The sequence below is a fragment of the Aerococcus vaginalis genome (assembly GCF_053762225.1).
On record NZ_JBSMYC010000002.1, the window covers coordinates 288,357 to 346,027 of the forward strand.

The window sequence follows — 57,671 nt, forward strand, 5'->3', positions numbered from 1 at the left end:
CGCATCAAGCAGAAGTACCTCGATGAGAATGGTAAGCAGAAATTCGATCAGGAATACACCATTCCGCAGCAACAATTAGTTGATTTAATCGGGCAGAATGGCAAAACAGTACTGACCGAAAACAATGACTATGAATTGTATTTCGAAGGTCATGAGTTCATGAATCATTTGATGGAAGATCTGAAGAAAGCGAAGCATCATATCAGTTTCCAATTCTATATTTTTGAATCAGATGAACTCGGTAAGCAGTTTGTTGATATTTTAGAAGAAAAAGCTAGAGAAGGCGTCCGTGTGCGTTTTCTCTACGATGTGGTTGGCGCACGTAAAATGGATAAAGAGGACATGAAACGCCTCGAAGACGCTGGTGCGGAAGTAGTGTCGTTCCTCGGCTATTCACACTGGATTCAAAATATGCGTCTCAACTTCCGTAATCACCGTAAACAGGTAGTCATCGATGGGGAAGTTGGTTATATCGGCGGATTCAATATTTCGACCGAATACATCGGTGAAGGGGATCTCGGTTATTGGCGCGATACGCATATGCGCGTTGAAGGTGATATCGTTCAAGGCATTCAGGAAGTCTTTATCAAAGACTGGTGTGCGAGTCGTCGCATCTACTACAAAGATTTCTTGAAAGAGTTCGGTGTTGAAGAACCGACTGAGAATTATTTCCCACTCAAAGAAACAGACAATCATGTCGCTATGCAAGTCGTTTCGAGTGGCCCTGAGCATGATCTGCATCAAATTGAAATGGGGTACACTAAACTCATTACGATGGCACAGAAGAGTATTATCATGCAGACGCCATACTTTATCCCGAGCGAGGCAGCGTTCGAAGCATTGAAGTACGCGGCAATGTCCGGTGTGGATGTGCGTATTATGGTGCCATGTAAGCCGGATCATCCATTTGTCTATCGTGCTACAGAATATTACTGTCGCGAAGCCATTAAATACGGTATTCGTGTCTTTAGATATGATAAAGGCTTTATCCATGCCAAAGTGGTTGGTATTGATGATGAAATTGTCAGCATGGGAACCGCTAACTTTGATATTAGAAGCTTCCAGTTGAACTTCGAGGTCAATAATTTCGTCTATAATCAAAAATTCGCTAAAGAAATGCATGACCAGTTCGATAAAGACGTCTTAGACTCTACCGAATTGAGTCGCGCATACTTCAACGAACAATCACTCTGGAAGAAATTTAGACAGAATTTCTCCCGTCTATTATCACCGATTTTATAATGTTTATGAGAACGAAGCTGAACGACGCTTCGTTCTTTTTTATTTTTAATCTAACTCTGTAGCTTTGATCGTTAAGAGACATTCAGCAGGAATGACGCGATGGATGCCGTTGTCGATATCGTAGAAGCGAAAGACTTGACCCTCCATCGCCGCTTCAAACGTTCCGAAGTATGTATCGCAAGTTAATCCGTCTCCCATGCGACGGCTGACTTTTAAATAAACGGGCGTTTGTTGTTCGGCATAGTAGGTCACGGTTTCTTGTAAATCATCGAGTGTCTTCATACGTGTCTTAGTAGGAATCGCAGTTTTTGTTTTAGGTTTGAAGGCACGCTTTGCGAGTTGTGGGAAGATACCCCACGGATGACGATAAGTATTTTCCATTGGTCGAACTCCTATCGAACATTTGTTCTGTTTTCGTGATATGATATTACCGAACAGACGTTCGATAGTCAAGAACGATTTTTGATCAGAGGAACTTTTAGTGAAAAATCGTGGCAATGCTTTAATGGTCATGGGGTTTTGTGGTATCATAAATGGCACACTATCGAGATTTGGATGAAAGGTGCACTATGAAGTCGAAAGGATTGTTAGTCGTTCTGTCGGGTCCCTCAGGTGTAGGAAAGGGAACCGTCAGAAAAGCATTATTCAACACAAAAGAAGGACAAGATCAGTTCTATTACTCTGTTTCTGCAACCACGCGTCAACCACGCGCTGGTGAAGTCGACGGTAAAGATTATTTCTTCATTACGAAAGAGAATTTTGAAGAAATGATCAATGAGGAACGTCTCCTAGAGTATGCGACCTATGTCGATAATTACTACGGAACGCCGATCGATTATGTGGAAAGTATGACCGAACAAGGAAAAGACGTTTTCTTAGAGATTGAAGTGCAGGGGGCGCTTCAGGTGAAACGTCGCATGCCGGAAGGGGTATTTATTTTCCTTGCGCCGCCTAACATGCGTGAATTAGAATCGCGTATTGTCAATCGCGGAACGGACAGTTCAGAAGTGATTGCGAAACGAATGGACAAGGCACGTGACGAGCTGCAGTTAATGACACAGTACGATTACGTTGTCGAAAATGATGAAGTCAGTCGTGCAGTAGAGCGTATTTTGACGATCATCAAAGCTGAACATTTGAAGGTCGATCGTTTTATTGATGATGTTGTCGAGAATTATATGGGAGAAGGGGACATTCAATGATTATTTATCCATCCATTGATACTTTGTTAGATAATATTGAATCCAAGTATTCATTGTGTAGCGTTGCGAGCAAGCGTGCACACGAATTGCAAGCTGAACAAAATCCAATGTTAAAAACTTACGAATCACCAAAATATATTGGTCAGTCATTGGAAGAAATCGCAAAAGATAAATTGGTTGTTGCGAAAGATGAACAACCCGTCGAAACAGCTGAATAATGAGTCGTTCGCTCAAATGAGATAACGGATTGGTGGTGGCATGTGCCACCTTTTTTATTTGGAAAGATAGGAGGCGAAGTGCGTGGTAGAAAATAGGCAATATGCAGAAGTGATCGTTGATGTACCGACACAACAGACAGATCGACCATTTACGTATGCCGTTCCAAATGACTTGCAAGACAGTATCACATGTGGTATGCGCGTTAAAGTGCCGTTCGGTGTACGTGAAGTGATCGGATTTGTAGTGAATTTAACGTCACAAACGGACTATGATGGTGAAATGCGTGAGATCAGCAGCTTAATGGATGAAACACCAGTGGTCACTGAGGAACTACTCGAATTGAGCCGTGAGATGTCTGAAAAACTGTTCAGTTTCCGCATTAACTGTCTCCAAGCGATGCTACCGAGTATGCTCAAAGGCCAGTATGAAAAAACATTCTATCCGACGCGCCACTTAACCTATATGGAACGCGAGTCTGCATTCAAAGATCAGTCCGCCATTCGCTGGCAGGAAGCTGAAAAAAGACAGCTCCTCGGCACATTGCTTCAATGGCGTAAACAAGATAAAGTGCGCCTTAAATACAGCGTGAATGATCAGACGACGCAAGCGACAGAAAAATGGATTCAACCGCTACTTGGCTTTGAACAGTTAGAAGCCGTACATGACCAACTCTCTAAGCATGCAACGAAGCAGCAATTACTCTGCGAAGTATTGATGCAACTGGATGGGCAGCGAATCGCACTCAAAACGTTGCGTGAGGAATACGATCTCAATTTGCAAACGATCCGTCGTGGCGAAGCAAAAGGGTGGCTCAATATATTTGAAGAAGTTGTTGATCGTGATCCTTATAGCGAGCAGACGATTGAACGCACGACAGCCAAATCGTTATTACCACAACAAGCCGAAGCTTTTGAACCAGTCAAAGCAGCGATTGAAAACCATCAAACTGGCATCTACTTACTCGAAGGGGTTACAGGTAGCGGAAAAACCGAAGTGTATATGCAATGGATCCAAGCAGCACTTGATCAGGGAAAAGAAGCAATTCTGTTAATTCCAGAGATCGGATTGACACCGCAGATTGTTGGACAACTGAAAGGGCGTTTTGGTGAGGCGGTAGCGATGCTTCACAGCCGGTTATCTGTCGGTGAGCAGTTTGATGAATGGCGCAAAATCAAAGATGGACGTGCCAAAATTGCTGTGGGCCCACGTTCTTCTGTTTTTGCACCGTTTCAAAATCTTGGGATCATTATTATCGATGAAGAACACGATCTCGCCTATAAACAACAGAAGGATCCGCGTTATCATACACGAGATATTGCGATGATGCGGAGTAGCTATCATGCGTGTCCGGTGGTACTGGGGAGTGCGACACCATCCCTAGAATCGCGCGCACGTGCACAGAATAAACGGTATCAGTTACTACGACTAACCGAACGCGCCAATCAAAAGCCACTGCCAACCGTATCGATTGTCGATATGCGAGAGGAGTACAAACAGAAAAATTATCACCAGTTCTCTAGGCAGTTGTATCGTGCCATGCAGCAGACGCTCAATGAAGGGCACCAAGTCGCTTTACTTTTGAACCGCCGCGGTTACGCGAATTATTTAATGTGTCGCGATTGTGGGCATGTTTTCAACTGTGTGAACTGTAGCGTATCATTGACGTATCATCGTTCAGATCACACGCTACGCTGCCATTACTGCGGCTATACAATCCCATTGCCACAGCGCTGCCCAGTGTGTGGCGAAACACGTCTGCGTGATTTTGGTGTAGGTACTGAACGTGTCGAAGAAGAGATCAATGAACTGTTTCCGAATGAAACGGTGATTCGTATGGATAATGATACGACACGCCGTAAAAATAGCTATGACCAATTACTCACCAAAATCCGTAACAATGAAGCAGGGATTTTATTGGGGACGCAGATGATTGCGAAAGGACTCGATTTCCCGAATATTACCTTGGTAGGGGTATTGAATGCGGACACCTCACTATTTATGCCCGATTTTCGTTCAGCAGAGCGCACCTTTCAATTACTCACACAGGTTAGTGGGCGTGCGGGGCGTGGTGATACGCAGGGCCAGGTTATTTTTCAGACATTTAACCCGGATCACTATGCAATTCAGTTTGCGTCACGGCAGGACTATGAAGGGTTCTATCGCACGGAGATGAACTATCGCAAGTTGAATCACTACCCGCCGTATGTGTTTGCGGTGCAGGTGACGGTATCGAGTGCAGAAGAGAATGATGCGTTGGTAGCTGCTGTCAAACTGGGTACGAAATTGCGGCAGCATGCGGAACGATTTAATGACCGTGTGATTGGACCGAGTCAAGAACCTGCGCGGCGTCTGAAGAAACGCTACTATTTCCAAATGATTTATCAGTATCGCAATCCAGAAAGCCCCAAACAGTTATTAGAAGAAATTCGCGAATTAGCACAGGTGTGGGAGAAAGACCGCATTTATATTACGATTGATATTGAACCGCAACAGTTTTTATAACGAGGAGGAACACACATGTACAAAATTGTTTATATGGGAACGCCAGAATTTTCAGTGAAACCACTCGAAGCATTGATCCAAGCACCAGAATATGATGTGAAGGCAGTCGTAACACAGCCGGATCGTCCAGTGGGTCGCAAGCGCAAACTTACTCCGACGCCAGTGAAGGAAGTTGCCTTGGCACACGATATTCCAGTCTTTCAACCTGAAAAAATCAGCAAAGATGCTGAAGTACAAGCATTTATTGAGTCAGAACAGATCGACGTGATTGTGACCGCTGCGTTCGGCCAATTCCTGCCAGAAAAATTGATCAATACACCGGCACACGGTGCGATTAATATTCATGCCAGTCTATTACCAAAATATCGCGGCGGTGCACCCGTTCATTATGCGATTTGGAATGGGGACGCGGAGACAGGTATTACATTGATGCAACTCGTGAAGAAGATGGATGCTGGTGATATGCTCGCGCAGAAACGTATTCCGATTGAAGCCGAAGATACGGTCGAAACGATGTTTGAAAAATTGAGCAATCTCGGTGTTGAGGTATTGATGGATAATCTCACTGCTTACTTAGAAGGTGAGATTACGCCGGTTCCTCAGCCTCAGGATGAATCACAGGCGGTGATTTCACCAAATATTACACGTGAACAGGAACGCGTGGATTGGACAGAAACAGCAGAACGTATCCACAACCAAATTCGTGCGTTCAACAGTTGGCCGGTTGCGCACACCTTGATGGCAGGTACACGCTATAAATTATGGAATAGCGAAGTAGTGAGTGATGAGACAACGCACGAGGAACCGGGAACAGTCATCAAAATTGACAAAAAACCAGCGACGTTACACGTGGCGTGCGGCGAAGGTACGGTGCTTGCTTTGACAGAGATTCAACCAGCAGGTAAGAAACGTATGGATATCGCCGGTTTTATCAATGGTGGTAGTGGAAACCTCGAGGAAGGTAAACGCTTTGACAACGAATAAGCAAACACCATCACTGAAGCAAACCGCTCGCTATCAGGCCATGCAGGTACTCAGCCGCGCGATGACTGGCGAACAGTTCCTTAACGACGGGGTACAGCAGACGATCAGTCAGAATCGCATTGTTAAACGAGACATCCCACTCTTTACCAATTTAGCGTACGGTACGATGCAGCGCCATTACACGTTGGAGCGCATCCTCTTGCACTTTGTAGCACGTCCGCAAGGGATGAAACGATGGATGAGAGAACTGCTATTGGAAAGTTTATATCAGTTCTATTATCTCGATCATATTCCGGATCATGCGATTGTTGATGAGGCAGTTAATATTGCTAAAGTGCGCGGGAATCGCTCAGTATCCAGATTTGTCAACGGTGTGCTTCGCAATATTATGCGTCAGGCACCAGTGCTCGAGGACATCTTGAAGGAACTGGCCACCGACACTAAGAATTATCGAACCTTAACCAATAGTTTACCGCCGATATGGTATGATTATTTTGTGAAACGATGGGGTACAGCGCAGACTGAAGCGATTGCAGAATCATTGAATCAGCCCGCGCCCGTTAATATTCGTTTCAGCGGACTAAATAAATTATCAGATCAAGAAAGTATCGCACGTTTGGCTACTGAAGGTATTGAAGTTGAAGCGAGCGCGATCACACCGCATGTGTATCGTGTAACCTCAGGGAGCCCGATGCATAGTCGGATGTTCTCTGAAGGTCGCTTCACGATTCAAGATGCTTCAGCAGCATTAGCGGTTGAAATTCTCGACCCTAAACCAGGAGAACGTGTGTTGGATGCTTGTGCGGCGCCGGGTGGTAAAACCGTTCAGCTTGCCGAAAAAGTTGGCAAAACTGGCCAGGTGATCGCATCAGATATTGAACCGCGCAAATTGAAGACAATCGAAGCCAACGTGAAGCGACTACATGTATCAGCACAGACAGAGATTACAGCTGGTGATGCGACGCAATTAGCAGAACGTTTCCCTAAAGACACATTCGATCGAATTTTAGTCGATGCGCCGTGTTCTGGTATTGGCTTATTCCGTCGTAAACCGGATGCGAAATATCATAAACAGCTCGCTGACTTGAAAGCTTTACAAGCGATTCAAGAAGAAATTTTAGATGCAGCATTCGAAGTCTTAAAGCCTGGCGGGACGTTGCTATACAGTACGTGTACGATTACGAATGAAGAGAATCATGAAGTTATCGCACATTTCTTAGCGAAGCATCCAGAAATGCAGATCGAAGCACTATCCGACGCACTAAAGGCACCCTTAGCCGAAGCGATGTGTGAGGATGGTACGATCGAAATCTTGCCGCATCAATATCAGAGTGATGGCTTTTTCATTGCGAAGTTAACAAAACAAGGTCACTAGCTATTAGAAAAATATCAGAGAAGAAGGTGACAGTATGCAAATTGCAAAACTGACAGATGTTGGGAAACGAAGACAGAATAATCAGGATCAGGCGGATATCTTTAAAAATCGTTCCAACCAGACACTCGCATTGCTGTGTGATGGTATGGGTGGAGAAAATGCCGGCGATGTTGCCAGTGAAATGGCACTCTATCAAGTGGGTGTCGCCTGGGAAAAGACAGAAGCGATGACATCAGATAACATTGCGAAATGGTTCAATGAGACCGTTGGGGCAGCTGATCGCCGTGTCTATAATGTTTCCATGCAATATGATGATCTGTCGAGAATGGGAACGACGATTGTCGGTATGGCGCTACTCGACGATCAAGGTGTGATTGCGCACGTCGGTGATAGTCGTTGCTACCGCTTGCGTCATCATGAATTTGAACAGTTAACCAAGGATCATACGTACGTGCAAGGTCTTCTTGATGAGGGTGTGCTGACACCTGAAGAAGCAGAAACACACAATGAAAGACATAAATTGAGTCAAGCGATTGGTGTTGATGAGTACCTCGATGTAGCTATTGATCAGACGGTCTTGGAAGCTGGTGATCGCTACTTATTATGTTCCGATGGGCTGACGGATATGTTGACGGATGCGCAGATACAGGACATTTTAGTAGTGGCCACGTCGGTTGATGAAGCAGCTAAACAGTTGATTCAACAGGCTAATGATGCAGGTGGTCGGGATAATGTAACGGTTGTAGTGATCAAAATTGAAGGGAGCGTTAGCGAATGAGAAAAGACGAATTAATCGACGATCGCTATCGTATCCTTAGGCAGATCGGGTCAGGCGGCATGGCGACGGTCTATTTGGCGATGGATGAATATCTCGATCGCCAAGTTGCCATTAAATTTTTACGGTTAAATGCTAATTCCGATGAGAAATCTGTCGAGCGTTTTCAGCGCGAAGCCTATTCGATTTCGCAATTAAATCACCCGAATATTGTCAATATCTATGACATTGTCGATAACGACAAAGGCCACTACCTTGTCATGGAATATGTTGAGGGGATGGATCTCAAGAAATATATTAAACAGAACCAACCGCTCTCACCAGAAGAATGTCAGGATATCCTTTCTCAAATTCTAGATGGGATTCAATCCGCGCATGAAAATTACGTCATTCACCGTGATCTCAAACCGCAGAATATTATGATCAAACCGGACGGCACCGTGAAGATCATGGATTTCGGTATTGCGGTCATTTCGACGGAAACGGCATTGACGCAAACGAATACGATTATCGGGTCGGTTCATTATCTCTCGCCAGAACAGGCGCGCGGTGGGATCGCAACACCACAATCCGATGTTTATGCGCTCGGTATTGTCGGTTACGAAATGATGACAGGACACGTGCCGTTTGATGGCGAATCCGCGGTAAGTATCGCTGTTCAGCATTTCCAAGAACCGTTGCCGGATATTACAGCAGATCGTTCCGACATACCGATGGCGATGCAGAATGTCATCTACAAAGCAACGGCTAAAGATGCCAGCCATCGCTACACCTCGTGTCAAGAGATGCGTGAAGATTTACGCACAGCGCTGTCGCTTGAACGACAGGGTGAGACACGCTTTTCACCGGAAGAAGATGTCAGTATGGAAACCGCGGTACTCGGTGAAGATGCGATCCGCAATGAAATGTCGCATCATCCCGAAGCGATGGTCGCCGCTTCCGCTGTCGGCGCAGGGGTAGCTTCGATGGCATCGCGCGGTAGTAACACAGCAAAAGCGCAAGATAAAAAGCCTAAAAAACAAGCTAAAAAGGATAAAAAAGAAGACGAAGAGCCGAAGAAATGGTGGCAGCATGCTTGGGTATGGCTGTTGCTAGTGCTGTTCTTGTTGGGGACAGGGCTCACGACTTTAGCGATTAATAATCGTCGTAATCAAGTCGATCTCCCGAATATCCAGAATATGACGGTTGATGAGGCGACGGAAGCGTTAAATAATCTCGGGATTTCCGTTTATGGGAATAGCCGTGAATATAATGAAGAAATTCCGAAAGATCATGTGATTGACACCAACCCGTCGATGGGCACCAAGATTAAAAAAGGCGACGGTGTGAACCTCATTATCAGTGATGGGAAACAGCCGTCTGAGATGCCAGATGTTACTGGCATGAGCTATGAGGAAGCGTCAGCTCAGTTGCAAGAGCAAGGCTATACTGTCAATAAAGCGGGCGAATATAGTGATACCGTAGCGCCGAATATTGTGATGGCACAAGATGTTGCCGCTGGGGAACAGGCGGTTCCAGAAGAAACAACCGTCACGTTGACCGTAAGTCTCGGACAACAGATCTTCACGATGGCTGATTTGACGGGGTATTCCAAGGCTGAGGTGCAACAATATGCCGATCAATATCAGCTACAGCTAACCTTTAATGAGGATTATTCTGATTCCATAGATGAAGGTCGTGCGATGGCACAGACCATTTCGGCTGGTTCAGAAATTACGCATGGGAATCCGTTAACGGTGACATTATCTAAAGGTCAGGAGCCGGAAACGAGTGATAACTCGAGAACACGAAACAATGGACAGACGTCACGATTCACCTACCGGATCACGATCCCGTTCGATGATAGTGATGATGCGAGTCGAAATGAAGTCGAGATTTATATCGATGACAAGAATCACAACTATGATTCACCAGCAGACACGTTGAGAATTTCTAGAAACCGTAATTATACTTTACGTTTCGAAACAGATAACGGTGAAGAGGCAAGATTCAAGGTTGTTCGTGATGGTGAAACGATTATGGAAAGTCGAGTGGTACCAAATAATGACTGAGACAAAACACGGCATGATTACACAGGCTATTAGCGGTTTTTATGATGTGGAAACACCGGATGGCGACGTGATACGTACGCGTGCGCGCGGCCAATTTCGGCATAAGAAGAAAGCACAAGAACCACTTGTCGGCGATCAAGTAGACTTTATAATGAACGATGATGGGAGTGGTACGATCGTTCAGATTGCACCACGTCGAAACCGTCTCGATCGTCCACCAGTAGCGAACATTGATGTCGCACTCGTGACAGTATCGGTTAGAGAACCTCAGATTCCATTGCGGCTGATTGATCGTCTCTTAGTTTATCTAGAAACGATCGATGTTTTGCCAGTAATCTATCCAACAAAGAAAGATTTGTTGGAAAATGATGAAGAACACGAAACCGTGGCACAAGCAGAAAAATTGTATCAATCGATCGGTTATACCGTAATTACTGAACCGTCAATCAAAACATCAAAGACTTTCGCAGATGCGATTGCGGATAAAACTATTGTGGTGATGGGGCAATCTGGTGTAGGCAAAACGACCTTGTTGAATGAGATGATTCCGGACATGGCACTGGAAACGGGTGAAGTGTCGAAAGCACTCGGTCGTGGGCGCCATACGACACGTCATATCGCACTCTACCACAGTCTCGGTGGACGTTGGATCGATACGCCAGGTTTTTCGTCATTAGACTTGAAGTCATTAACGACACAGAACTTGCGCGAATGTTTTCCAGAAATGCGCGAACGCCAGATTGACTGTAAGTTCAGAGGGTGTGTACATCTGAACGAACCGGGATGTGCTGTCAAACAAGCGGTTGAAGCCGGTGAAATTGCTGCTTCTCGCTACCAGCACTATCAAGAATTTTACCAAGAACTAGATAATCAAAAAACAATTTATTGAAAGTGAGTTATGTAATGAAATTATATCCTTCTATTTTGAATGCTGACTTCAGCCGTCTCGAAGAAACCGTCTCTGAAGTTTTAGCGAGTGGTATCGATGGGCTCCACCTCGATGTCATGGATGGGCACTTTGTACCAAACTTGTCATTCGGGGTTGAGATCATTCAATCCGTGCGTTCATTCACGGATACCTTCCTCGACTGTCATTTGATGGTGACGAATCCTGAAGACTACATTGATGACCTCGCTGAAGCGAGTGTGGACAGTGTAACGATTCATGCGGAAGCTACGCCACATACATACTCTGTGCTTCAATCCATCAAAGCAAAAGGCATGAAAGCTGCTGTAGCGGTTAACCCTGGCACACCGATCAGCGCCATTCGTGAGCTCTTACCGATTGTTGATATGGTGCTCGTGATGACGGTCAATCCAGGCTTCGGTGGGCAAGTCTTTATCCCAGCGATGTTGACTAAAATTCATGAATTAAACATGATTCGTGAGGCGCAGGACTTCAACTTTGAAATTGAGGTTGATGGTGGAATCAAGCCAGATAGTGCCAAACAATGTGCAGATAATGGTGCGGATTGCTTCGTTTCCGGTTCTTATATCTTCAAAGCTGAAGATATTCCAGCGGCCGTAAAATCATTCACCGAGGGAAAAGAGTCTGACGCGTAATGAAAATCGCTTATCTCATCGGTAGTTCTACCTTTGATGAAGCTTTCTTTAAGGAAGAAATCAAACAGCACGCAGACGATGAGCAGTACTTTATCGGGGTCGATCGTGGCACACGCCGGTTACTAGCATTAGATATCGCGATGGATCTCGCAGTCGGTGATTTTGATTCGATCAGTGATTCAGAACGTGCAGAAGTTGCGGCGCATGCGAAACAATTTGTCGCGTTAAATCCAGAAAAAGATCTGACCGATACCGAGAGCGCGCTCCATGTATTGCTGGAAGAATTTCCAAAAATGGACGAGTATCGTTTCTATGCGATGCTCGGCGGCCGACTCGATCATACGCTCCATAATATTTGGATGGGCTTCGATCCATACTATCAGGACGTCATCGGACGTTTTCGCTTTGTAGCGCCAGATGATATCCTGGCATTTTATACACCAGGAACGTATCAACTCACCCGCGACCCAAGAATGACTTATCTCTCATTCATTGCGATGCAACCGGTGAAAGAGTTGACACTCAAAGGGCCGAAGTATCCGCTCGATCATTACGACATGTCATATGCACAGTCGTTTATCAGTAATGAATTTGTGACAGATGACATGACCTTCTCGTTCAAAGCGGGACAATTGTTGGTTTTACAAACACGAGATAGTGCAAAAATCTAATTGATGGTTGAAATAAACCGTATAAATATGGTATGATGCTCGGGTATTTAAGTTTTCAGGAAAGGGGATTAGAGGTATGGCTAAGAGATCTTACTTAAGCGGTAAAGGTACCGTCGCAGGAAACAATCGTTCTCACGCATTGAATGCGACACGCCGCACATTCAAACCGAACCTTCAAAAAGTACGTATTTTAGTTGATGGTAAACCAAAACGTGTTTGGTTAACCGCACGTGAAATTAAATCTGGTAAATTTACCCGCGTGTAATTTCCAAATTAATCAATGAATGACTAAGCAGTAGCTTTCGGGCTGCTGCTTTTTTTGTGCCTGGAAATAAATCGTACTGCACTTGTTTCTTCACTCACAATAGATTAAAATATTTTCAGAATTACTTCTTTATGAAAATAGAAAAGAGGGATAATATAAAAAATGTAGAAAGCACTTACAGATAGCGCTTTAGATTTTTACTTTTAGTGAGGAGTTAGGGAATGGATATTGTTGACAAAATTAATCATGCCTATTCCTTGCTGTCGAAGAAGGAGCAGGCGTTAGCACTCTACGCGATCGAAAAGAGCGACGAAATGGCGGATAAAGATATCCGCAAATTTGCCGAAGAAACGGACATCAGCATGTCGACGATTTCCAGATTTGTTCGAAAGATTGGGTTTCGCAATTTTGAACAGTTCCGGTCATCGTTCGAAGCGAGTGAAGAGCGCCCGTCCAAGTACATCGGTGGCAATCCTTCATATGTGAAGAAAAAGTCTATAGGCATTTATCGCATCTATCAGGAGGTGATCAGAGAAGCCCAGGAAATGATCGACGTCGATATGATCGAAAGGGCGATCGAAGCGATCAAGGGCAGCGGACGTGTTTTCGTTTACGGTATGGGTAGTTCGGGGTTGACGGCAACAGAATTCCGTCAGCGATTGACGCGAATGGGCATCAACGCCTTTGTGGCGACGGATGACCATATGATGGCGATTCATAATCAGTCAATCCGAAAAGGTGATAGCGTGATTGGGATTTCCGCATCGGGTAAGACCTACGAAGTTGTGCAATCGCTCAAATCAGCGAAAGCGCACGGTGCAAAGACCATTGCGATTACCGCGACAGAAGGACCGCTCAGCCAGGCTGTTCATTATCCGATTGTGTGCGGACATGAATTGATGATCGAAGATTTCATTAATTCACAGATTCCGCTCGTTTATGCGATTGATGTGATCTGTATGCTTTTGCTAGACGACAATCGACTGCGATGGAACTTGGAACGTACTATCCTCTCGATGGACGCCATCAAAGCAAAATAATGAGTATTAATAGTTTTTAGTTTTATGGAGGTTTATCTAATGAGTAGCAAGATCGAGAAATACGAAGGTATTATTCCAGCATTTTACGCTGCATACGACGAAAACGGTGAAGTTGACTTAGAAGCTACTAAGAAAGAAGTACAATACTTCATCGACAATGGCGTTGACGGTATCTACGTGAACGGTTCATCCGGTGAATGTATTTACTTAAACGTTGAAGAACGTAAAGCCATCATCGAAGCGGTTATGGAAGTTGCCAAAGACAAATTAACCGTTATCTGCCACGTTGGTGCGAACAGCACACGCGACAGTCGTGAATTAGCACGTCATGCGGAAGAACAAGGTGTCGATGCGATCGCTTCTATCCCACCAATCTACTTCAAATTACCAGACTACTCTGTTGCAGGCTACTGGAACGAAATCAGTGAAGCTGCACCAAGCACAGACTTCGTTATCTACAACATTCCACAATTAGCAGGTATCGAATTAACCGTTGATTTGTTCAAAGAAATGTTGAAGAACCCTAACGTGATCGGTGTTAAGAACTCTTCAATGCCAATCCAAGATATTCAAATGTTTGCGGCTGCAGGTGGTGATGACCACATCATCTTCAACGGTTCTGACGAACAGTTCATCGGTGGTCGTGCGATCGGTGCCAAAGCGGGTATCGGTGGTACTTACGGTACAATGCCACGTCTTTTCGTTAAATTGAACGAACTTTTCAACGAAAACAAGATGGAAGAAGCACGTAAATTACAATTTGTTATCGATGACATCATCTACATGTTGACAAGTGGTCACTGCCACATGAACGCTTTCGTTAAAGAAGTATTGCGTATCAATGAAGGTCTTGACCTCGGTTCTGTTCGTCGTCCGCTCGAACCATTATCAGAAGAAGATAAAGAAGCTGCCAAAGTAGCTGCTGCGAAGATCAAGGAAGTAGAAGCTGAATACTTATAATTCGGCGCGTTGACTGAAGGAGGAAACTGACGTGAAAGTTTCAATCAATACAGCGGTTTTCTTGGATGAATTGAATGCCGGCAAAACGCAGCTCGACTGCGTAAAGACACTCGCTGATGAAGAAAATATTGCTGGTATCCAAGTTCGCGATGAATTCTTCAAAGAAGATACACGTGCAGAGGAATTAGATGCCATTTATGAACTCGCTTCATCAAAAGGATGGACGATCGATTACTCTGTACCGCAAGCGTTATTTACCGAAGACGGGTTAAATCCAGAACTCGGTAATTTCTTAAACTTGACTGGTGCACACCACATCGATGCCTTGAAATTCAGTTTGGGGGCTCCAACAGAAGAAGCCATCAAAGAAGCTGAATTGTTGATCAAACCGAGTGGTGTCTCTGTCACTGTTGAGAATGAAGGTAACGATCACGGTGAACCAGAATATGTCGCTAAGCAATTAGCAAACGTGACAAAGAAAGGCGTTATCGGCTTTACCTTCGATGCTGGGAACTGGTACTGGGTAGACAAGGCTGTCAATGTCAATCGCGTGTTCTTAGACCTTAAGGATTACGTCACGGTTCTTCATTTGAAGAACATTGATGTCGCAAAATTGGATACGACATTGCTCGAAGATGGCGATACAGATTGGCGCGCTTTAGTTGCTAATAAACCCGCTGAAGTGCCAGTTTACTTGGAATACAATATTCCAGCAGAGTATCTCGGTGCCGAGATGAGTAAAATCACACAATTTGATGCATAGGTTTTTATAGCAAAGAAGGAAAAATAAAGTAGGAGGACAGAATTATGGATGGGAAAGTCGGTTTTGGTGTAGTTAACGCCATTGTCGTTATTTTGTATTTACTTTTCACATTGGGCTTTGGTAGTAGCTTTATGAAAAAAGCTAGCAAGAACGCAGACGCATACTTTACTGCTGAAGGTTCATTGCCAGGTTGGGCTGTCGGAATGAGTATTTTTGCGACGACCCTGAGTTCAATCACGTTCATGTCACAGCCAGAAAAATCATTCAACGGTGACTGGGCATATGCTATCGGGTCATTATGTATTATCCCGATTATTCCAATTTTGATTGCATTTTATGTACCATTCTTCCGCAAGTTGCATGTAACGACAGCTTACGAATACTTGGAAGAACGTTTTGACCCAATTATTCGAACGTTAAACAGTTTGCTATTCGTCGTTTACCACTTGGGTCGTATTGCGGTTGTTATTTACTTGCCAGTATTAGCAATTGCGTCTGTTACAACAATTAATCCAATTCTTGTGGCATTAGCTATTGGTATTATTTGTATTATCTTCACCATGTTAGGTGGTATTGAAGGGGTTATTTGGAGCGATACTATTCAAGGATTTATTCTCCTCGGTGGTGCGGTCTTAGTTATTATCGTTGGTCTTTTCAAGATTGATGGTGGCTTCTCAACCGTCGTTTCTACAATTGGTGGCGAAGATAAATTTATCTCTAGTTCTAACTTTGATGTAACAAACTTAGCAAGCTTTGTACCTTTGATTTTCATCGGTCAGTTTGTTAACTCTCTGTATCAATACACAGGGTCTCAGGATGTTGTTCAACGTTATTCTTCTTCTAAATCTTGGAAAGAAACGATTCAGTCATTAATGGTTCCAGGAATCTTAGGGGTTGTTGTTATTCCATTGTTCTTCGGTATGGGTAGTATTATCTATACTTACTACGCTAACAACGGAAGCTTACCAGCAGACTTCAACACTGGGGCAATTGTTCCTTACTTTGTATTGTCACAGTTGCCTGTTGGGTTAGGTGGTTTGATTATCGCTGGTATTTTTGCAGCTGCACAATCGACCGTTTCAAGTAGTTTGAACTCAATCTCTGCATGTCTGGTTGTCGACATTAAACGTCGTTTCTTCCCTAAATTATGGAAGAACCTCTCTGAAGTTACTCTTGCACGTATCATTGTTATCATTGCCGGTATCATTGGTACAATGGTTACAGTTTACTTCACAGCTGGTAACTCTTCAGAAACTTGGGAAATCTTCTTGACCGTAAGTGGTCTGTTCGGTGTACCGACTGGTGCAATGTTTGCCTTAGGTATTTTCACTGAACGTACAAACGGTCGCGGTGCATTAATCGGATTGATTGCTGGTATTGTTTCCGCATTAGTGGCTAACGGTTTGCAAGTTAATGCGTTATTAGTATCGACTGTCGCATTCATCATTACACTTCTTGTTGGTTACTTTGCAAGCTTCTTGTTCCCTAAGAACAACAAGAATGTTGCCGGTTTAACATACAAGACACGTGACGTTGAATACATTCGTTCTTAATTGAAAGGATCCGTCATTTATGGCAATTCTATGTATTGATATTGGCGGCACCGCCATTAAATATAACGTGTTTTCCAACGATGGGGAGCCGATCGAACCGACCAAGGAAGTACCAACATCGGTCGATCATGAGGCGAAAACGAATCATATCCTTGATCAGGTTTTCGAATTGATTGATTACTACAGTGCCACGATTGAAGGGGTAGCAATTGCGAGTGCCGGGGTTGTCGATCCGATTAAAGGTGAGATTGCCTATGCGGGCGCCACAATCCCTGAATATAAAGGTACGAACTTCAAGGATGCCATCCGCGAAAAATACGATTTACCATGTAGCGTTGAGAACGACGTTTCGTGTATGGGTTATGCTGAAACGTGGCGCGGGCAAGCAAAAGATGCCGCTTCTGCTATCTGCTTAACACTCGGTACCGGTATCGGTGGTGCGGTATTGATCGATGGCGAAATGTGGCACGGTGTTCACTACACAGCTGGTGAAGTGGGCTACCTCCCGATCCAAGGACACGACTGGCAGGACATCGCTTCAGCAACTGCCTTAGTGAAGTTTTACCGTGAATTAACGGGCAAAACGGATGTCAATGGTAAAGATGTGTTCGATGCCTATGACCAGAACGATCCGGATGCCGTAACTGCCGTTGAACGTCTCACTGCGAATATCAGTGAAGGATTGCTAGCGATGTCATACCTATTCAATCCAGAACGTATTGTCATCGGCGGTGGGATTATGGCTCGCGCTGATATCTTACTACCAATGATTAAAGACAAGATGGCAGAAGCCGCTGAGAATGCGATCTTCCTGCCAGGAGAAGTACTCGCTTCTGATTTGAGTAAATCCGCCAACCTCTACGGCGCTTTCTACCACTACATTAAGGAGCGACAGCGAGAATTAGAGAGGGGCAAGTAATGAAAAAATCAGAATTCCTTGAAAAGATTAAAGGCGGCTTGATTGTTTCTTGTCAGGCTTTGCCAGGCGAACCGATGTACACTGACAAAGGGGGCGTCATGCCACTCTTTGCGAAAGCGGCTAAAGAAGCCGGTGCGGTTGGTTTACGTGCAAACTCTATCCGCGACATCAAAGAAATTCGTGCAGTGAATGACTTACCAATGATCGGGATTATCAAACGTGATTATCCACCAACGAACATCTACATCACTGCAACAATGAAGGAAGTTGATGAGCTCGTTGAAACAGGCGTTGAAGTGATCGCATTAGACTGTACACTTCAAGATCGTCCGAACGATATGAGTGTTGCGGAATACATCAAAGCGATCAAGGAGAAATACCCGGATCAGTTATTGATGGCAGATATTGCAACGTACGAAGAAGGTGTCAATGCTTGGGAAGCGGGAATTGACTTCGTGGGTACAACCATGAACGGGCACACACTAGAAAGTATTGAAAACCCTGTAACGACTGAAGAATTAATCAAGAAATTCAAAGCAGACGGTATGACCGTTATCGCGGAAGGCGGTATCCACTATCCAGAAGATGCGCGTCATATCCAAGATCTCGGTGCAGACGGCATCGTTGTCGGTGGGGCAATCACCCGTCCGAAAGAAATCGCAGAGCGCTTTATTGAAGCGTTAAACGCTTAATGATATAATAGCTAAAGCTTCATTTGATCGGAATATTCAAAAACGATCTCTAAGAAGCAGAAGCCAAATATGATAGAGAGTAGTGGGAAGTTTGGTCACATGTGAAGGGGGCAGACTTCCCACTTTTTTATAAGGAGGTGGAGCTATGGGCATGGAAACGCTAGAAGATGTCTTGAAGATTGATGACGCAGTCAAACAAATTCAAGACGAGCAAGCCGAAAGTGTTGCCACTTTCAAAGAACAGCAGGAAGCACGTGTCAAAGAAGCGCGTCAAAAAGCTGATGAAAAAACAACCAATGAAAGTGAACAGCGCCAGAAGGAATCGAAACAGCGCTTAGAAGACTTCGAGAAGCAGAGTAACGAAGATTTCGAGAAACGCAAACAACAACGTGAAGCATTTTTTGCGAAGGAGCGCGATGCAATGGTTCAGAAGGTGAAAGAGGAGGTGCTTAACCAGTATGGCAATCGCTGAAATAAACAAAGTAACACTTGTGACTTTTAGAGATATGAAAGATCGCGCCTTAAAACGTCTGCAAAATTTACAAAATGTACATGTCACAGACTTTAACGAGGCGTTGGAAGATCAGGATATCGCTACAAGTCTGGCTTCATCGGATAGCAGTGAAAGTGAGAAACGTTACCAGGAAGCGGAACAAGCCCTCAAAATTCTGAGTGAATACCAAGCATCGTTGAGTCTGAAGGATAAATTCAATCGTGCGCGTAAGAAGCGTCCGGAATTATCGGTCGAAGCGTTGGACAGCGTCTTATTGAATCAGAGCAATGTCCAAAAGATCCGAGACATTAATGCGAGAGCGGATGAACGACGTCAAATCCAAGGAGAGATCGAGAGTATCGAGGATACCATCGATCATCTATCACCTTGGAAACGTGTGGATGTTCCACTTGCTAAACTTCAGGATATTCCTTATGTGACGGTACGTTACGGTTCGGTATTGAATGATGATAGTCGTTCACATTACAAAACATTGAATGACAAAGCATTCCATATCGAAGAAGTTTCCTCGACAGATGATCAGATCAATATTGTGGCTGTCTATCAAGACAAAGATGCCGAACAATTTGAAGAAGTTGCTGAACAGGCTGGCTTCCAAGATATGTCTCTTGATCAGAGTATCTCACCAGAAAAACGTTTGAAATCACTCAATAGCAAGCGCGATGAATTGAAACATCGTGAACAAGAAATTGTGGAAGAATTAAAAGCGGCAACGCAGATTATTCCAGCCATCAAATTATTGAGTGAAGGGTTCTATAATCGCTGGCAACGTCAAAAACTCGACCATATGATTTACCACAACGATTATCTCGTGGTTATTCAAGGTTGGGCGTTAGCAGAAGAAACGGAAGAAATAAAAGAACAACTCGATTTAACCGTCAAGAACAGCAATTATGTCATTTTCTTTGACGAACCGACTGAGACGGAAGTTTCAGAAAGCGAAGTGCCTGTTAAGCTCAAGAATAATGGCTTAGTGGCACCGTTCGAGATGATCACGGAGATGTACGGTGTGCCAGAATACGATGATGTGGATCCAACACCTCAAGTTATGCCTTTCTATGCTTTATTCTTTGGAATGATGATGGGTGACTTAGGGTACGGTATTCTGTTACTCGTTGGTTCACTCTTGGCGCGAAGCCTGTTTGATTTATCAGACGGTATGAAGAACATTACAAAACTCGGTGTCATCTTGAGTATTCCAACGATCCTCGTCGGGTTAGCGTACGGCTCTTTCTTTGGGGTATCGTTACCGTTCAATTTGATTGATCCGTTGAACGATGCGATCACCCTGATGGCGATATCCGTCGCTTTCGGTGCCATCACCATCTATGCCGGTTTAATTACCAAAGCTTATTTGGAAATTCGTCACAAGAATTACCTTGCGGCGTTTACAGATGGTATCAGTTGGATATTATTACTGACGAGTTTCTTCGGTATGGCAGCTGGTGCCATGCTCAATATGCCAACCGTTCTCAAGGTTAGCGGTATTGCAGCATTGGTTATCGTACTGGCGATGATTATTATTCCAACGATCGTCTCGAAAAATAAAGGTGCAGCATTCGGTGGCAGTATCTATAACGTGTACGGTGTTACGGGATATATCGGTGACTTCGTCAGTTTCACACGTTTGATGGCACTCGGTCTCTCCAGTGGTAGTATCGCGATGGCGTTCAACTTATTGGTGAGTCTGTTACCAGGACCAGCACGTTTCACAGTTGGTATCCTATTATTGATTCTCTTGCACGCCTTCAACATGTTCCTCGGTGTATTGAGTGCATACGTTCATAGTTTGCGTTTAATCTTCGTGGAATTCTTTGGCAAGTTTTATGAGGGAACCGGTAAGAAATTTACACCGATCGGGATCTTGCAAAAATATACACATCTCGATCGCTAATACATACAATAGAGATAGTTAGTCTGAATTAGGGAGGCAATAAAATAATGGAAACATGGTTAAACTTTTTTACTGAGCACGGCGGAATGTTCTTGGCAATGCTCGGTATCGCAATCGCAGTAACATTCAGTGGTATGGGATCAGCACGCGGTGTCGGTGAAACCGGTGCGGCTGCTTCTGCACTATTGAAAGATCAACCAGACAAATTCGCGAACGCTTTGATCTTAGTCCTCTTGCCAGGTACGCAGGGACTTTACGGATTCGTTATCGCGTTCATGATTTACATCCAAATGAGTCCAGAAATGACTTTACAACAAGGTTTAGCATACTTAGCAGCTGGTATCCCAGTTGGTTTGGTCGGCTTGATCTCTGCGAAATACCAGGGACGCGTGGCAACAGCAGGTATGCAGATCTTAGCGAAACGCCCAGAAAACGTAACAAACGCGATCGTTCTTTCCGTAATGGTTGAAACGTACGCGATCTTAGGGTTATTGATGTCTCTATTCATGTGGTTGACAGCAAACGGTATGTAACACTTTTGACATTCCATCAAAAGGAGGGGTTACCGGATGGCTACAATTGATGAGATTAAAAACAACGTCCTTGCTAAAGTGAGAGACGAAGAGGAAGAAAAAGCAAAACAAGAAAAAGAAAAAATTAAAGCGAAGATCGACGAACAATTAGAACAAATTGCTTCTGAGAGTGATGGTCGCAATGCGCGTTTGAAGAAACAGGACGAACAAGCGGAAAAGAATCGCCAACAGCAAATCCAAAAAGCACAACGCTCGAAGGAATTGGAAATGCAGGATCGTCTCATGCAGGATATCTTCCAAGAAGCCTTGCATGAACTCAACGGATTATCCGCTGATGATTTGTTCGAACTCGTTAAACGTGCCTTAAACAGTGCTCCTGAACGTGCAACGGAGCTCGTGCTCGGTGCCAACAACGAACAGCAACTGACTGAAGAACAATTACAGTCATTGAAAGCTGAACACAGTGAATTAACGATTTCAGAAGCCACTGTCAAAAATGCGGGTGGTTTCATCTTGTCACAGGATGCCGTGGACTATAACTACACGTTCAAAGCATTGCTGGCAGAAGTTGAAAACTCACTCTCTGCGACGTTCATTAAATGGGCAGAAGACGAGGAGGAATAGCTATGGTACTGGATTACGGCGGGATCAATGTCACAGTCCGTATCAAGGAACAACAGCTCTTCACTGCTGAAGACTACAAGAAATTACTCCAAGCGAGCCCGGAAGAAAGTCGCACGCAGCTCTCTGATCACGGTTACGATGTGAATGAGGACAAGACGCTCGAAGAGATTTTCAACGATCGTCTCAAAAAAGACTATCGGGAGTTCTACAAAGACGTCCCGGATGCGCGATTGCTGGATATTTTTGCGTTACGCGATGACTACCACAATCTCAAAGTCCTCTTCAAAGAAAAAGTGAGCGGTAATCAACTGGATGACCTCTACTTGGCGCACGGACACTATGATATTGATGTATTACGTCAAGTGGTCGAAGCTGAAGGCATGATTACAGGTTTTCCAGAACCACTCACGCAGGCTGTAACGAAAGTGAAGCAGGCTGTATCCGGATTAGAGGACGTCAATGCGATTTCGATTATTCTAGATCTCGGGTATTTGAATCACATTAAGATGCTTGCGGATGAACTCGCAGATCCAGAGTTGAGTGAAGCCTTAATGGCGCAGCTCGACGGCATGAACTTCAAGATGGCGTTGCGTATGCATCACGCCGACCGTTCAAAGGGATTCATGTCCGCAGCATTATTCGATGGTGGGAATATCCCAAGTGATGAATTGATCGATATCGTTGATAGCGATGATCATGAGCGCTACCGCCAGTTAGTCGATCGTTTGTTTAACGACAAGGCGATTGCTGAGGCGATCACGGCTGATGATTTCAGTATGGTGAACTTGGAGCATGCGATGACGGAATATACAGCAAATCGCATGCGTGACGCACACTTAGAGGCTTTCGGACCAAAACCACTGATCAGTTACTTGTGGTTCTTGCAGAATGAAATGAATAACATTCGTTTGATTTTCATCGGCAAGGCGAACAGCCTTGATCACGAAATGATTGAAGAAAGGATGCAACCGATCAATGAAGGCTAAAATTGGTGTCGTCGGTGAAGGCGATGTGGTTTTTCCGTTTAAGTTGCTGAATTTCTCAACATTTTCTGTTGAAAATGCCAGTGAAGCGCGAAAAACCATCAAAGAATTAGCAGATGATGACTACGGTGTCATCTATCTCACAGAAAATATTGCAAAAGAACTGCCGGATGTCTTGAAGTTCTACGAATCTGAGACTGTGCCAGCAATCATCGTCATCCCATCACAACAGGGATCTGGTGGTTTTGCGAGAGAACATCTCAGAGAAACAGTCAAACAGGCAATCGGTCAGGACATCTTAGATTAAGGAGGGGAACTTTTGGAAGCCGGAAGAATAATTGAAGTCTCCGGTCCGTTGATTAAAGCGGCCGGAATGTCCGATGCTTACGTCCAGGAAGTATGTTACGTCGGTAATCTCCGCCTAACAGGTGAAGTTATCGAAATGCACGGTGACGTCGCATCAATTCAGGTATATGAGGAAACATCAGGTTTGAAACCGGGTGAACCCGTTGAAGCCAGTGGTCATCCACTGTCAGTAGAATTGGGACCAGGTCTATTGACCAAGATGTTTGACGGTATTCAACGTCCACTCAAAGAATTCCAAAACTTAACAAATTCAGATTACTTAAAACGTGGGGAACAGGTTGACCCGCTCGACAAAGATGAAAAATGGCAATTCGACGCTGAAAAATCTGTCGGAGATGAAGTTGAACCAGGTGATATCGTTGGTTCCGTTCAGGAAACAGAAATCATCAACCACAAGATCATGGTGCCACAAGGGGTCAAAGGTAAATTGACCAAGATCGAGAGTGGCGAGTTCACATTGAAGGATGATGTTTACACTGTTGAATTAGAAGACGGTGAAACGAAGTCATTCGGTTTGAGCCAACGTTGGCCAATCCGTGTCGGTCGTCCATTCAAAGAAAAACTCGTACCGGATCAGATCTTGCCAACCGGTCAGCGTGTAGTAGATACGTTTTTCCCAATTACTAAAGGTGGGGCAGCTGCTATTCCTGGGCCATTCGGTGCAGGTAAGACAGTCTTGCAGCACCAGATTGCGAAATTCGCCGAAGCTGACGTTGTGGTATACGTTGGTTGTGGGGAACGTGGTAACGAAATGACGGAAGTATTGAACGAATTTCCACAGTTGAAAGACCCTAAGAGTGGTAAGTCCATCATGGAACGTACGATTTTGATCGCTAACACGTCTAACATGCCAGTGGCGGCGCGTGAAGCATCTATCTACACGGGTATTACGATTGCAGAATACTACCGTGACATGGGGTACTCTGTTGCCATCATGGCCGACTCAACCTCACGTTGGGCGGAAGCATTGCGTGAAATGTCTGGACGTTTGGAAGAAATGCCAGGTGACGAAGGTTACCCAGCATACTTGGGTTCACGCATCGCAGAATACTACGAACGTGCCGGTCACGTCTTAACACTCGGTTCTGGTGACCGTGACGGTTCCGTAACAGCGATCGGAGCGGTATCACCTCCAGGTGGGGATATTTCCGAACCAGTAACACAGAATACCTTGCGTGTGGTTAAAGTATTCTGGGGATTGGACTCTTCGCTCGCACAGCAACGTCACTTCCCAGCCATCAACTGGCTCGACTCATACTCACTCTACAGCGACACGGTACGTAAGAAATTAGCGGATCATCTCGACAACAACTGGGGTGACATGGTTCAGGAAGCGATGAACATCCTACAGCACGAAAAGAGTTTGAACGAAATCGTTCAGTTGGTTGGTGTGAACTCACTTTCAGATAGTGACCGTCTTGAATTGACGATAGCACGTATGTTGCGTGAATCCTACCTCCAACAGAACTCATACAACGAAATCGACCAAACCGCATCGCTGAATAAACAGTTGACGATGATGAAGACGATCTTGGCCTTCAATGAAGAAGCCAAGAAAGCCCTCGAAGTCGGCAGCTACTTCGATGAAATCATGAATGGTACCGAAGAATTACGTGAAAAGATTGAACGTATGAAATACACGCGTGAAGACGATCTCAACGAACTCGATGAAATGCGTGAATCTTTACCAGATCATTTCAAGAAAATTATCCAGGAAGGAGGTAACCGTTAATGTTAAAAGAATATAAATCAATTACGGACGTTTACGGTCCGTTGATGGTTGTGGAAGACATCGATGACGTCGCTTATGACGAATTGGTTGAAATCCACATGCAGAATGGCGACACACGTATCGGACAGGTATTGACCATCGAAGAAAATCGTGCCATCGTGCAGATTTATGGTGGTGGTTCCGGCATTAACTTGCGTGACTCCAAAGTTCGCTTTACGGGTAAGCCACTAACGTTCGGTGTATCTCCTGATATCTTAGGACGTACCTTTGACGGATTGGGTAACCCAATCGATCAAGGCCCACAGATCATTGCGGATGAAGAACGCGACATCAATGGTGAAGCAATCAACCCGGTAGCGCGTGAATATCCGGATGAATTTATTCAGACAGGGATTTCAACGATCGACCACATGAATACCTTGGTTCGTGGTCAGAAGTTACCGATCTTCTCCGGTTCTGGCCTGCCTCATAAAGAATTAGCCGCACAGATTGCGCGTCAATCTACCGTGTTGAACGACGATGCAGAATTCGCCGTTGTTTTCGCAGCGATGGGGGTAACTTTCGAAGAAGCACAGTACTTCAAGGATAACTTGGCTGAAACAGGGGCAGCGGATCGTTCCGTCTTGTTCCTTAACTTGGCGAACGACCCAGCGATCGAACGTCTCGCAACACCGAAGATCGCTCTGACTGCAGCGGAATATCTCGCCTACGAACGCGGCATGCACGTGTTGGTTATCATGACTGACATGACGAACTATGCCGAAGCGTTGCGTGAAGTATCCGCCGCTCGCCGTGAAGTGCCAGGACGTGGGGGCTACCCAGGTTACTTGTACACCGACTTGGCAACAATTTATGAACGCGCAGGTCGTATCGAAGGCAAGGAAGGTTCGGTAACGCAGATTCCGATCTTGACCATGCCGGAAGACGACATTACGCACCCGATCCCTGACTTGACGGGATACATTACTGAGGGTCAGATCATCCTCGATCACAGTCTCGACAACCAAGGGATTGAACCGCCAATCAACGTATTGCCGTCCCTCTCACGTTTGAAGGATGAAGGTACTGGTCCAGGTAAGACGCGTGAAGACCACGCCGATACGATGAACCAGATGTTCTCAGCTTACGCAAAAGGTAAAGAAGCCAAAGAACTTTCCGTCGTATTGGGTGAATCCGCACTGTCAGAATCTGACCGTAAATACTTGAAGTTCGCGGATGAATTCGAGAAACAGTACGTGAACCAAGGTTTCGAAACGAACCGTACAATTGAAGAAAGTTTAGAACTTTCTTGGAAGATGTTGACGTATATTCCGAAGAACGAATTGACACGTATCGACGATAAGTTGATCGACAAATACTATCCGTCAACGGACAATGAGGCAGAGGATGATGCGTAATGGCAAACAAGAAGAACGTCAAGCCAACGCGTATGGAGCTCCAGACGCTCAAAGGACAGCTTGAGGTCGCAAAACGCGGTCACGATCTGTTGAAGAATAAACAGGACGAACTCATGCGTCAGTTTATTCCGTTAGCGAAGGAGACAGATAAATTACGTGCTGAAGTTGAAGAGGCATTGACCGATGCGCTCAAGGACTTCGCGCTCGCTACGGCATTGACCAACCGTGCGTATCTCGGTGAAGTAGTGGCCGTGCCACCACAAGCCGTGAACTTGGATATTCAAACCAAAAATATCATGAATGTTCAGGTGCCGCAGATGAACTTCTCCGTCAGTGAAGAAGATCAGAGTGATCAGGAACGCTTCACTTACAGTTACCTGAACACGCCGAGCGAATTCGACCATTCTGTTGACTTGCTACTCGAAGTCATGCCATCTCTCTTGAAATTGGCAGAAAAAGAGAAGCAAATTCAATTGATGGGTAACGAAATCGCTGAAACGAGACGACGCGTGAACGCCCTCGAGTACCGTATGATTCCGGATACCGAGGAAACGATTGACTACATTGAAAACCGTCTCGCTGAAAATGAACGTTCCACGAAGGTTCGTTTGATTAAGGTCAAAGACATGAGTAAATAATTTATGAAAGCTCGGACGCTTGTCGTTCGGGCTTTTTTGATTGGGAGATTTTATACAAAAATCCGTTATAATAGACTCAGAAAGGAAGAGTGTGATGTATCGAATTCATATGAATCGTTGTCAGTTCCACAGTCATATTGGTGTGTTTCCTGCTGAGAAGGAGACGGGACAGACAATTACGATCGATCTGATCTTGACCGTTAAGGATGAGCCGGTGAATGATAGTATCGAGAATACGGTGAGTTACGGTGAAGTCTACGAAGACGTGAAAGGCATTGTCGTTGAGAGTCGTGTCGATCTGATCGAAACACTCGGTCAGGATATTATGCATGCTGTATTAGAGAAGTACCCGTTGATTACGAAGGTCGAAATCAAAGTGAATAAGGTGGGCTTGCCGATTGATGGTATTCTCGACAGCGTTTCTGTAGAAATGGAGCGTACCCGATGATACACAGTGCTTATTTGAGTCTCGGTAGTAATATAGGTGACTCTAAAGAAACGCTCAAACAAGCGATTCTGTCACTCAACGCTAAGGATCAGATTACCGTAACGCATGTTGCATCGAATTATCAGACGACACCAGTTGGCGGTGTGAAGCAAGATGATTTCGTCAATACGGCGGTGCGTGTTAAAACGGAATTGTCTCCAGAGGAATTATTGGATCGCTGTCACGAGGTGGAACAGTCATTCCATCGCGAACGCCTGATTCATTGGGGTCCGCGTACGTTAGATATTGATATCATCTTCTTCGATGAAGTAACGCAGGCGACAGATACACTCATTCTGCCACACAAAGAAGCCTTCAATCGTCTGTTTGTGCTCGTACCCGTTCTTGAAATTTATCAGGAAGATGCGTATCGCACGCAGATCGAAGCAGCTATACAAAAAATCACGAATGACCCAGAAAATACACAGAGAATCGAGCGAATCAGTCATGGATAACAAACAAGCAAAAGTCGAAGCAGCCGTGCGCACGATCTTGGAAGCGTATGGCGAAGATCCCGATCGTCCGGGACTTCAGGAAACACCGAACCGTGTTTATCGTATGTTCAATGAGATCTTAGCATCAACCACTGAAACAGATTTCAAAGATTATAAATTGTTTCCATCTGAAGTGAGTCAGGATCAGATGATCATTATCCGAAATATTCCATTCTACTCACTCTGCGAACATCACATGTTGCCGTTCTTCGGCAAAGCGACCGTGGCGTACTATCCCGATCACGATCAGATCATCGGCCTCAGCAAGATTCCGCGTCTCGTGAACTTCCTCAGTCGCAAACTAAACGTTCAGGAAGAACTCACTAATGAAATTGGCAAACAAGTTGAGAAAATTCTCGATCCAGAAGGTGTCGCTGTAACGCTGACGGCGCGCCACCTCTGCATGGAAATGCGCGGTGTGAAAACCCACAACAGCAGTACCACAACGACGTACTACAGCGGGCGCTTCAAGGAGGATCCGAATGAACGCCGGGAATTCCTACTTCGACTCAACGCCGATTAACAAGCTTGTCATCGCCACACATAATCCGATAAAAGTCAAGGAGTACCAAATGTTACTCAAAGACTACGCTATCGAAGCAGTCGCGCTACCGAAAATGTTAACGGAGGCACCAGTTGAAACGGGGAACACTTTCGAAGCTAATGCGCAGATCAAAGCTCGCTACTATAGCGAACATCTGCCCAATCAGTGGATTCTCGCTGACGATTCAGGACTGACGGTAGTAGGAAATCCTGACATTTTAGGCGTGCGTACGAAGGAAGAACTCGCCTTCTATCCAAGTAACCATCAAAAGAATCAGCAACTCATTCAACTGGCCGAGCGTTATGGCCAAGCGTGTGTGATGACGAGTGTGGTAGTTCTAGCGCATAATGGAAGCGTAGAGGCGATGGGGGTAGGCGAGTTAAAGGCGACGATCGCAACAGCAGAGCGCGGTAACTTGAGCGAGGGGTTCGACCGTATACTCATTCCAGCTGGTGAGACGAAAACACTGGCGGAACTGCATTTTGCACAACGCAAAAGCTATCTCCATCGTCAGCGTGCAGTGAATAACTTGAGGACTATAGGAGGCAACCGATGAAATTTCAGTACAACAATCAGATTCTAGATGATAAGGAAACAATCGTTTGTGGGATCGTCAACGTGACACCTGATTCCTTCTCAGATGGCGGAAAATGGTACGGCACCGACAAAGCCGTCAAACACGCCCACGACCTCGTCGAACAAGGAGCGAAGATGCTTGATATCGGTGGCGAATCGACACGTCCTGGTAGTACTTACGTTGAAATCAAAGAAGAAATTGAGCGTATTATTCCGGTCATCAAACAATTAAAAGCTGAAAGTATTGGTGTGTCACTCTCTATCGATACCTGGAAAGCACCGGTTGCTAAAGCAGCGATCGAAGCTGGCGCAGACATCATCAATGATGTGACGGGATTGCTCGGTGATCCTGAGATGGCGGATGTCATCGCAAATAGTGAAGCCGGCGCCGTCCTCATGTTTAATGCTGTGATTGCGCGTCCAAATCATAAAGGTAGCCAAGTTTTCCCGCAGTTTGGTGACGGCTGGGCATTCAGCGACGCGGAAATTCAAGAGATGGAAGCTGAAACAGACATCTATAAAGTTGTCAAACAGTACTTCCAGCGCACGCTCGAACTCGCTAAGAAAGCGGGGATCCCAGACGAACGCATCATGCTTGATCCAGGGATCGGTTTTGGCTTATCCAAACGTGAAAACCTACAGCTCGTGCGTTCCGTCCCTGCTATCCATAACGCAGGCTATCCTGCCTTCGTCGGCGTTTCTCGCAAACGTTTCGTCGTGAATCTCCTCGATGAAGATGGACTCGCGAGTGATCCAGAAACGGATGAAGGCTTTGAAAATCGCGATAACGCAGGGGCAGCCATTACCGCAATCGTCGCTGCTGATCATGCCGAAGTGGTACGCGTTCATGTCATCAAACCGCACCGTATCGCAGCGCTAATTTCAGATGCTGTAAGGCTCGCGGATGAAGCGGAGAATCGGGACTTTGGTGCGTATCGGAATAAATAAACGATAGGAGTGCAGCACAAAATGAAGAATTATCAAGAAATCAATAAAGAAACGATCGATCGCTGGATAGATGAAGGGTGGGAATGGGCGCAGCCTATCACTCACGAAGATTACCGCAATGCACAAATGGGGCGCTGGGACGTTTTACTCACACCGACCGTTCCCGTACCACACGACTGGCTCGGTGACTTAGCTGGTAAGAAAGTGCTCGGCCTCGCATCAGGTGGTGGTCAACAAATGCCAATCTTCAATGCGCTCGGCGCAGAATGTAGCGTTATCGATTATTCAACTAAACAGATCGAATCAGAAGTAATGGTTGCTGAACGTGAAGGCTATGCGATTGATGCCGTTGAAGGGGATATCACACAGATTTTGCCATACGAAGATGAAACGTTCGATGTGATTTTTCATCCTGTATCTAACTGCTATGTCGAAGATGTCTATCACGTGTTTAACGAAGCGTATCGTGTACTGAAAAAAGGCGGTATCTTCCTCGCGGGATTGAATAATGAAATCAACTATATTGTCGATAGCGCCGAAAAAGAAATCGTCTGGAAAATGCCATTCAATCCATTAAAAGATGAACAAGCAAAAACCTTCATGATGGCAGAAGATGGTGGAATGCAGTTCTCACACACGATGACAGAACAGATCGGTGGACAATTAAAGGCGGGTTTTCGATTAGTTGATCTCTATGAAGATACAAACGGCGAGGGTCGCCTGCATGAATTAAACATTAAGAGTTTTATTGCGACTAAAGCAGTGAAGGAGTAGAAGCTATGACTAAACCCAAAGTTGCCTTTGTCTGTGTGCACAACAGCTGTCGCAGTCAGATCGCGGAGGCGCTCGCCAAAGAAATAGCGGGCGACACTTTCGACATCTACTCGTCCGGCACAGCACTGAAGGATCGCATCAACCCGGATGCCGTGCGATTGATGAAAGACATCTACAATATCGACATGGAGGCCACACAGCATCCGAAATTGCTGAGTGATATTCCGACTGTTGACATCGTCATTACTATGGGTTGCGATGTTGAATGTCCAATCGTCCCCAATCAGTACACAGAAGACTGGGACTTGGATGATCCCACCGGACACTCGGATGACACATTTAGAGCTGTTATGGCGGAGATTGAAGCGGATGTTAAAGAATTGAAAGAGAAGTATTTGAAATATAAGGAAAGCAATTACTGATGAGGTAGCTAATGGAATGGACTGGTATAGCTAGTATAATTAGTGTAATAGTTTCCGTAGCGAGCTATTTCTCGGCAAAAAAGAATCAAAACGGAGTATTGAACGTTTTCATGAAGAAAGTGCTTGGCGTTTTAAAATTGAATATAATGATTAGGGGGAGACTATGAGTAAGAAATTTCTAGAAGAAATTATATCTGAGAAAACATTAGAAAATGATACTTTAGAATATAAAGATTACTATTTTGAAAAAGGTAAATTAACAAATCTAGCTCAAAAAAATCTTGCTAAATTATTTAAAGAAATATGTGCTTTTGCTAATTATAATGGTGGAAAAATAATTTTAGGTTTAAAGGAAGATGATAAGCATAATCCATCAGAGTTGGCTGATGTAGGCGTTAATAAAGAAACTTTTGAAACTTGGGAACAAGCTTTTAGGAATAAACTTTCAGTAAATATTATTCCTTCTCTCTATGGAGTTAAAACGGAACTTGTGGAAGTTAGTGATGATATAAATTGTATTATCATAGATGTTCCTAGAAGCACATTACAACCACATGCATATAACACCGGTAGTAATCATGAATTTTATATAAGAAATGGAAATACTTCCATTCAAATGAGATACAATGATTTGAAAAATAGTTTTAATGAACTAACATTTAAACAAGAAAAAATCAAAAGATTCATTGCTGATAGAGTATCATTCATTCTTAACGGATATTTGGATGAAGCACTAGCTTATGATAGTTCATTAGTCTTGCACATAATACCAGAGTGGTCATTAGATGAATCCAATTTTCTTAATTTGAGTTCTATACATGACACTAGTTTATTTCCTGTGTTTAGTCCTTTAGGAGATTTAGGAACAACATTATATAATGCAGATGGTTTCATAAGAATGTATAGAAAAATGTATAGAAATCAGAGGAGAAATTTAGGATCATATACTCAGTTTTTTCCTAACTCGTGTATTGAAGCAGTTGAAGTAAGATTATTAAATGATTACAAAGATGGTATTATTTATAAGTGGGATGTTATAGAGGAGTATTTAGTAAAAAATATTAATTTATTTTTTAATAATTTGTCTTCATTAAATGTTAATGGAGGTATCTATTTTACAGTTACACTATTAAACGTAAAAAATAAAAAAATTATACTAAATGAGTGGGAGGATACCTCAGAACCACTAATGCATAATACTATTAAAACTCCATTAATAAAATGGAATCCTAACGATGATTTTACTAAAGTATTATATCCTCTACTAACCACTCTTGCTCATGCATTCGGTTTAAATCGATCATATTACTATACAGAGAATGGAGAACCCATCGAAGAGAAATTTAAATTCTTAAAAGATAGTGATATTAGTTAAAAACATAATACATGCTCAACGCTTATAAATTTAATAACAAGTAAAGTGAGCATCCACTTATGATAAATTAATGAAGCAGGGCTTGTAAGAACTGCTTTTTTTATCAATTTTATTTTGAGAGAGGAATTGAGTTTCCAAAAAAATAGCTATCTAAAAATTAATGAGATGATTTTGATCTATACAGTAGAAAGGGGATAGTTAGTATTCAATCACTAATCCCTCTGATGATAATCTTATTGTGATAGAATAGACTTATATTTTATTAATTTAAATAAATAATAGGAGAGTTTTATGGCGCAAGTAACTAAAGAATCAAAAGAGATGATCCAGCGCTCAGAGTTGCATAAGAAAATCTGGGCGATTGCGGATAAAGTGCGTGGTAGTGTCGAAGGCTGGGACTTCAAACAGTACGTACTAGGCATGCTGTTCTATCGTTTCATTTCGGAGAATATTACAGTATTCTTCAATGAAGATGAACATGAAGCTGGTAATGAGGATTTTGATTACGCACAGATTACTGATGAAGAAGCGGATAAAGATTTTCGTCCAGGAACTGTCGAAGAAAAAGGATTCTTCATCCTACCGAGTCAGTTATTTGAAAATGTGATCAAAACTGCACGAACGAATGAAAATTTGAATACGAATTTGATCGATATCTTCCAAGCAATTGAAGGTAGTGCAATCGGCCATGACTCAGAGAACGATATCAAAGGATTATTCCAAGATATTGACTTGAAGAGTCAACGTATCGGCGGCAGTGTTAATGAGAAAAACACCGTTCTCGCCAATATCTTGGAAGGAATCGCAAGTATCGATTTCGGAGATATTCAAGATAATGATAATGATACATTCGGTGATGCATATGAGTTTTTGATTGCGCAATATGCAGGAAATGCTGGTAAATCAGGTGGGGAATTCTTTACGCCACAGAACGTTTCTAAATTATTAGCGAAACTCGTTATGGTTGGTAAAGATCACGTCAACAAAGTCTATGACCCTACATGTGGTAGTGGGGCATTGTTGCTTCAGATTAAGAAATTATATGGTGAAGAAGCTGTTGAGGAAGGTTTCTACGGACAGGAAATCAACCTGACAAACTACAACTTGTCACGTATGAATATGTTCCTACATAACGTCAACTATAACAATTTCTCTATTCGTCGTGGCGATACATTGCTTAATCCGTTGCACAATGATGAGAAACCATTCGATGCGATTGTCTCAAACCCACCTTATTCTACACACTGGGTAGGTACAGACGATCCGACATTAATTAATGATGAACGCTTCGCACCTGCAGGAAAACTAGCGCCAAAGACAAAGGCAGACTTGGCGTTTGTGCTTCATGCATTGTCCTATCTCTCAAGTAAAGGACGCGCAGCAATCGTCTGCTTCCCAGGCATCTTCTACCGTCAGGGGGCAGAGAAAACAATTCGTCAATATCTTGTTGATAATAACTATGTTGAGGCTGTTATTCAATTACCGGAGAATTTATTCTACGGTACATCTATCGCCACATGCATTCTCGTTATGGCAAAGAATAAAACAGAGAATAAGACGTTATTCATTGATGCTTCAAAAGAATTCAAGAAAGAAACAAATAATAATATCTTGACTGATGATAATGCGGATAAAATCGTTCAATCATTTGCTTCAAAAGAACATCAAGATTATTTCGCTGAATTTGTAGACAATGAGAAGATTGCGGAGAATGACTATAATCTCTCCGTATCAACCTATGTTGAAAAAGAAGATACACGTGAAGTGATTGATATTCATGAACTAAATAAACAGATTGCTCAAACTGTAGAACGTATTGATCAGCTCCGTCATGATATCAACGAAATCGTGGAGGAATTGGAAAATGAATAAGTTTGAAGAATTAATGAATATTGAAGATGTTCAATGGAAGACGCTGGGAGAAATATGTAATCGAAAAAATGGATATACGCCATCTAAAAAGAAAAGAGAATATTGGGAAAATGGTAATATTCCGTGGTTTACTATGGCGGATATTCGTAAAAACGGCCGAAAATTAAATGATTCTCTTCAAAAGGTTAATATCGAAGGGGTAAAAGGAAACCTATTTCCGGCTGGTACTATTATTTTATCAACTACAGCTACTATAGGAGAGCATGCAATATTAAATGTAGATGGTATTACTAATCAACAATTTACATGTTTCATGATTAAGGATGAATTTAAAAGTATAATAGACAATAGATTTCTATATTATTATTTTTTCAAAATTGATCAATGGGCTATCGCTCATGCAACTAAGGGAGGAGCAACCGCATCCATTAATGCAAAATTACTAGATGAGGTTATGATTTCGATTCCAACTTTAGAAGTACAGATAGAAATTGTAAATATACTTGACAAATTTACAGATTACGTGAATGAATTACAGGCTGAATTACAGGATCGTGTCAATCAGTATGCTTATTATAGGGATTATTTGCTGAGTGAAGAAGTGCTCAATAAATTAACTTTAAAGATGGATGTTGATAGATCTATAAGAGCAACCACTCTTGGAGAAATTGGGAAAGTATCCATGTGTAAACGTATTAAAAAAAACCAAACTAGCACGGATGGTGATATTCCATTCTATAAAATTGGAACTTTTGGCAAGAAGCCAGATGCCTTTATTAATAGAGGACTCTATGAGGAATACAGAGAAAAATATTCTTATCCGAAAAAGGGAGATGTTCTTCTATCGGCTTCAGGAACTATCGGTAAAGAAGTGATGTATGACGGCGAAGATGCTTATTATCAAGACTCAAATATCATATGGATAGCAAATGATGAGAAAATTGTAAAAAATAAATATCTTTATTATTTCTATCAAACCGAGCCGTGGAAAGCTACAACAGGTGGAACAATAGCTCGACTATACGGAAGTACACTCTCTCAAACAAATATTACGGTTCCTTCTTTGGAAGTACAGGATATCGTAATTAAAATTCTAGATAAATTCCAATCACTAATTGAAGATACAAAAGGTTTACTTCCAGAAGAAATCGAGCAACGTCAGAAACAATATGAATATTATCGCGATAAGCTATTGACATTTGAACCAGAATACAGTAGCAAGCAAGCAAGCAAGCAAGCAAGCAAGCAAGTAACTGATGACTACATTGAATTACTATTTGAAGCTGCAAAATTGGTTAAGGTTAGTTTAGGTGTTTTTGAATATAAACTTAAGGATGTCACTGCACAGCCTAAAGAAAAAATCTCTGTGAAAGATTTAGATAGTAATAATTATGTTGGTGTTGAAAATTTGCTACAAGATAAAAAAGGTAAAACTACAGCAGCATCAATTCCGAAAGAAGGTAATGCTACACAGTACCTCATCAATGATATTTTGATTGGAAATATCAGACCGTATCTAAAAAAAATCTGGCAAGCAGATAATAACGGTGGCACTAATGGTGATGTGGTCGTCATACGTAAGCAGGAAGAGTTTAAAGAGAAAATTCAGGATAGATTTTTATTCCATATTTTGTCATCTGAAAAGTTCTTTGAATATGACATGAAATATGCTAAAGGAGCAAAGATGCCTCGTGGGGATAAAAAACAAATAATGAATTATCAATTCTATTTACCACCACTCAATGTTCAAAACTACGTTGTATCCGTCCTTGATAAATTTGAGACGTTAGTACACGGTGTTGAAGATAGTTTGCCGAGAGAGATTGAATTGCGACAGAAACAGTATGAGTATTATCGAGATAAGTTATTAGATTTTTCGAAGTGAGGAGAAGCGTGATGGTAGAAACGCATCGAGAATACCAAGAATCGTCTATTGCTGAGTTAACGAATGGGATCATTCTGGCGCATTATGAACGCCAACCGATCGTTCGAGAGAGTTATCAGACGGAGCAACAATTAGAAAATCATTTAATCGAGGACTTACAGGCACAAGGGTATGAGTATTTACCGATTAATGATGCGAAGGGTTTGGAAGCAAATTTAAAGGTTCAAATTGAGCGATTAAATCATGTCACGTTCAATGATTCCGAGTGGCAACGTTTCGGATTGGAATATTTGGACAGTCCGAGTGATGGGTTCGTTGAGAAGACGCGTAAAGTTCAAGAAAATGAGATTTATGATTTTACGTTTGATGATGGCCATACCGAAAACATCAAGATTATTGATAAGAAGCAATTGGCTAATAATCATTTGCAGGTCGTACATCAAGTGACACAACAAGGCGTACATTTGAATCGTTACGATGTGACCATTTTGGTTAATGGCTTGCCACTAGTGCAGATTGAACTGAAAAAACGTGGCGTTGCGTTGAGTGAAGCGTTCAATCAAATTCATCGCTATTCAAAGGAAAGTTTCAATGAGGAGCATTCCTTATTTAAGTATGTTCAGATTTTTGTGATTTCAAACGGTACGTATACGCGCTACTTTGCGAATACAAAAGATCCATCGAAGAATAACTATGAATTTACTTGTGAGTGGGCGGATGCGAAGAATAATACCATTCATTCCTTAGAAGATTTTACCGCAACGTTTTTAGCGAAACGTACGTTGTTGGAAGTGTTAACGAAGTACTGTGTTTTTGATGCGGATGACACGCTATTGATTATGCGTCCGTATCAAATTGCGGCAACAGAACGTATTCTATGGAAGATTGATATTGGCTATAAGAATAACTTGGCAGGATCTGTTGACGCGGGTGGTTTTATCTGGCATACAACGGGATCGGGTAAGACACTAACATCTTTCAAAGCGGCGCGTCTAGCGACACAATTACCATATATCGATAAAGTATTCTTTGTGGTTGACCGTAAAGATTTAGACTATCAGACGATGAAGGAATATCAGAAATTCCAGCCGAACAGTGTGAATGGGAGTCGCGATACAAAGGCGTTGACCAAAGCCATCGAAAAGAAAGATGACAAGATTGTCGTAACGACTATTCAGAAATTGAATGAGTTCGTAAAACGTCATTCAAAACATGAAATCTACGATAAACACTGTGTACTGATTTATGATGAATGTCATCGTTCGCAGTTCGGGACCGCACAGAAGAATATTCGTAAACACTTCAAGAAGTACTACCAATTTGGTTTTACAGGTACGCCAATTTTCCCAGAAAATTCACCGGGAATTGCGACCACGGCGGATGTATTTGGTCGTCAGTTACACAGCTATGTGATTACAGATGCGATCCGTGATCAAAAAGTCTTGAAGTTCAAGGTCGACTACAACAATATTAGTCCCAAGTTCAAAGATGCAGAACAGACACAGGATGAAAAACAGCTCCAACAATTAGAGAAACAAATGTTTTTACATCCTGAACGTATCTCAGAAGTCACAAAACATATTTTGAAAGTTTTTGATAAGAAGACGCATCGCAATGAACACTATGAATTGAAGAAGCGCCGTTTGAATGGTTTCAATGCGATGTTTGCGGTTCAGAATATCGATGCAGCGAAGATGTACTATGAGGAGTTTGAGAAACAACAGGCAGAACTTCCAGAAGATAAAAGACTGAAAGTAGCGACTATCTTCAGTTATGCACCGAATGAGGAGCAGCATGCGATCGGTGATATTCAAGATGAAAACTTCGAACCGAGCGCGATGACATCAACTGGTCGCGAATTCTTGGATAAGGCGATTGCAGATTATAATCAGATGTTTGGAATGAGTTTTTCGACAGAAGGTGCTGAGTTCCAGAACTACTACAAAGATCTCGCAAAACGTGTGAAAGAACGCGAAATCGATTTATTAATTGTGGTAGGTATGTTTTTGACTGGATTCGATGCGCCGACACTAAATACGTTATTCGTCGATAAGAACTTGCGCTATCATGGTTTGATTCAAGCTTACTCGCGTACGAATCGTATTCTCAATAGCGTGAAGCCGTTTGGTAATATTGTCTGCTTCCGTGATTTGGAACAAGCGACTAAAGATGCGATTAAATTATTCGGTGATGAGAATAGCGTTAATGTGATCCTTGAACGTGGATACAAAGATTACACGGAAGGGTACACAGACGAAGAAACTGGCGAACAAGTGACGGGTTATAAGGAACTGTGCGCGGAATTATTAACGAAATTCCCAGATCCAACAACGATTGAACGTGATTCGGATAAGCGTGAGTTTGCGAAATTGTACGGAGAAGTTTTGAAGCGTGAGAATACATTAAAGAACTTTGATGAGTTCACTGATGAAGAACACCTCATTTCAGACTTCCAAATGCAGGACTTCAAGAGTACCTACCTCAAAATCCGTGATGAAATTTTGAAGTCTAATAAACATGATGATTCTTCTAATAATAGTCCTGCAATTGACTTTTCTGATGTGGAATTTCAGATTGATTTATTGAAGACAGATGAAATTAATTTGGATTATATCTTGGCACAGATTTTAGAAAAATCGAAGGAAAATGATGACGAGGCAGCTGTTAGAAAAGATATCAAACGAACCATTCGTTCGAGTTTAGAAGTTCGTCCCAAAGAAGATTTGATTATTGGATTTATGGATCAGACGGATTTGAAGGTATTGAAGACCACTGAAGATATCATCGATGCATTCTATACTTACGCGAAGAAAAAGAAATCTGAACGTGTAGATAATGTAGTCTCTGATCAGAAACTGCGGAATCATGCGGATAAATTTATCAATCGTTGTATTGAAAAAGGTGAGGTATTATCTGCTGGTGAGGAACTAGGGAAGATTTTGCCGAAGATTTCAAGACGTAAAGGTGCACGAGAGAAGAAACGACGCGAAATCATCGTTTTACTCCAAGATGTAGTTGATGAATTTGAAGGTATTTAAAAAGGACGTGACCCAATGCGACTGTGGCATGAAGATTTAATACATAAACTCCCGCGCCAGCAATTGCTTGGCCAGCATCGTGAGTGCTGTGCATTGCGCGGTAAAGGTTGGGGGAAACCGCATGCGACGGTGAATTACGTCTTCGACCATGAGCCGTACAAATTGTTTCAATACCATACGTGGGTGATGGATGAAATGACGGCGCGTGGTTATAACGTGACAGAGGCGTGGCGTGATCCGCATTATCGTGGAAAATCGTGTGCGCCATACGATGAGGTAGTGGAAGTACCACGAACCACGCCGATTTATCCAGAACATGATGCGACGTACCTCAAAGTATGCCTCGATAATTTAGCTGCCAAAGAAATTTATCTCTAGTGCGAGCTTCTTTATTGACAACCGCTTACACACGCGCTATGATGAGACCATAGTTTAATAATAAATCTTCAGGGCAGGGTGAAATTCCCGACCGGTGGTAAAGTCCACGAGCTTCACGCGTGAAGCATGATTCGGTGCAATTCCGAAACCGACCGTTACAGTCTGGATGAAAGAAGAGTTTTTAATGATGAATTCGAATGCTCTGAGACGGTAGATGACTGTTTCAGAGCTTTTTTATTAAGAGCCATTTAGGACGCCCTGAAAGTGATTTCAGGGCGTTTTTTTTAGGGAGACGAAGGATATGACAGATGAGGCGTATATGCGAGAGGCGATCGCGCTGGCAAGAAAGGGTGCGGGTTATGTGACACCGAATCCGCTCGTTGGTGCAGTGATCGTGAAGGACGGTAAGATCATCGGCCGTGGTTACCATATGCAGTACGGGAAATCGCATGCGGAGCGTGAGGCGCTGGCGGATTGTGAGGTATCACCGGAGGGCGCAACGATCTATGTGACGTTAGAACCCTGTTGCCATCAAGGAAAGCAACCACCGTGTACGGATGCATTGATTGATAGTGGCATCGCACGCGTGGTGGTCGGTACGCTCGATGTGAATCCGATCGTCCGCGGTAAGGGGATACAGATTCTGAGAGATCATGGGATCGAAGTGACGACGGGCGTTTTGGCAGACGAGTGTTATCACGTGAATCGCATCTTTATGAAGTATATGCGCACGAAACAGCCGTATGTGATGATGAAGTACGCGATGACAATGGACGGTAAGATTGCGACAGTGACGGGTGATTCGAAGTGGATTACAGGCGAAGTCGCACGCGACCATACGCATCACGAGCGCCATGATTATCATGCGATTATGGTGGGCGTGAATACGGTGGTGAAGGATAATCCATCGCTCACCTGTCATTTCGAAGGTGGTATCGATCCTGTGCGTATCATCGTCGATACGCATTTGCGGACGCCAGTCGATGCGACGGTCGTTACAACGGCTGAGGAGACACCGACGATTATCGCAACGGTTGAAACGGATAGCGCGCAACATGCCCCGTATGAAAAACAAGGCTGTCAGGTTATCGTTCTTCCGGCAGATGCGGGTGGACATGTCGATGTGACAGCGCTCATGACAGCACTCGGGGAACAAGGCATCGACAGCGTGATCGTTGAAGGTGGCGGTACCGTGAATTGGAGCGTGCTTCAAGCTGGTCTCGTAGACGAGGTACACACCTACATCGGTCCGAAATTATTTGGTGGTCGAAACGGCTTACCGCCAGTTGCGGGTACCGGTTTTGACAAGGTGAGCGATGCTGTTACGCTGAAGCCTTTTAATATTAAACAACTCGGTTCAGATTATTTAATTGAAAGTGAAGTGATTTCCAGATGTTCACAGGATTAATCGAAGAGGTCGGAAAAATCAAGAAGATCGAAGAGAATGCAGAGTACTCCAGACTCAGTGTTGAAGCGGAAAAGGTACTCGATGATTTAGCGATCGGAGACAGTCTCTCCGTTAACGGGACCTGCCTCACCGTCATTTCGAGCGACGCGCATACGTGTACGGTCGATGTGATGAATGAGACCTGGTCTAGAACCGCACTCGGCGAACTGAAGCCGGGAGATCCGATCAATTTGGAACGCGCCATGCGACTTGGGGATCGCTTCGGCGGACATGTGGTGAGTGGGCACATCGACGGGATGGGAAAGATTTCCAAGCGTATTCCGGATGACAATGCGATCCGCTATCACGTTGAGGTAGCTCCTGAATTACTGCATGTCATCGTAGAGAAGGGGTCGATTGCGATCGATGGGATCAGCTTGACGGTTGTCTCGGTGAGCGATACTGATTTTTCCGTGTCAATTATTCCACATACGCTGGAAATGACGAATTTATCCGCAAAAGCTGTCGGTGATGCGGTGAATCTGGAATTAGATATCATCGGCAAATACATCGAAAAATTAACGCTAGCGCAATTAACGAGTGAAGGAGACTAACATGAGTGATCAACGCATTTTGGATTGTATCAAGGCATTACAAGCAGGAAAGCTCATTCTCGTGATGGACGATGAGTCACGTGAGAATGAAGGGGATTTAATCTGTGCGGCAGAACATGCGACAACAGAGAATCTCAATTTCATGGCGACTTACGGTAAAGGTTTGATCTGTCTGCCATTATCTCGGGAGCTAGCGAACAAGTTAGATTTTAATCCGATGGTTGCCAACAACACTGATAATCACGAAACCGCATTTACGGCGTCGATCGACTACAAAGACACGACAACCGGTATTTCAGCGGAAGAACGTGGTTTAACCGCGCGTCAGTGTGTGGCTGATGATGCGGTACCGAGTGATTTCCGTCGTCCAGGGCATCTCTTCCCGCTGATTGCGAAACCGTGGGGCGTGTTGGAACGTAACGGTCATACGGAAGCGACCGTTGATTTGATGCGTATTGCCGGATTGAAGCCGTGTGGATTGTGCTGTGAGATTATGAAGGAAGACGGTACGATGATGCGCCGCGATGACTTGCGCGCGTTTTCGGCAGCACACGATATTCCGATCATGACGATCGAAGAGTTAGTGGATTACCGCAAGCGTACGGAACAATTGATGGCACCGGTATCCGAAGCAACCTTGCCGACACAATACGGGAACTTTAAGATTCATGGCTTCATCAACAAGGTCACCGGTCAGGAACATGTCGCGTTGACGATGGGCGATGTGACGGATGGTCAACCCGTACTCACACGGATACATTCGGAATGTTTGACGGGTGACGTGTTCGGTTCAGAACGCTGCGACTGTGGGGAACAGCTGCATGAGGCGATGCGTCGTATTCAAGCAGAAGGCCGCGGGGTGTTGCTTTACTTGCGTCAGGAAGGCCGTGGTATCGGTCTTTTGAACAAGATCAAGGCTTACCATTTGCAGGATGGCGGTATGGATACGGTTGAGGCGAACCGCGCGCTCGGCTTTGCGGCTGATTTGCGTGAATACTATGTGGCTGCGCAGATGCTTCACGAACTCGGTGTAGAAAGTATCGATCTGTTGACGAATAATCCAGACAAGATGGCGCAACTGGAAGCTTCCGGTATCACGATTAACGAACGCCAACCGCTCGAAATGACACCGACTGAGAATGATCGCTTTTACTTACAGATTAAACGAGACAAAATGGGACACTTATTGCACGTTGAAGGGAGAAACTAAACATGAAGACATTTGAAGGAAAGACAACTGCTGAAGGTATGAAAGTCGCTATCGTAGTAGCACGTTTTAACCAACTGATCACCGAAAAATTATTAGCAGGTGCTGTGGATACACTGAAGCGTGCGGGGGTTGCAGATGATGATATTGCGATCGCTTGGACACCGGGCGCCTACGAGATACCAGTGGCTGCCGATAAACTCGCCAAGACTGGCGATTACGATGCTGTCATCTGTCTGGGCGCGGTCATCAAAGGTGAAACTGATCACTACGATCACGTCGCCGGGAACACAGCGAGCGGCATCACACGTGTCGGTTTAGATAACGAACTGCCCGTGCTCTTCGGTGTCTTGACGTGTGAAACGATCGAACAGGCGATGGCACGCGCAGGCTTAAAAGCCGGAAACAAGGGGATTGAATGCGCGCAAGCTGCGATTGAAATGGCCAACATGCTCAAAACCATTGAAAACTAATCCCTAGAAAAAAGAGAGTAAACGAAAACCGCCACACCAGTGTTTAGCTGATGCGGCGGTTTTGTTTTGTCGTTAATATGATGAATTAGGCGTTTTTCAAGTCTTCGTAGTTTACAGCTTTAACGGTTACTTCGATGTTACCTTGTGTTGCGCGAGAGTAAGGACATACTTCGTGCGCTTCGTTTGCCATCTGGTGTGCTTCGTTCAATGTTACACCTTCAATACCCACTTCAAGTTCAACAGCTAATTGGAAATCAGCCTGTGGTTTTGAAAGCAAGTGAACCGTAGCACCGACTAAGGAATCACCCCTAACATCGTGAGCTTTCTTCACAACACCCAATGCGGAGTTGAAACATGCACTGTAACCCAATGCGAAGAGTTCTTCTGGGTTTGTACCGTCACCTTTGCCACCTGGAGGGGTGATTTGAACGCCGAAGTCGCGGTCAGTTAAATGACTGCCACCTTTGTCACGTCCACCATTGTTAATTGCGGTTGTTTTGAAAATTTCTTTGTAGTCTGCCATATTTATCGGCTCCTTTCACAAATTTCCTTACCTACTTGAATACGGTACCACATAATCTTGATAAATGCATCCCTAAGGTCCGAAGTGTTGTTATTTTTGAGTAGTTATGGCAAAATAGTTTTGTTTATTCAGAAAATAATTCACGAAGTTGCGCGTCAGAAGCAGCGACTCTCAGTTAGAGGAGGATATGGGATGACAGCGAGAATAGCGAGCCAATACGGTGAAATTGGTATTGACAACGATGTGATCAGTAAGGTGGTCGGTATCGCAGTGACCGGAAACTACGGTGTGGTAGGAATGGTCTCTAAGAATCAGATCAAGGACGGAATCCAAGATATTCTCGGCTTTGATAATTACTCTAAAGGAGTAGTCATCGACCAAGACGACGAGCAGATTATTGTAGAGGTTTATGTGACTGTGGAATTTGGAACGAAGATCTCTGAAATTTGCCGCAATGTGCAACGTTCTGTGAAATACGATTTACAAAAATTCTTGGGTATTCAGGCACACGTTGTGAATGTTTACGTCCAAGGGATTCGTGTCACCGAAGAGTAACGGGCGCGAGATTAAGGAGGATTTCAGTGAGTAAGCAAGTAACCGTAATCGATGCTGATCAATTCCGCCGCATGGTAGAAGCGGCGAATGAACAGCTCACAAGTCATGCTGATTTTGTGAATTCGTTGAATGTTTTTCCCGTGCCGGATGGTGACACGGGAACGAACATGTCGCTCTCTTTTCAAACGGGGGTAGAACGTGTTCGTAATGCCAAGGAACCACGCATCGATGAACTCGCACAAGTTCTAGCAAAAGGACTATTGCTCGGGGCCCGCGGTAACTCTGGGGTTATTCTCTCTCAGTTATTCCGAGGTTTCGCAAAAGGCTGTGAAGGCGAAGAAGTACTCGACGCAAAAGCGTTTGCGCGTGCCTTAAATGAAGGGGTAAAAGTCGCTTATCGTGCCGTGATGAAGCCGGTTGAGGGGACATTATTGACTGTTGCGCGTGAATCTGCCGAAGCGGGGGATGCATTTGTGAATACATCAGATGATGTCCTCGAATTGATGGAGACTGTCTACCGTGCCTCAGAACAATCTCTTAAAGAAACGCCAGAACATCTTGAAGTATTGAAAGAAGTCGGCGTGGTCGACAGTGGTGGACAGGGACTCGTCTTTATTTATAATGGTTTCCTCGAAGCACTCTCAGGTAAGACGATCGAGATTCAGACGCAATCCGTTGAAAGTCTCGATTTGGAAGAGATGGCGCATGAGGAGAACTACTACAACACGTCTCATTCTGTCGCAAGTGAAGACATCAAATTTGGTTACTGTACACAGATGTTAATTAAATTAGGTGATGGCCCAACAGCGGAAGAAACTTTCGACTATGATGCTTTCCGTGAACACTTGAACAGCATGGGTGATTCCTTGATCGTTGTGAATGATGACGAGTTCGTCAAAGTACACGTCCACACCGAACATCCAGGACAGGCGTTGGATTATGGTCAACGCTTCGGTTCTCTAACGACCGTTAAAGTCGACAACATGCGTGGTCAGCACGACACTATCCTTGAAAATCAAGGAAAAGAAGCACCAGAATCAGCCGCTAAACCAGCTGAAAAACAGCCATACGGTATTATTGCGGTCGCAGCGGGTGATGGGGTACAAGAATTGTTCAGAGGTGCTGGCGCAACTAGCATCATCAACGGTGGTCAGACGATGAATCCGTCAACGGAAGATATTGTCAAAGCGATTGAAGCCGTCAATGCTGAAAATATTATCGTGTTACCGAACAACAAGAATATCTTTATGGCGTCTGATCAGGCAGCAGAAGTTGTCGATCAACCAACTGTTGTCGTTCATTCAAGCTCGGTATCTGAAGGTTTAACCGCCTTGCTCGGTTTCGATCCAACCGCTTCTCTTGAAGAAAACGGTGAAGCGATGGAAGAAGAACGCGAGGCTGTAACGAGTGGTCAGGTAACCCATGCGATTCGTGATACTGAAATCGATGGTTTGAGTATTAAGAAAGGCAACTACATGGGTATCATTAACGGCGACATTAAAGTATGTGCCGAAGATGTCCAAACGGCGACCATTGATATGATTGATGCCATGTTGGATGAAGACAGTGAAATTGTCACGGTCATCTATGGTGAAGGCCAAACGGAAGAAGATGCCGATGCGTTGGTTGAAATCTTAGAAGACAAACATCCAGATCTCGAATTCGAAGTACATTACGGTGGACAACCTGTCTATAACTACTTTATTTCCGTCGAATAATCAAAAGCAACAAAGCGTGTCTCATCATTTGGGATGCGCTTTCTTTTCGTCTCGAAACAGGGTATGATCGAGTCAGTGAAAAGATTAACGAAAAGATCATAAAGGAGCATAAACATGGATGGTATGTCATTAGAAGCTATGAAACAGTATCGCGGGATGGATGAAGTTCCTGCTGACTTCGATGAATTCTGGGATGCGCAGATTGCGAATTTAGAATTACCAACTGATTACACATTGGAAGAACAGGACTTCGGGATTCCAAACGTGATCGCAGAAAGTTTAACCTTTACAGGAACGAATAACGGTGAAATTTCGGCGAAATTACTTTTCCCGAAACGTGAAGAGAAAGTGCCCGTGATCTTCAAATTTCACGGCTACATGGGACGTTCAAAGGATTGGAGCGAATTGCTGAAATATGTGGCATGCGGCTACGGTGTGGTCGCGATGGACGTTAGAGGACAAGCAGGGTTTTCAAACGATCGGCGCGCATTTGATGGCATGACAGTGACCGGACAGATCGTGCGTGGGATGACAGAGGGACCTGAACAATTATTCTATCGCGACGTTTATCTCGACGTGTATACGTTGATTGAGTTGGTCACGGCGTTACCGAATGTAGACGAGAATAATCTGCAATGTACGGGTGGTTCGCAAGGGGGCGCGTTATCGATAGCGGGAGCAGCATTGAATCCGCGCATTAAGCAGATCGTGATTCAATACCCATTCCTCTCTGATTTCCGTCGTGTGTTGCGTACAAATAATCAGAGTGATGCGTACAACGAACTGATTCGTTACTTTAAATTTACGGATCCATTCCACGAAACGGAAGATGCGGTCATTGAGACCTTGAGTTATATTGATGTTAAAAACATGGCGCATCGTATCAACGTACCAGTCAAAATGTTTGTCAGCGTTGTTGATGACATCTGTTATCCATCCACGCAGTTCGCCGTTTATAATCGACTCGGTGGCGAAAAGGAATATGTCCTGATGCACGAATACGAGCACGAAGCGATGAACGTGTTTGTGAATGATGCCGTGATGAACTGGCTATGTGGCACGACGATCGATTACCACAAACATTAATAGGGACTTGAGCATAACACTTGCACACTTCACAAATTAGCGTTAAGGTCATAATTGTTGTTGGTGAAAAGTTACTATTGTTTTGTAATCAAGGACAGGAGGACTATTAATGTCTAAGAGACCAAAATTGAATTTACAAGAACGTTACGGACTATTCATTGATGGTGAATTCGTCGATGCAGCAAACGGCGAAACCATGAAAGTAACTTCTCCAGCTGATGGCTCATTCTTAGCTGAAATTGCAGCGGCGAGTGAAGCTGATGTTGACAAAGCTCAAAAAGCTGGGGAAAAAGCGTTTAAAGAATACCGTACATGGACACGTCAAGAACGTGCAGCAATGTTAAATAAAATTGCTGATGTGATTGACGAAAACCTCGAACACTTAGCACTTGTAGAAACAATGGATAACGGTAAACCAATCCGCGAATCCAAAACGCACGACCTTCCAATGGCTGCGGAACATTTCCGCTTCTTTGCTGGGTTGATTGAGACTGAAAAAGGCTCATTGCGTAAGATTAATAACGATGTATTATCACTCGTTTGGCATGAACCATACGGTGTTGTTGGACAGGTTGTTCCTTGGAACTTGCCATTATTGATGGCTGCTTGGAAACTTGCACCAGCTTTGGCAGCAGGGAACACAGTGGTGATTAAACCATCAAGCTCAACATCATTATCATTACTTGAATTGATGCGCTTGACTAAAGATATCATTCCTGCCGGTGTTGTTAACGTCGTGACGGGTAGCGGTAGCACAGCTGGTGACGCTGTCTTGAAACACCCAGGCTTCAAGAAATTAGGATTCACCGGTTCAACAGAAGTCGGCTACTCTGTCGCTAAACAGGCAGCTGATCGCTTGATTCCTTCAACCCTTGAACTCGGTGGTAAGAGTGCCAACATTATCTTCAACGATGCAAACCTCGATGAAGCTGTCGATGGGACGTTGATGGGTATTCTCTTCAACCAAGGGGAAGTATGTTCTGCCGGTTCACGTGTTTACGTTCAAGAAGACATCTATGATGAATACATTGAACGTACGAAACGTGCTTTTGAAAAGGTTAAAGCTGGTATGCCTTGGGAAGAAGATACACAAATCGGTGCGGAAGTTAACGAAAACCAATGCAAGAAAGTTAATGGTTTCGTTGAACGTGCAAAAGAAGAAGGTGCAACCATCGTTACGGGTGGTGAACGCTTAACCACTGGTGAATTCGGTGAAGGTGTTTACTTCCCACCGACGTTGATTACAGACGCTGCACAGGACTCTGAAATTGCTCGTGAAGAAATCTTCGGACCCGTTGTCGTTGTGATGAAGTTCAAGGACGAATCAGAAGTCATTGATCTCGCTAACGACTCTGAATACGGTCTTGGTGGCGGTGTCTTCACAAAAGATATCAGCCGTGCATTGCGTGTCGCAAGCGCGATGGAAACGGGTCGTGTATGGATTAACTGCTACGACTTGTTACCAGAAGGTGCGCCATTCGGTGGTTACAAGAAATCCGGTATTGGTCGTGAAAATGATGAACATGCATTCGAAGCCTACAGTCAGGTGAAGAATGTGATGATCGACATTTCCGATGCACCATCTGGCTTGTACGACATTGATTAATTAGTGAGTCAATCATTAAAATATTGACGTTTACACGAGGTGCGTGATCTCATCAGAGGTTGCGCACCTTTTTTTTATGGTTTAAAGGCAAAACAAAAGAGGAAAGCACAATGAATGAACTTTCCTCTTTTTGTGTTCAATGCCTAGGCATCGATTAGTTTAATTTAGAAGCCATACGAGCTTTTTCGCGGGCTGCCTTGTTTTTGTGGATAAGGTTTTTAGCGACCGCTTTGTCAACCAATTTGGTAGCGTTGCGGAACAATTCTTCCTTGTTATCAGCGCCTGCTTCAACAGCTTGGTTGAAACGTTTGATCGCTGTACGCATTGTACTCAATTGAGAAGCATTTTGTTTGTTTGCTTTAGTAGATTGACGTTCGCGTTTGATTGCGGATTGAATAATCGGCATAGTTGACACCTCCATTTTTCAGTTTTAAGGTATAGTGAAATAAATCAGTAACAGAAACATTGTACAGAATTCGACGGTTCGATGCAAGCGTTAATTAATCGAGGAGTGAATTTCAGTTATGGCAACACCAACTAATACCCCTTTTGAATTGGTATCTCCCTACAAACCGAACGGTGATCAACCCGAGGCCATTAAGGAATTAGTCGATGGGATCAATCACGGGGATAAATCACAGGTACTGCTCGGAGGTACCGGGACCGGAAAAACGTTCACGATGGCGAATGTCATTGCTGAAACAGGACGACCGACCTTAGTGCTCGCACACAATAAAACGTTGGCGGGGCAGCTTTACGGTGAGTTAAAAGAATTTTTCCCGAATAATCATGTGGAATATTTTGTTTCCTATTATGACTACTATCAACCGGAAGCGTACGTGCCATCGAGCGATAGCTATATTGAGAAGAGTGCATCGGTCAATGATGAGATCGACAAACTGCGTCATTCGGCGACCAGTGCCATTTTGGAAGCACGCGATACGATTATCGTGGCATCCGTCTCGTGTATTTATGGATTAGTGGACCCGAGAGAGTACGCAGAACATGTGCTGTCCGTACGCGAAGGCGAGATGATGGATCGCGATGAAATGATGCGTCGTCTCGTCGATATGCAGTACGAACGCAATGACATTGATTTTAGACGTGGAACGTTCCGTGTGCGCGGAGATATTGTGGAAGTTTTTGTACCGTCACGTGAAAATCAGGCGATCCGCGTAGAATTTTTCGGTGATGAGGTGGATCGTATCCGCGAGATTGATGCGCTGACAGGAGAAGTTCTCGGTGATATCAAGCACTATCCGATCTATCCAGCGACGCACTTTGTGGTTGATTACGATAAAATCCACAAAGCCGTTGAAAGTATTGAGAAGGAACTGGAAGAACAGCTCGCTGAATTTAAGGAAAAGGGTAAGTTGCTCGAAGCGGAACGTCTGGAACAGCGTACGCGTTATGATATCGAAATGCTGTTGGAGATGGGGTACACAAATGGTATCGAGAACTATTCGCGTCATATGGACGGACGTGCAGCAGGAGAACCGCCGTACACCTTATTGGACTTCTTCCCGGATGATTTTTTACTGATGATCGATGAATCACACATGACAGTGCCTCAGTTACGCGGGATGTATAACGGTGATAAAGCCCGTAAAGAGCGTTTAATCGAGTATGGTTTCCGTTTGCCAAGTGCCTTGGATAACCGCCCACTGAAATTGGAAGAATTCGAAGAGCGTTTGAATCAGACGATTTATGTATCAGCGACACCGGGTGATTATGAACTCGAAAAATCCGATAAGCACTATGTTGAACAGATCATTCGTCCGACCGGATTACTCGATCCAAATGTCGAAGTACGCCCGATCGATGGACAGATTGATGATTTAATCAGTGAGATTAATGAACGTATCGAAAAAGAAGAGCGCGTCTTTGTCACCACTTTAACGAAACAGATGGCAGAGGACTTAACCGATTACCTCGAAGAAGCGGGGATTAAGGTGAAGTACCTCCACAGTGATATTAAAACGCTGGAACGTACGGAAATTATTCGTGACTTGCGTCTCGGCATGTTTGACGTCCTCGTCGGGATTAACCTATTGCGTGAAGGGATCGATGTGCCGGAAGTTTCTCTAGTTGCGATTTTAGACGCTGATAAGGAAGGTTTCCTACGCAATCAACGGTCGTTGATTCAGACGATCGGTCGTGCGGCACGCAATGAGAATGGACACGTGATTATGTATGCTGACCATATTACGGATTCGATGCAATTTGCGATGGATGAGACGGCACGTCGACGTGGGATTCAACAAACCTTCAACAAAGAGCATGACATCGTACCGAAGACGATCCATAAAGAAATTCGCGATAACATTACGATTGCGAGTGCACAGCAGGGCGACGAAGAGGAAAATCTTTCCAACAAACTGGCGGATATGGACTACAAGAACAAGCAGGAAGCGATCAAGAACCTGGATATGGAAATGCATCAGGCTGCGAAGAATTTGGAATTCGAACGTGCTGCCGAATTGCGCGACATCATTATGGAGTTGAAGTCGGAGTATAAGATTAAATAAGTGAATTTATAAACAGTATAAAATGAATCCGATTTCAATACGCGTGAAACTCTTTACAATTTCGCTGGTAAAGAATATAATGACTGTGCTGTGAAAAATATAATTTGATTGGCGGAAGGAGTAATTACCTTGACTAAAATTTATATGTACGGTGTGAGTGAGGCAGAAGTACCATTCATCGAAACGTGGAAAAAAGATCACCCAGAAATTGAAGTTGTAACAGATGAAGATATCTTGAGCAATGAAACGGTTGATCGTTGTTTGGATGCAGATGGTGTGACAACTTACCAATACGCAAAAGTTGATCATGACGTTTACGCTAAATTACAGGAAAACAACATCCACAACATTTCTCAGCGTATGGCTGGTTTTGATCCGTTCGATTTGGAAGAAGCAAAGAACCGCGATGTTATTATCACAAATGTTCCTGCTTATTCTCCAGGATCAATCGCAGAATTTTCTGTGGCACAGATGTTGAATGGATTGCGTCATATGTATCGAGTATACAATCGCTCTCGTCAACACACTTTCCTCGAAGGTGACGAAGTCCGTGGTGCTCGTTTAGCTAATTGCACGGTAGGTATTATTGGTACTGGTCGTATTGGACGTGAAGTTGCTAAGATTGCCCACAATGGTTTTGGAGCTAAGATTTTAGGTTACGATGTTTACCAAAATGAAGAAATTAAATCGATTTTGGAATATCGCGATACGGTTGAAGAAATCATGAAAGAAGCTGACGTGATTTCTTTGCACCTACCTGCATTGGAGGATACCATCCACATTTTTGATACTGAAATGTTCAAACACTCAAAAAAAGGCCAGGTTTTAGTTAATGCTGGTCGTGGCGCATTGATCGACACACCAGCTTTACTCGATGCCTTAAAAGAAGGTCGTATCGGCTTCGCTGCGTTAGACACTTACGAAAACGAATTCGATTACGTGAAACACGACTGGAAAGACAAGGAAATGGAAGACAAGTTACTTGAAGAATTAATTGCTCGTGACGATGTTTCCTACACACCACATTTGGCTTACTATACGGATGAATCCGTTCAAAACATGGTATTCTTCGCATTACAGTCAACGTTGAACATCATCGAAAATGGTGACGATGAAAATCGTGTAAACTAAATAACTATTATACTGCACGAAAAGGGAGGTCAGATACCTCTCTTTTCTTATACGCAAAAATGGTATGATAGACCTATAATTATCGAGGAGGAATACGATGGCAATTTTAGTGACAGGTGGTGCCGGTTATATCGGTTCACACACCACGGTAGAATTATTAAATGCTGGTATGGATGTTGTCGTTGTGGACGACTTGTCCAACAGCAATGAAAAAGTATTTGATCGTATCGAAGAGATCGCAGGCAAGCGTCCAACCTTCTACAAGATTAATATCTTAGATCAGGACGCATTAAACGAAGTTTTTGAAAAAGAATCAATCGATGCGGTAATTCACTTTGCAGCGTTCAAAGCAGTCGGTGAATCCGTCGAAAAACCATTGGAGTATTACCACAACAACACAGGTGGATTGATTTCCGTTCTAGAAGTCATGCGCAAACACGATGTGAAGAATATCATCTTCAGTTCTAGCGCAACGGTCTACGGTAGCGAAGGTGTATCGCCATTGAAGGAAAGTGCGCCAACTGGTTCTGCCACCAACCCATACGGCTACACGAAAGTGATCGGCGAACGTATCTTGACAGACTTGAGCCATTCTGATGACAGTTGGTCTGTCGTATTACTCCGCTACTTTAACCCAATCGGTGCACATGAGAGCGGGCGTATCGGTGAAAATCCAAACGGTATTCCAAATAACTTGATGCCGTACATTACGCAAGTTGCTATCAAGAAACGTGACCACTTGAGTATTTTCGGTGATGACTATGATACCCCGGACGGAACAGGTGTCCGTGACTACATCCACGTGGTCGACTTGGCACAGGGACATGTCGCTGCGGTGAAATATGCGAAGGAACATCACGGTGTCGAAGCCGTAAACTTGGGCACAGGTGAGGGGTATTCTGTATTGGATCTCGTGCATACTTTCTCCGAAGTTAACGACATCGAAGTGCCTTATGAAATGGCACCGCGTCGTTCAGGAGATGTCGCTACAACATTTGCAGATCCATCCAAAGCAAAAGAATTGTTAGGTTGGACTGCGCAGCGCGACTTGAAAGATATGTGCCGTGATTCTTGGAACTGGCAGAAAAATAATCCGAATGGCTACGAAGGTTAGTCATTCATGAAGTAAAGTGACCGGCAGCTTGTCGGTCACTTTTTATTTGTTAGTAAAAAATTAAATTTTTATAAAGGTCGTTGAAAATCAGGAGTTACCATTTTTATTCAGAAATATGAGTGGTATATACTAGCTTTTGAAAAATATTATTAATGAGTGAGGGCTGACTATGGGAAGACAAACAGGGACAGAAACAGTATCAAAAGCTAGCAAGGAATTAGCACGCAAACAGGCCAGCAATATTGCCGCGGATGTATTATTGAAGATTCGATTAGAAAAAGGCTTATCGCAGATGGAGCTTGCGAAAATCTCCGGACGCAAGCAGAGTTATATCTCGCGTGTCGAATCAAAGAATCAAAATATCAGTTTAGCAACACTACAAGGGATTGTGAATGCAGCGGGTGGCCGTTTGCAGGTGGATGTTAAATTTTAAGGATTTCACATAAAATGAAAAAGCAAGTATGATAGTAAGCAGTAGTGGCTTACTTTTTTTATGGAGGTGATTCCTATGTCGGCCTATCAACGACCAGTAAAATTAACAGATATCGGTACAAAAAAAGCAATAAAAACTGAAAAGACAGCTGAAACCCGAAAAGCAGCAAATACTGAAAAGGTTTCGCCCAAGAAATCATCTAAACAGATCGAGAAATTTGTTGATCAAAAGGTTCAAGAGAACTCAAAACAAAAAAATACGATTACAAAAATTGAAGCACAAAAAAGACGGAAAAATCGCTTTAATCTCTATATTGATGATGAATTTGTCGCAGGTATCAGCGAACGAACGCTGACGAAATTGATGCTCGTGAAAGGGCAAGCGCTCACAGATGAAGAAATCAAACGGGTTAAGCAGACCGAAGAGCGTTCACAGTTAATAGAGACCGCGATCAACTATCTCGCAGCTATGCCACGCACAGTCAAAGAAGTGCGTGATAAACTGAAAGACGTTACCGATGAAGCGGATGCAATCGATGAAATTATCGAATATTTGACGTCCCTCAATTATTTGGATGATGCGAGTTATGCGAAACACTATATGAATGATGCGATTCATCTGAAACAAAAGAGCCCGAAACGTGTACAGTATGAATTACGAAAAAAAGGTGTTTCCGATCGTATCATTGAAGCAACCTTAGTGGGATATGCCGAAGATGATGCCGTGCAAAATGCGCGTGCGCTTGCTGAGAAAAAATATCAACAATATTTGCGAAAAACATCGCAGTACTCGAGTTTGCAGAAAACGTATGCCTTTCTAGCGCAGAAAGGATTTTCCGGTGACGTGATTAATGAAGCGTTGGAACCGTTGAAGGAAGAAGCAGTCGATGAAACGCAGGAAATGGCTAATTTACGACGCGACCGCGATAAGTATTATCGTCGCTACCAGAAATATGACGATGGCGTGTATCGCACAAAGCAGCAATTAATCAAAAAAGGTTATCTGCGCGAGCTGATTAATGATGTGATGGATGAATTGGAGGATTCATATGACGGATGAACAAGTGACCAATCAAGTAGAAAGACCGGAAAATTGGATCGGACGTTCAGCGATTGTTGATGCCGGAGAGACAATCGAAGGCATCCAAATTTGGGGCGAACGTACGATTAAGTTGTTCCGAGAGGTACTGCTCGATTGGTATGATCAACATGGTCGTGACCTCCCGTGGCGTGAAACACGCGATCCCTATCGCATTTGGGTATCTGAGATTATGTTGCAGCAGACGCAGGTGGAGACGGTGAAGGATTATTATCGTCGCTTTTTAGCGCATTTTCCAACAATTGAAGCGTTAGCTGAGGCTGATGAAGCAGAATTACTCAAGGTGTGGGAAGGGCTCGGCTATTACTCACGCGCTCGTAATATGCAGGTCGCTGCCAAGACGGTTGTCTCCGAATACCATGGCGAATTTCCTAGCAACTATGAGGGTATTTTGAAGTTGAAGGGCATCGGACCGTATACAGCAGGAGCTATTGCGTCGATTGCATTTGATGAAGTGGTGCCTGCTGTCGATGGGAATGCGATGCGTGTGTTCGGTCGTCTGTTCACGATTACGATGGATATTCGCAAAGGGAAAACACAACGCGTCTATCGTGATATTATTCAGCAGATTATCAGTCCCGAACGTCCAGGCGCATTCAATCAAGCCATTATGGATCTAGGTTCAAGCTATGAACGCGCAAAAAATCCAGATAGTGCAAATAGTCCAATTAAAGATTTCAATTTGGCAACACTCACCGGCACAGCTGAAGATTTTCCAGTTAAATCGAAGCTCAAAAAGCCGAAAACATTGCATTTCAATGCGCACATTTATGAAACGCCTTCGCACCGTGTAGTAATTACGCAGCGTAAATCGGAGCGACTCTTACACGGTATGTGGATGGTGCCGCTTGAGGAAACGAATACAGATAATGCCGAAGCTATTCGAGAAAAGTCAGTGGTTTATGATTCAGAAACTATCGGCGAAGTGAAACATGTCTTCAGTCATCAAGTATGGCAAATAGCTGTCGACTATACACAGGTTTCTGAAGCAGAAGGTGAACAGCTGGCAGAACAATACGATGGGGAATTGATCAGTGTCTCTGATAGCGAACATTATCCATTCCCAACTGTTCAAAATAAAATTTGGGCAGTGCTCGATGAGAAGAATGCACAATAGAATCAAAAACACACGACAATTGGCATAACCGATCGTCGTGTGTTTTTTCATCACATGCGCATGATAAGCACTGATCAATACGATTTTTTCTTGTGCTTGCGGCGTTGTTTTTGATTTTTTAGCCGGTAGCATAGCTGACAATAACGTCGATACCAGATATCAACGTATTCCTTCGAGAAAGGACCAAGCCCCTCATCGATCCAACGAATCAACTCATCGAGATGACTTTTGATGATTAAATCGATTTCTTCGGGATAGTCCATTTCACGACTGTGTTCGATATACTCATCGCTATCGAGCAATCGCTTCTCACCGTTAGGGAAAATCTTGATATCGAGATCATAGTCGATATACTTCAGTGCTTCGTTGTCAAGAACATAGGGTGACGCAAGATTGCTGTAGTATGAAATACCGTTCGAGCGAATCATTGTCACTATATTAAACCAGTACTTCTTATGGAAATAGAGCAGTGCTGGTTCACGCGTTACCCACTTGCGACCATTATCCTCAATCACTAGGGTATGATCGTTGCAGGCAATGACGCTATCACCGCTAGTTTTTAGCACCATACAGTCTTTCCACGTACGGTGCAACGTACCATCATGCTTATAACTCTGCACAGTGATGAACTCTCCTTCTTTAGGATGGTGCATCACAATGTTCCCTTCTTTTCAGAAAAAATTCACTTTATTATAGCATAGTTTTCAAAAAGTATTAAAGTAACGCACAGGAGAGTGGCGATGATTCCTAACATAGGATATGATAAAATGAATTGAATAGTAGATTGAGAAATAGGGAGGAACATCTCAATGCGAGGAACAAAGAACACAT

The 57,671-nt window shown here is 43.7% G+C and carries 58 protein-coding genes and 1 riboswitch (2 of these 59 cut by a window edge); of the genes, 54 read left to right on the forward strand and 4 right to left on the reverse strand.

Annotation, left to right across the window (positions count from 1 at the left end; genetic code table 11):
• Positions 1-1,242, forward strand: partial view of a cardiolipin synthase gene (gene cls / locus ACWOEX_RS03690; protein ID WP_455298054.1) — the 3' portion only. It extends 225 nt beyond the left edge of the window; only the last 1,242 of its 1,467 coding nucleotides appear in the window; the start codon falls outside the window, past its left edge; it ends in the stop codon at positions 1,240-1,242.
• Positions 1,243-1,287: 45 nt separating this feature from the next.
• On the opposite strand, the gene ACWOEX_RS03695 is transcribed toward cls, so the two are convergent.
• A complete protein-coding gene (locus ACWOEX_RS03695) occupies positions 1,288-1,623 on the reverse strand; it encodes a hypothetical protein (protein ID WP_455298056.1) in 336 nt (111 codons plus the stop codon).
• 188 nt (positions 1,624-1,811) lie between these two features.
• Between ACWOEX_RS03695 and gmk the strand changes: the two genes are divergently transcribed.
• From gmk to ribH, 42 genes are all read left to right on the forward strand, one after another.
• A complete protein-coding gene (gene gmk, locus ACWOEX_RS03700; RefSeq protein ID WP_455298173.1) occupies positions 1,812-2,444 on the forward strand; it encodes a guanylate kinase in 633 nt (210 codons plus the stop codon).
• A complete protein-coding gene (gene rpoZ, locus ACWOEX_RS03705) occupies positions 2,441-2,662 on the forward strand; it encodes a DNA-directed RNA polymerase subunit omega (protein ID WP_455298058.1) in 222 nt (73 codons plus the stop codon). The genes gmk and rpoZ overlap by 4 nt, the downstream gene beginning before the upstream one ends.
• 82 nt (positions 2,663-2,744) lie before the next feature.
• Positions 2,745-5,165, forward strand: coding sequence for a primosomal protein N' (priA, locus tag ACWOEX_RS03710; protein ID WP_455298060.1), 2,421 nt, complete (start codon positions 2,745-2,747; stop codon positions 5,163-5,165).
• A gap of 15 nt (positions 5,166-5,180) precedes the next feature.
• On the forward strand, positions 5,181-6,149 hold the full coding sequence (gene fmt / locus ACWOEX_RS03715; protein ID WP_455298061.1) for a methionyl-tRNA formyltransferase: 969 nt from the start codon (positions 5,181-5,183) through the stop codon (positions 6,147-6,149).
• Entirely contained in the window at positions 6,136-7,524 is a 1,389-nt protein-coding gene (gene rsmB / locus ACWOEX_RS03720; RefSeq protein ID WP_455298063.1) for a 16S rRNA (cytosine(967)-C(5))-methyltransferase RsmB, read from the forward strand. Before fmt ends, rsmB begins: the two co-directional genes overlap by 14 nt.
• Positions 7,525-7,558: 34 nt before the next feature.
• On the forward strand, positions 7,559-8,302 hold the full coding sequence (locus tag ACWOEX_RS03725; RefSeq protein ID WP_455298064.1) for a Stp1/IreP family PP2C-type Ser/Thr phosphatase: 744 nt from the start codon (positions 7,559-7,561) through the stop codon (positions 8,300-8,302).
• Entirely contained in the window at positions 8,299-10,350 is a 2,052-nt protein-coding gene (gene pknB / locus ACWOEX_RS03730) for a Stk1 family PASTA domain-containing Ser/Thr kinase (protein WP_455298066.1), read from the forward strand. The genes ACWOEX_RS03725 and pknB overlap by 4 nt, the downstream gene beginning before the upstream one ends.
• Positions 10,343-11,239 (forward strand): ribosome small subunit-dependent GTPase A, encoded by an 897-nt coding sequence (gene rsgA / locus ACWOEX_RS03735; protein ID WP_455298068.1) that lies wholly within the window; start codon positions 10,343-10,345, stop codon positions 11,237-11,239. The genes pknB and rsgA overlap by 8 nt, the downstream gene beginning before the upstream one ends.
• 14 nt (positions 11,240-11,253) lie before the next feature.
• Positions 11,254-11,913, forward strand: coding sequence for a ribulose-phosphate 3-epimerase (rpe, locus tag ACWOEX_RS03740; protein ID WP_455298070.1), 660 nt, complete (start codon positions 11,254-11,256; stop codon positions 11,911-11,913).
• Complete coding sequence (locus tag ACWOEX_RS03745; protein ID WP_455298072.1) at positions 11,913-12,584, forward strand: thiamine diphosphokinase; 672 nt, start codon at positions 11,913-11,915, stop codon at positions 12,582-12,584. The genes rpe and ACWOEX_RS03745 overlap by 1 nt, the downstream gene beginning before the upstream one ends.
• Before the next feature lie 76 nt (positions 12,585-12,660).
• Positions 12,661-12,849, forward strand: a complete 189-nt coding sequence (gene rpmB / locus ACWOEX_RS03750) for a 50S ribosomal protein L28 (protein ID WP_455298074.1) — start codon at positions 12,661-12,663, stop codon at positions 12,847-12,849.
• Between the two features lie 221 nt (positions 12,850-13,070).
• Positions 13,071-13,889 (forward strand): MurR/RpiR family transcriptional regulator, encoded by an 819-nt coding sequence (locus ACWOEX_RS03755; protein WP_455298076.1) that lies wholly within the window; start codon positions 13,071-13,073, stop codon positions 13,887-13,889.
• A 39-nt stretch (positions 13,890-13,928) separates the two neighbouring features.
• Positions 13,929-14,849, forward strand: coding sequence for a dihydrodipicolinate synthase family protein (locus tag ACWOEX_RS03760; RefSeq protein WP_455298078.1), 921 nt, complete (start codon positions 13,929-13,931; stop codon positions 14,847-14,849).
• A 31-nt stretch (positions 14,850-14,880) separates the two neighbouring features.
• Positions 14,881-15,612: a sugar phosphate isomerase/epimerase family protein gene (locus ACWOEX_RS03765; RefSeq protein WP_455298080.1), complete on the forward strand. Its 732-nt coding sequence runs from the start codon at positions 14,881-14,883 to the stop codon at positions 15,610-15,612.
• 44 nt (positions 15,613-15,656) lie between these two features.
• Positions 15,657-17,165 (forward strand): sodium:solute symporter, encoded by a 1,509-nt coding sequence (locus ACWOEX_RS03770; RefSeq protein WP_455298082.1) that lies wholly within the window; start codon positions 15,657-15,659, stop codon positions 17,163-17,165.
• A gap of 19 nt (positions 17,166-17,184) precedes the next feature.
• Positions 17,185-18,084: an ROK family protein gene (locus tag ACWOEX_RS03775; RefSeq protein ID WP_455298084.1), complete on the forward strand. Its 900-nt coding sequence runs from the start codon at positions 17,185-17,187 to the stop codon at positions 18,082-18,084.
• Complete coding sequence (locus ACWOEX_RS03780; RefSeq protein ID WP_455298086.1) at positions 18,084-18,776, forward strand: N-acetylmannosamine-6-phosphate 2-epimerase; 693 nt, start codon at positions 18,084-18,086, stop codon at positions 18,774-18,776. Before ACWOEX_RS03775 ends, ACWOEX_RS03780 begins: the two co-directional genes overlap by 1 nt.
• Positions 18,777-18,921: 145 nt before the next feature.
• Positions 18,922-19,248, forward strand: coding sequence for a hypothetical protein (locus ACWOEX_RS03785; protein ID WP_455298087.1), 327 nt, complete (start codon positions 18,922-18,924; stop codon positions 19,246-19,248).
• Positions 19,235-21,184, forward strand: coding sequence for a V-type ATP synthase subunit I (locus ACWOEX_RS03790; protein WP_455298089.1), 1,950 nt, complete (start codon positions 19,235-19,237; stop codon positions 21,182-21,184). The genes ACWOEX_RS03785 and ACWOEX_RS03790 overlap by 14 nt, the downstream gene beginning before the upstream one ends.
• Positions 21,185-21,231: 47 nt before the next feature.
• A complete protein-coding gene (locus tag ACWOEX_RS03795) occupies positions 21,232-21,717 on the forward strand; it encodes a V-type ATP synthase subunit K (protein WP_455298091.1) in 486 nt (161 codons plus the stop codon).
• Positions 21,718-21,753: 36 nt separating this feature from the next.
• A complete protein-coding gene (locus ACWOEX_RS03800; RefSeq protein WP_455298093.1) occupies positions 21,754-22,341 on the forward strand; it encodes a hypothetical protein in 588 nt (195 codons plus the stop codon).
• Between the two features lie 2 nt (positions 22,342-22,343).
• Positions 22,344-23,327 carry a V-type ATPase subunit gene (locus ACWOEX_RS03805; protein WP_455298095.1) on the forward strand — a complete coding sequence of 328 codons (984 nt, stop codon included), beginning with the start codon at positions 22,344-22,346 and terminating at the stop codon, positions 23,325-23,327.
• A complete protein-coding gene (locus ACWOEX_RS03810; RefSeq protein WP_455298097.1) occupies positions 23,317-23,631 on the forward strand; it encodes a V-type ATP synthase subunit F in 315 nt (104 codons plus the stop codon). The genes ACWOEX_RS03805 and ACWOEX_RS03810 overlap by 11 nt, the downstream gene beginning before the upstream one ends.
• A 12-nt stretch (positions 23,632-23,643) precedes the next feature.
• A complete protein-coding gene (locus ACWOEX_RS03815) occupies positions 23,644-25,422 on the forward strand; it encodes a V-type ATP synthase subunit A (protein WP_455298099.1) in 1,779 nt (592 codons plus the stop codon).
• On the forward strand, positions 25,422-26,819 hold the full coding sequence (locus ACWOEX_RS03820) for a V-type ATP synthase subunit B (protein WP_455298101.1): 1,398 nt from the start codon (positions 25,422-25,424) through the stop codon (positions 26,817-26,819). The genes ACWOEX_RS03815 and ACWOEX_RS03820 overlap by 1 nt, the downstream gene beginning before the upstream one ends.
• Positions 26,819-27,457: a V-type ATP synthase subunit D gene (locus ACWOEX_RS03825; RefSeq protein WP_455298102.1), complete on the forward strand. Its 639-nt coding sequence runs from the start codon at positions 26,819-26,821 to the stop codon at positions 27,455-27,457. The genes ACWOEX_RS03820 and ACWOEX_RS03825 overlap by 1 nt, the downstream gene beginning before the upstream one ends.
• 94 nt (positions 27,458-27,551) lie before the next feature.
• Complete coding sequence (folB, locus tag ACWOEX_RS03830; protein WP_455298104.1) at positions 27,552-27,905, forward strand: dihydroneopterin aldolase; 354 nt, start codon at positions 27,552-27,554, stop codon at positions 27,903-27,905.
• Positions 27,902-28,399: a 2-amino-4-hydroxy-6-hydroxymethyldihydropteridine diphosphokinase gene (folK, locus tag ACWOEX_RS03835; RefSeq protein WP_455298105.1), complete on the forward strand. Its 498-nt coding sequence runs from the start codon at positions 27,902-27,904 to the stop codon at positions 28,397-28,399. The genes folB and folK overlap by 4 nt, the downstream gene beginning before the upstream one ends.
• Entirely contained in the window at positions 28,392-28,961 is a 570-nt protein-coding gene (folE, locus tag ACWOEX_RS03840; RefSeq protein WP_455298107.1) for a GTP cyclohydrolase I FolE, read from the forward strand. Before folK ends, folE begins: the two co-directional genes overlap by 8 nt.
• On the forward strand, positions 28,921-29,538 hold the full coding sequence (locus ACWOEX_RS03845; protein WP_455298109.1) for a non-canonical purine NTP pyrophosphatase: 618 nt from the start codon (positions 28,921-28,923) through the stop codon (positions 29,536-29,538). Before folE ends, ACWOEX_RS03845 begins: the two co-directional genes overlap by 41 nt.
• Positions 29,535-30,506: a dihydropteroate synthase gene (gene folP / locus ACWOEX_RS03850; RefSeq protein ID WP_455298110.1), complete on the forward strand. Its 972-nt coding sequence runs from the start codon at positions 29,535-29,537 to the stop codon at positions 30,504-30,506. The genes ACWOEX_RS03845 and folP overlap by 4 nt, the downstream gene beginning before the upstream one ends.
• Positions 30,507-30,527: 21 nt before the next feature.
• Positions 30,528-31,280 (forward strand): methyltransferase domain-containing protein, encoded by a 753-nt coding sequence (locus tag ACWOEX_RS03855; RefSeq protein ID WP_455298112.1) that lies wholly within the window; start codon positions 30,528-30,530, stop codon positions 31,278-31,280.
• Between the two features lie 5 nt (positions 31,281-31,285).
• On the forward strand, positions 31,286-31,702 hold the full coding sequence (locus ACWOEX_RS03860; RefSeq protein WP_455298113.1) for an arsenate reductase ArsC: 417 nt from the start codon (positions 31,286-31,288) through the stop codon (positions 31,700-31,702).
• 163 nt (positions 31,703-31,865) lie between these two features.
• Positions 31,866-33,077: an AlbA family DNA-binding domain-containing protein gene (locus ACWOEX_RS03865; protein ID WP_455298115.1), complete on the forward strand. Its 1,212-nt coding sequence runs from the start codon at positions 31,866-31,868 to the stop codon at positions 33,075-33,077.
• A 291-nt stretch (positions 33,078-33,368) separates the two neighbouring features.
• Positions 33,369-34,949 carry a type I restriction-modification system subunit M gene (locus ACWOEX_RS03870; RefSeq protein WP_455298116.1) on the forward strand — a complete coding sequence of 527 codons (1,581 nt, stop codon included), beginning with the start codon at positions 33,369-33,371 and terminating at the stop codon, positions 34,947-34,949.
• Positions 34,942-36,834: a restriction endonuclease subunit S gene (locus ACWOEX_RS03875; RefSeq protein ID WP_455298117.1), complete on the forward strand. Its 1,893-nt coding sequence runs from the start codon at positions 34,942-34,944 to the stop codon at positions 36,832-36,834. The genes ACWOEX_RS03870 and ACWOEX_RS03875 overlap by 8 nt, the downstream gene beginning before the upstream one ends.
• An 11-nt stretch (positions 36,835-36,845) precedes the next feature.
• On the forward strand, positions 36,846-39,872 hold the full coding sequence (locus ACWOEX_RS03880; protein ID WP_455298118.1) for a type I restriction endonuclease subunit R: 3,027 nt from the start codon (positions 36,846-36,848) through the stop codon (positions 39,870-39,872).
• A 15-nt stretch (positions 39,873-39,887) separates the two neighbouring features.
• Entirely contained in the window at positions 39,888-40,250 is a 363-nt protein-coding gene (locus tag ACWOEX_RS03885) for a TIGR02328 family protein (RefSeq protein ID WP_455298119.1), read from the forward strand.
• Positions 40,251-40,310: 60 nt separating this feature from the next.
• Positions 40,311-40,432: riboswitch (FMN riboswitch) on the forward strand.
• A gap of 119 nt (positions 40,433-40,551) precedes the next feature.
• Entirely contained in the window at positions 40,552-41,658 is a 1,107-nt protein-coding gene (ribD, locus tag ACWOEX_RS03890) for a bifunctional diaminohydroxyphosphoribosylaminopyrimidine deaminase/5-amino-6-(5-phosphoribosylamino)uracil reductase RibD (RefSeq protein WP_455298120.1), read from the forward strand.
• Positions 41,643-42,251, forward strand: coding sequence for a riboflavin synthase (locus ACWOEX_RS03895; protein WP_455298122.1), 609 nt, complete (start codon positions 41,643-41,645; stop codon positions 42,249-42,251). Before ribD ends, ACWOEX_RS03895 begins: the two co-directional genes overlap by 16 nt.
• Position 42,252: 1 nt before the next feature.
• Entirely contained in the window at positions 42,253-43,461 is a 1,209-nt protein-coding gene (locus tag ACWOEX_RS03900; RefSeq protein ID WP_455298124.1) for a bifunctional 3,4-dihydroxy-2-butanone-4-phosphate synthase/GTP cyclohydrolase II, read from the forward strand.
• Between the two features lie 2 nt (positions 43,462-43,463).
• Positions 43,464-43,931 (forward strand): 6,7-dimethyl-8-ribityllumazine synthase, encoded by a 468-nt coding sequence (gene ribH, locus ACWOEX_RS03905; protein ID WP_455298126.1) that lies wholly within the window; start codon positions 43,464-43,466, stop codon positions 43,929-43,931.
• Positions 43,932-44,016: 85 nt separating this feature from the next.
• Here the strand turns inward: ribH and ACWOEX_RS03910 are convergent, their stop codons facing one another.
• On the reverse strand, positions 44,017-44,454 hold the full coding sequence (locus tag ACWOEX_RS03910; protein WP_455298128.1) for an Ohr family peroxiredoxin: 438 nt from the start codon (positions 44,452-44,454) through the stop codon (positions 44,017-44,019).
• A 192-nt stretch (positions 44,455-44,646) separates the two neighbouring features.
• Here ACWOEX_RS03910 and ACWOEX_RS03915 point away from each other — a divergent pair, with 192 nt between their 5' ends.
• From ACWOEX_RS03915 to ACWOEX_RS03930, 4 genes are all read left to right on the forward strand, one after another.
• Positions 44,647-45,009 (forward strand): Asp23/Gls24 family envelope stress response protein, encoded by a 363-nt coding sequence (locus ACWOEX_RS03915; RefSeq protein WP_455298129.1) that lies wholly within the window; start codon positions 44,647-44,649, stop codon positions 45,007-45,009.
• Positions 45,010-45,080: 71 nt separating this feature from the next.
• A complete protein-coding gene (locus ACWOEX_RS03920; RefSeq protein WP_455298175.1) occupies positions 45,081-46,727 on the forward strand; it encodes a DAK2 domain-containing protein in 1,647 nt (548 codons plus the stop codon).
• Positions 46,728-46,841: 114 nt separating this feature from the next.
• Positions 46,842-47,813 carry an acetylxylan esterase gene (locus ACWOEX_RS03925; protein ID WP_455298130.1) on the forward strand — a complete coding sequence of 324 codons (972 nt, stop codon included), beginning with the start codon at positions 46,842-46,844 and terminating at the stop codon, positions 47,811-47,813.
• A 109-nt stretch (positions 47,814-47,922) separates the two neighbouring features.
• Positions 47,923-49,419 carry an aldehyde dehydrogenase family protein gene (locus ACWOEX_RS03930; RefSeq protein WP_455298131.1) on the forward strand — a complete coding sequence of 499 codons (1,497 nt, stop codon included), beginning with the start codon at positions 47,923-47,925 and terminating at the stop codon, positions 49,417-49,419.
• Between the two features lie 154 nt (positions 49,420-49,573).
• Here the strand turns inward: ACWOEX_RS03930 and rpsT are convergent, their stop codons facing one another.
• On the reverse strand, positions 49,574-49,825 hold the full coding sequence (gene rpsT / locus ACWOEX_RS03935; RefSeq protein ID WP_455298133.1) for a 30S ribosomal protein S20: 252 nt from the start codon (positions 49,823-49,825) through the stop codon (positions 49,574-49,576).
• A 118-nt stretch (positions 49,826-49,943) separates the two neighbouring features.
• Between rpsT and uvrB the strand changes: the two genes are divergently transcribed.
• From uvrB to mutY, 6 genes are all read left to right on the forward strand, one after another.
• A complete protein-coding gene (gene uvrB, locus ACWOEX_RS03940; RefSeq protein WP_455298135.1) occupies positions 49,944-51,947 on the forward strand; it encodes an excinuclease ABC subunit UvrB in 2,004 nt (667 codons plus the stop codon).
• A gap of 129 nt (positions 51,948-52,076) precedes the next feature.
• On the forward strand, positions 52,077-53,078 hold the full coding sequence (locus ACWOEX_RS03945; protein ID WP_455298137.1) for a D-2-hydroxyacid dehydrogenase: 1,002 nt from the start codon (positions 52,077-52,079) through the stop codon (positions 53,076-53,078).
• A 97-nt stretch (positions 53,079-53,175) separates the two neighbouring features.
• Positions 53,176-54,192, forward strand: a complete 1,017-nt coding sequence (gene galE, locus ACWOEX_RS03950) for a UDP-glucose 4-epimerase GalE (protein WP_455298139.1) — start codon at positions 53,176-53,178, stop codon at positions 54,190-54,192.
• A 169-nt stretch (positions 54,193-54,361) separates the two neighbouring features.
• Positions 54,362-54,625 carry a helix-turn-helix domain-containing protein gene (locus tag ACWOEX_RS03955; protein WP_455298141.1) on the forward strand — a complete coding sequence of 88 codons (264 nt, stop codon included), beginning with the start codon at positions 54,362-54,364 and terminating at the stop codon, positions 54,623-54,625.
• 75 nt (positions 54,626-54,700) lie between these two features.
• Entirely contained in the window at positions 54,701-55,684 is a 984-nt protein-coding gene (locus ACWOEX_RS03960) for a RecX family transcriptional regulator (RefSeq protein ID WP_455298143.1), read from the forward strand.
• Positions 55,674-56,840: an A/G-specific adenine glycosylase gene (mutY, locus tag ACWOEX_RS03965; RefSeq protein ID WP_455298145.1), complete on the forward strand. Its 1,167-nt coding sequence runs from the start codon at positions 55,674-55,676 to the stop codon at positions 56,838-56,840. Before ACWOEX_RS03960 ends, mutY begins: the two co-directional genes overlap by 11 nt.
• A 74-nt stretch (positions 56,841-56,914) precedes the next feature.
• Here the strand turns inward: mutY and ACWOEX_RS03970 are convergent, their stop codons facing one another.
• Positions 56,915-57,493, reverse strand: coding sequence for a DUF402 domain-containing protein (locus ACWOEX_RS03970; protein ID WP_455298177.1), 579 nt, complete (start codon positions 57,491-57,493; stop codon positions 56,915-56,917).
• A 156-nt stretch (positions 57,494-57,649) separates the two neighbouring features.
• Here ACWOEX_RS03970 and ACWOEX_RS03975 point away from each other — a divergent pair, with 156 nt between their 5' ends.
• Positions 57,650-57,671, forward strand: partial view of a hypothetical protein gene (locus ACWOEX_RS03975; RefSeq protein ID WP_455298147.1) — the 5' portion only. The gene runs 1,190 nt beyond the window's last position; the window shows 22 of its 1,212 coding nt (coding positions 1-22); the start codon lies at positions 57,650-57,652; the stop codon falls past the right edge of the window.

What these genes read in the sequence shown, in the direction of transcription:
- ACWOEX_RS03695 (WP_455298056.1), bottom strand. Translation starts at nt 1,623, where the DNA reads ATGGAAAATACTTATCGTCATCCGTGGGGTATCTTCCCACAACTCGCA.
- gmk (WP_455298173.1), top strand. Translation starts at nt 1,812, where the DNA reads ATGAAGTCGAAAGGATTGTTAGTCGTTCTGTCGGGTCCCTCAGGTGTA.
- rpoZ (WP_455298058.1), top strand. Translation starts at nt 2,441, where the DNA reads ATGATTATTTATCCATCCATTGATACTTTGTTAGATAATATTGAATCC.
- fmt (WP_455298061.1), top strand. Translation starts at nt 5,181, where the DNA reads ATGTACAAAATTGTTTATATGGGAACGCCAGAATTTTCAGTGAAACCA.
- ACWOEX_RS03725 (WP_455298064.1), top strand. Translation starts at nt 7,559, where the DNA reads ATGCAAATTGCAAAACTGACAGATGTTGGGAAACGAAGACAGAATAAT.
- pknB (WP_455298066.1), top strand. Translation starts at nt 8,299, where the DNA reads ATGAGAAAAGACGAATTAATCGACGATCGCTATCGTATCCTTAGGCAG.
- rsgA (WP_455298068.1), top strand. Translation starts at nt 10,343, where the DNA reads ATGACTGAGACAAAACACGGCATGATTACACAGGCTATTAGCGGTTTT.
- rpe (WP_455298070.1), top strand. Translation starts at nt 11,254, where the DNA reads ATGAAATTATATCCTTCTATTTTGAATGCTGACTTCAGCCGTCTCGAA.
- ACWOEX_RS03745 (WP_455298072.1), top strand. Translation starts at nt 11,913, where the DNA reads ATGAAAATCGCTTATCTCATCGGTAGTTCTACCTTTGATGAAGCTTTC.
- rpmB (WP_455298074.1), top strand. Translation starts at nt 12,661, where the DNA reads ATGGCTAAGAGATCTTACTTAAGCGGTAAAGGTACCGTCGCAGGAAAC.
- ACWOEX_RS03755 (WP_455298076.1), top strand. Translation starts at nt 13,071, where the DNA reads ATGGATATTGTTGACAAAATTAATCATGCCTATTCCTTGCTGTCGAAG.
- ACWOEX_RS03760 (WP_455298078.1), top strand. Translation starts at nt 13,929, where the DNA reads ATGAGTAGCAAGATCGAGAAATACGAAGGTATTATTCCAGCATTTTAC.
- ACWOEX_RS03770 (WP_455298082.1), top strand. Translation starts at nt 15,657, where the DNA reads ATGGATGGGAAAGTCGGTTTTGGTGTAGTTAACGCCATTGTCGTTATT.
- ACWOEX_RS03775 (WP_455298084.1), top strand. Translation starts at nt 17,185, where the DNA reads ATGGCAATTCTATGTATTGATATTGGCGGCACCGCCATTAAATATAAC.
- ACWOEX_RS03780 (WP_455298086.1), top strand. Translation starts at nt 18,084, where the DNA reads ATGAAAAAATCAGAATTCCTTGAAAAGATTAAAGGCGGCTTGATTGTT.
- ACWOEX_RS03785 (WP_455298087.1), top strand. Translation starts at nt 18,922, where the DNA reads ATGGGCATGGAAACGCTAGAAGATGTCTTGAAGATTGATGACGCAGTC.
- ACWOEX_RS03790 (WP_455298089.1), top strand. Translation starts at nt 19,235, where the DNA reads ATGGCAATCGCTGAAATAAACAAAGTAACACTTGTGACTTTTAGAGAT.
- ACWOEX_RS03795 (WP_455298091.1), top strand. Translation starts at nt 21,232, where the DNA reads ATGGAAACATGGTTAAACTTTTTTACTGAGCACGGCGGAATGTTCTTG.
- ACWOEX_RS03800 (WP_455298093.1), top strand. Translation starts at nt 21,754, where the DNA reads ATGGCTACAATTGATGAGATTAAAAACAACGTCCTTGCTAAAGTGAGA.
- ACWOEX_RS03805 (WP_455298095.1), top strand. Translation starts at nt 22,344, where the DNA reads ATGGTACTGGATTACGGCGGGATCAATGTCACAGTCCGTATCAAGGAA.
- ACWOEX_RS03810 (WP_455298097.1), top strand. Translation starts at nt 23,317, where the DNA reads ATGAAGGCTAAAATTGGTGTCGTCGGTGAAGGCGATGTGGTTTTTCCG.
- ACWOEX_RS03820 (WP_455298101.1), top strand. Translation starts at nt 25,422, where the DNA reads ATGTTAAAAGAATATAAATCAATTACGGACGTTTACGGTCCGTTGATG.
- ACWOEX_RS03825 (WP_455298102.1), top strand. Translation starts at nt 26,819, where the DNA reads ATGGCAAACAAGAAGAACGTCAAGCCAACGCGTATGGAGCTCCAGACG.
- folB (WP_455298104.1), top strand. Translation starts at nt 27,552, where the DNA reads ATGTATCGAATTCATATGAATCGTTGTCAGTTCCACAGTCATATTGGT.
- folK (WP_455298105.1), top strand. Translation starts at nt 27,902, where the DNA reads ATGATACACAGTGCTTATTTGAGTCTCGGTAGTAATATAGGTGACTCT.
- folE (WP_455298107.1), top strand. Translation starts at nt 28,392, where the DNA reads ATGGATAACAAACAAGCAAAAGTCGAAGCAGCCGTGCGCACGATCTTG.
- ACWOEX_RS03845 (WP_455298109.1), top strand. Translation starts at nt 28,921, where the DNA reads ATGAACGCCGGGAATTCCTACTTCGACTCAACGCCGATTAACAAGCTT.
- folP (WP_455298110.1), top strand. Translation starts at nt 29,535, where the DNA reads ATGAAATTTCAGTACAACAATCAGATTCTAGATGATAAGGAAACAATC.
- ACWOEX_RS03855 (WP_455298112.1), top strand. Translation starts at nt 30,528, where the DNA reads ATGAAGAATTATCAAGAAATCAATAAAGAAACGATCGATCGCTGGATA.
- ACWOEX_RS03860 (WP_455298113.1), top strand. Translation starts at nt 31,286, where the DNA reads ATGACTAAACCCAAAGTTGCCTTTGTCTGTGTGCACAACAGCTGTCGC.
- ACWOEX_RS03865 (WP_455298115.1), top strand. Translation starts at nt 31,866, where the DNA reads ATGAGTAAGAAATTTCTAGAAGAAATTATATCTGAGAAAACATTAGAA.
- ACWOEX_RS03870 (WP_455298116.1), top strand. Translation starts at nt 33,369, where the DNA reads ATGGCGCAAGTAACTAAAGAATCAAAAGAGATGATCCAGCGCTCAGAG.
- ACWOEX_RS03875 (WP_455298117.1), top strand. Translation starts at nt 34,942, where the DNA reads ATGAATAAGTTTGAAGAATTAATGAATATTGAAGATGTTCAATGGAAG.
- ACWOEX_RS03880 (WP_455298118.1), top strand. Translation starts at nt 36,846, where the DNA reads ATGGTAGAAACGCATCGAGAATACCAAGAATCGTCTATTGCTGAGTTA.
- ACWOEX_RS03885 (WP_455298119.1), top strand. Translation starts at nt 39,888, where the DNA reads ATGCGACTGTGGCATGAAGATTTAATACATAAACTCCCGCGCCAGCAA.
- ribD (WP_455298120.1), top strand. Translation starts at nt 40,552, where the DNA reads ATGACAGATGAGGCGTATATGCGAGAGGCGATCGCGCTGGCAAGAAAG.
- ACWOEX_RS03895 (WP_455298122.1), top strand. Translation starts at nt 41,643, where the DNA reads ATGTTCACAGGATTAATCGAAGAGGTCGGAAAAATCAAGAAGATCGAA.
- ACWOEX_RS03900 (WP_455298124.1), top strand. Translation starts at nt 42,253, where the DNA reads ATGAGTGATCAACGCATTTTGGATTGTATCAAGGCATTACAAGCAGGA.
- ribH (WP_455298126.1), top strand. Translation starts at nt 43,464, where the DNA reads ATGAAGACATTTGAAGGAAAGACAACTGCTGAAGGTATGAAAGTCGCT.
- ACWOEX_RS03910 (WP_455298128.1), bottom strand. Translation starts at nt 44,454, where the DNA reads ATGGCAGACTACAAAGAAATTTTCAAAACAACCGCAATTAACAATGGT.
- ACWOEX_RS03915 (WP_455298129.1), top strand. Translation starts at nt 44,647, where the DNA reads ATGACAGCGAGAATAGCGAGCCAATACGGTGAAATTGGTATTGACAAC.
- ACWOEX_RS03920 (WP_455298175.1), top strand. Translation starts at nt 45,081, where the DNA reads ATGGTAGAAGCGGCGAATGAACAGCTCACAAGTCATGCTGATTTTGTG.
- ACWOEX_RS03925 (WP_455298130.1), top strand. Translation starts at nt 46,842, where the DNA reads ATGGATGGTATGTCATTAGAAGCTATGAAACAGTATCGCGGGATGGAT.
- ACWOEX_RS03930 (WP_455298131.1), top strand. Translation starts at nt 47,923, where the DNA reads ATGTCTAAGAGACCAAAATTGAATTTACAAGAACGTTACGGACTATTC.
- rpsT (WP_455298133.1), bottom strand. Translation starts at nt 49,825, where the DNA reads ATGCCGATTATTCAATCCGCAATCAAACGCGAACGTCAATCTACTAAA.
- uvrB (WP_455298135.1), top strand. Translation starts at nt 49,944, where the DNA reads ATGGCAACACCAACTAATACCCCTTTTGAATTGGTATCTCCCTACAAA.
- galE (WP_455298139.1), top strand. Translation starts at nt 53,176, where the DNA reads ATGGCAATTTTAGTGACAGGTGGTGCCGGTTATATCGGTTCACACACC.
- ACWOEX_RS03955 (WP_455298141.1), top strand. Translation starts at nt 54,362, where the DNA reads ATGGGAAGACAAACAGGGACAGAAACAGTATCAAAAGCTAGCAAGGAA.
- ACWOEX_RS03960 (WP_455298143.1), top strand. Translation starts at nt 54,701, where the DNA reads ATGTCGGCCTATCAACGACCAGTAAAATTAACAGATATCGGTACAAAA.
- mutY (WP_455298145.1), top strand. Translation starts at nt 55,674, where the DNA reads ATGACGGATGAACAAGTGACCAATCAAGTAGAAAGACCGGAAAATTGG.
- ACWOEX_RS03970 (WP_455298177.1), bottom strand. Translation starts at nt 57,493, where the DNA reads ATGCACCATCCTAAAGAAGGAGAGTTCATCACTGTGCAGAGTTATAAG.